This window comes from Streptomyces sp. NPDC051243, from assembly GCF_044455405.1.
Taxonomy (GTDB): Bacteria; Actinomycetota; Actinomycetes; order Streptomycetales; family Streptomycetaceae; genus Streptomyces.
Genome location: NZ_JBITES010000020.1, coordinates 169,303 through 213,078, shown reverse-complemented (window position 1 = coordinate 213,078; position 43,776 = coordinate 169,303). Strand labels below are relative to the sequence as shown.

The window sequence follows — 43,776 nt, the reverse complement described above, 5'->3', positions numbered from 1 at the left end:
GGTTACATTCCGAACCCGGAAGCTAAGCCTTACAGCGCCGATGGTACTGCAGGGGGGACCCTGTGGGAGAGTAGGACGCCGCCGAACTCCTTTTACAGCTCTGACTCTTGGGCATACAGCCCGAGAGTCAGAGCTTTTTTGTGTTGAGGTAGGGTCAGGGAGCATCGTAGGTACGTTTCCCGCAGGAGGCCCCCGGGTGGAGGTCCAGGAGACCCGTGTCCAGACAGACCGGGTCCTCACCATCCCCAACATCCTCAGCATGGCGCGGCTCATTGGCGTGCCGCTGTTCCTGTGGCTGATTCTCCGGCCCGAGTTCGGCGGGCCCAAGAGCGACGGCTGGGCGCTTCTGGTGCTGGCTCTGAGCGGCATCAGCGACTACCTGGACGGCAAGCTCGCGCGACGCTGGAACCAGATCAGCAGTCTCGGCCGGCTGCTCGACCCCGCGGCCGACCGGCTCTACATTCTCTCGACTCTCGTCGGTCTCACCTGGCGCGAGATTCTGCCCATCTGGTTGACCGCTGTACTTTTGGCGCGAGAGCTGGTTCTGCTGGTGATGGTGGGCATCCTCAGGCGTCATGGCTATCCGCCACCGCAGGTGAACTTCCTCGGGAAGGCAGCCACGTTCAACCTGATGTATGCCTTCCCGTTGTTGCTGCTCAGCGACGGAAGTGGATGGATCCCGTCACTCGCTGCTATTTTCGGATGGGCGTTCGCCGGATGGGGTACAACGCTGTACTGGTGGGCAGGAGTCCTCTACGTGGTACAAGTCCGCCGCCTGGTTCGTGCGGACGCCATGGCCGATTGAACCTGCCGATTGAAACGGGCGTAGCGGCTCGATGGCCCGCGGCGGAAAAGTGCGGGACAATCTGGACGGGTGAAGTCGGCTAGACCGTCGTCTCTTCGAGGAGGACGCTTCCGACATGAAGGCCGTCGTGATGGCCGGGGGCGAAGGCACACGCCTGCGCCCCATGACCTCAAGCATGCCCAAGCCGCTCCTGCCGGTGGCCAACCGGCCGATCATGGAGCACGTTCTGCGGCTGCTCAAAAGGCATGGGCTGACCGAGACCGTCGTGACCGTTCAGTTCCTGGCCTCGCTGGTCAAGAACTACTTCGGTGACGGTGAAGAGCTCGGAATGGAGCTCAGCTATGCCAATGAGGAGAAGCCACTCGGTACCGCCGGAAGCGTCAAGAACGCCGAAGAGGCGTTGAAGGACGATGCTTTCCTCGTCATCTCCGGTGATGCCCTGACCGACTTCGACCTCACCGAGCTGATCAATTTCCACAAGGAAAAGGGTGCGCTGGTCACCGTCTGTCTGACTCGCGTGCCCAATCCGCTGGAATTCGGCATCACCATTGTCGATGAGCAGGGTCGGGTCGAGCGCTTCCTCGAGAAGCCGACCTGGGGTCAGGTCTTCTCGGACACCGTGAACACCGGCATCTACGTCATGGAGCCCGAGGTCTTCGACTATGTCGAGCCCGGTGTGCCCGTGGACTGGTCAGGCGATGTCTTCCCGCAGTTGATGAAGGAGGGCAAGCCGGTCTATGGGTATGTCGCGGAAGGGTACTGGGAGGATGTCGGCACCCACGAGAGCTACGTGAAGGCGCAGGCCGACGTCCTGGAGGGCAAGGTCGACGTCGAGATCGACGGTTTCGAGATCTCTCCGGGTGTATGGGTCGCGGAAGGCGCTGAGGTGCATCCCGATGCCGTTCTCCGCGGACCCCTGTACATCGGGGACTACGCAAAGGTCGAGGCCGGCGCGGAAATCCGGGAGCACACCGTCGTCGGCTCGAACGTCGTCGTGAAGAGCGGAGCTTTTCTGCACAAGGCCGTTGTCCATGACAACGTCTACGTCGGGCAGCACAGCAATCTGCGCGGCTGTGTCGTCGGGAAGAACACCGACATCATGCGCGCCGCCCGGATCGAGGACGGCGCGGTCATCGGAGACGAGTGCCTGATCGGTGAGGAATCGATCGTTCAGGGCAACGTGCGTGTCTATCCGTTCAAGACCATCGAGGCCGGCGCCTTTGTCAACACCTCGGTGATCTGGGAGTCCCGGGGCCAGGCTCACCTCTTCGGCGCCCGTGGTGTCTCCGGAATTCTGAACGTCGAGATCACACCCGAGCTCGCCGTGCGTCTCGCCGGTGCCTATGCGACGACGCTGAAGAAGGGGTCCACCGTCACGACGGCCCGCGACCACTCGCGTGGTGCCCGGGCGCTGAAGCGGGCGGTGATCTCCGCGCTGCAGGCCAGCGCCATTGACGTACGAGACCTGGAGAACGTACCGCTGCCCGTGGCGCGGCAGCAGACCGCGCGGGGCAGTGCCGGCGGGATCATGATCCGGACGACGCCCGGAGTGCCGGATTCCGTGGACATCATGTTCTTCGACGGGCAGGGTGCCGACCTCTCGCAGGCCAGCCAGCGGAAGCTGGACCGGGTCTTCGCGCGCCAGGAGTACCGGCGAGCTTTCCCTGGAGAGATCGGGGACCTGCACTTCCCTGCCAGCGTCTTCGACTCGTACACCGGGTCGCTGCTGCGGAACGTCGATACGACCGGCATCTCGGAGTCGGGGCTGAAGGTCGTCGTCGACGCGTCGAACGGCAGTGCCGGGCTGGTGCTGCCGAGTCTGCTCGGCAAGCTCGGTGTGGACTCGCTGACCATCAATCCCGGTCTCGACGAGTCCAGGCCCACGGAGTCGGCGGATGCGCGGCGGTCGGGGCTGGTGCGGCTGGGAGAGATCGTGGCGTCCGCTCGGGCCGCGTTCGGGGTGCGGTTCGACCCGGTCGGTGAGCGGCTGTCCCTGGTCGACGAGAAGGGGAGGATCGTAGAGGACGACCGGGCCCTGCTCGTGATGCTCGACCTCGTCGCGGCCGAACGGCGCAGCGGGCGGGTGGCGCTGCCGGTGACCACCACGCGGATCGCCGAGCAGGTGGCGGCGTATCACGGGACCCAGGTGGAGTGGACGACCACCTCGCCGGACGATCTGACCCGGGTAGGCCGCGATGACACGACGATCTTCGGTGGTGACGGGAAGGGCGGATTCATCGTCCCGGAGTTCAGCAGTGTCTTCGACGGTACGGCGGCCTTCGTACGGCTGATCGGACTGGTGGCGCGTACGCAGCTCACGCTCAGCCAGATCGATGCGCGGATTCCGCGGGCGCACGTCATCAAGCGGGATCTCGCGACTCCCTGGGCCGTCAAGGGGCTGGTCATGCGGCGGGTCGTCGAGGCGGCCGGAGATCGCTTTGTCGACACCACTGACGGTGTGCGGGTCGTGGAGACCGACGGGCGCTGGGTGATGGTGCTGCCGGACCCGGCCGAGGCGGTCACCCATCTGTGGGCAGAAGGGCCGGATGACGCGTCTGCGCAGGCCTTGCTGGACGAGTGGTCGGCTGTCGTGGACAGCGCAGGCCGCTGACGCAAGCAGCACGCGCGCGTGCCGGACAGGTTTCCCTTGTAAGGGGGCCTGTCCGGCACGCCCGGTGGGGCCATTCGGAGGTAGCGGTCGCGACGTGCGACGATGTGCGGCATGCCGCAGCCCCCCGTTCGGAGCACACCTACGCCCCCCTCGCGCCCGGACGCGTCCATGTCGCTGCTCACCAACGTCATGGATCACAGCCTGGACGACGGCTACGCCGAGGCCGCCGCACGGAAGAAGGCCGCGGGTGAGGGTGGCCTGCCCAAGACCCTGAGGGCGAAGCTGGGGCTCGCCGCCGGTCTGGTGCTCGCGGCGCTCGTGGTGACCGTGGGAGCGGCACAGGCGCGGGTCGCGGCGCCGGTCGTGGCCAAGGAGCGCGAGGAACTCATCGACCGGATCGGGCGTGAGACCTCGGCGGCGGACAAGCTGGAGGAGTCCGTCGACAAGCTGCGCGACGACGTGAGCGCGCGGCAGCGCGAGGCGCTGAGGGCGACCGGCGACAGTGACCAGGCGGAGCTGGTGGGCATCCTGGCGGGTGCCGTGGAGGTGCACGGGCCAGGAGTCAAGCTGGTCGTGAACGACGCCAAGGAGGCCTCCTCGGGCGGCGACGGTGACCCTCGCGGGACGTCCGGGTTCTCCGACACCGGGCGGGTGCGCGACCGCGACATGCAACGGGTGGTCAACGGGCTGTGGGAATCGGGCGCCGAGGCGATCTCCATCAACGGACAGCGGCTGACGGCCCTGTCGGCGATCAGGGCCGCCGGTGACGCGATACTGGTCGACAACAAGCCGCTGGTTCCGCCGTACACGGTGCTCGCGGTGGGGGACGGAGAGCGGCTCAGCACCAGGTTCCAGGACAGCGCCGACGGGCTCTACCTGCACGCCCTGCAGGAGAACTTCGGGATCAGGACCAGCATTTCCGCGCAGGACGATCTCCGGCTGCCCGCCGCACCGAGCGTGACCGTACGTACAGCACAGCCGAACACCGAGAAAACCGAGAAGGGCACATCGTGATCGCCGTACTGGGCCTCGTCGTGGGAGTCGTGGCCGGCCTCTTGGTCCGGCCTGAGGTTCCGGCGGTGGTCGAGCCTTATCTGCCGATCGCCGTCGTGGCGGCTCTGGACGCCGTCTTCGGGGGTCTGCGCGCCATGCTCGACGGCATCTTCGACGACAAGGTCTTCGTCGTGTCGTTTCTGTCCAACGTGGTCGTGGCCGCGCTGATCGTGTTCCTGGGCGACAAGTTGGGTGTGGGCGCCCAGCTGTCCACGGGTGTCGTCGTCGTGCTCGGCATCCGGATCTTCTCCAATGCCGCGGCGATTCGCCGGCACGTGTTCCGGGCGTGAGGCCGATGAGCAACCACGACGAGACGCCCGAGAACAGGCTGCGCAAGGAGCTGCCCCAAGAGGTGCCGGCCGGTCCCGCCGAGCCGGTGGAGGCTTCCGATGCGCAGCGGACCGAGCTGACCGGGCGGCAGAGGCTGGTGCAGGGGCTGTGGCCGCCGAGGGTCAGTCGGGCCCAACTCATCGTCGCTCTGCTGTTGTTCGGCCTCGGCTTCGGGCTGGCCGTCCAGGTCGCGTCGAACAGCGACGGTGACAGCGCCCTGCGTGGGGCACGTCAGGAAGATCTCGTTCGCATTCTCGATGAACTGGATGACCGTACTCAGCGTCTTGAGGACGAGAAGCAAGGTCTCGAGAAGCAGCGCGACGAGCTGGAGAACAGCTCGAACCAGGCCGAGGAGGCCCGCAGGCAGACGGTCGAGAAGGAGAGGCAACTCGGCATTCTGGCGGGCACGGTGGCCGCGCAGGGGCCTGGCATCACGATGACCATCGACGACACGAAGGGGACGGTCGAGGCGGACATGCTGCTCGACGCGATCCAGGAGCTGCGCGCGGCCGGCGCGGAGGCGATCCAGGTGAACGGCGTACGCGTAGTCGCCGGCACGTATCTGACGGATTCCGGGAACAGCGTGGGCGTCGACGGGAACAAGATCAACGCTCCCTTTCGTTTCAAGGTCATCGGCAAGCCGCAGGACCTCGAACCGGCGCTCAACATCCCTGGAGGCGTGGTGCAGACTCTCGAGAAGGAGCAGGCCACCGTGACCATCGAGCGGTCGGACAAGATCGTCGTGGACGCCTTGCGAGCGGCGAAGCGGCCTGACTACGCTCGGTCGTCCTCGCAGTGAACCGGCGGTGCATGGGGGACGTCCGGCGAGGGCATGAGGTTGCGGGGGGTCGGCGCACCGAATGGGTGGTGCGTGGTGGAAACTGTCTGGTGGAGACGGACGTTGTCAGGATGTCCGGGTCGGCCAGAGTGTTGAGTCAGGGTTCGTCCTGCCCCACGGGCGGGTCTGTTTCGGTCAAGGGGAATCGCCCGTGAAGTTGTTTGCGAAGTTGTTCGGCAAGAGCGCGCGAGAGGGCAGCGACAACGCGACCGCTCGTCATCGCGCACAGGGGGACGATGAGGGCCAGCGCCCGCTGTTCAGGGATCAGGTGCCTGGTCCGGGCGGTGACATTTCCGGAGGTCAGGGCGCGCCGTCAGTTGACCCTGGCCAGTCCGGCGGCATAGGTTTCGGGCAACCGTCAACCTCAAGTACGGGTGGAGGGTTTTCCCCGATGTCGGCCCTGGTGTGTACGAGGTGCGGTAACCGCAACGCGGAGAACAGCCGCTTCTGTTCCAACTGTGGTGCGCCGCTGCGGGCCGGTGCGGCGGCCGAGCGCCCGTCCGAGACGACCTCCACGATCTCCATCTCCGGTCTTGAGGCGTACGACGCCGAGGCCACCGGCCAGACGCCGATCCCGGCGCTGTCTCCCGAGGCCCAGGCGGCCGTCGACGCGCTGCCGCTGGGCTCCGCGTTGCTGGTGGTGCGTCGGGGGCCGAACTCCGGCAGCCGCTTCCTCCTGGACGGTGACCTGACCACCGCCGGGCGGCACCCGCAGAGCGACATCTTCCTGGACGACGTGACGGTCTCGCGTCGGCACGTGGAGTTCCGTCGCGCCCAGGACGGCTCGTTCACCGTGGCCGACGTCGGCAGCCTGAACGGCACGTACGTCAACCGTGAGCGGATTGACCAGGTCGCTCTGAACAACGGTGACGAGGTGCAGATCGGCAAGTACCGGCTGGTCTTCTACGCGAGCCAGCGGGGCTACTGACCCTCCCCCGGAGTCCATCCGGGGAAACCCAGGGAAGGTCCATGCTGAAAACACCGAGCGGCGGTGCCCGGCCCGGCGCCGCCGCCACGGCCGGTCGGCTGATGAGCATCGGCACGGTCCTGAACGTGCTGCGTGACGAGTTCCCTGACATCACCATCTCCAAGATCCGCTTTCTGGAGTCGGAGGGGCTCGTCGAGCCGCAGCGAACGCCGTCGGGGTACCGCAAGTTCAGTGCGCAGGACGTGGAGCGGCTCGGTCATGTCCTGCGGATGCAGCGGGACCACTATCTGCCGCTCAAGGTGATCCGCGAGCACCTGGACGCCATGGAGCGCGGTGAGGCCGCGCCGCTGCCCGCCCTGTGCCGTCAGCGGGACAACGAAGCCGTACTGGAGCCCGTCGAGGGACCCACGGCGGCCCGGATAGGGCGGGCGGAGTTGCTCGTGGCCGCCGGGATCGGTGAGCGCGAGCTCGAGGAGTGGGAGTCGTACGGCCTGATCGCTCCGCTGCCGGACGGGGCGTACGACGCCGAGGCGGTCACCGTGGCCTCACTCGTCACCGAGCTGGGGCGGTTCGGGATCGAGCCGAGGCATCTGCGGGTGATGAAGGCTGCGGCCGACCGTGAGGCCGGGCTCGTGGACCAGGTCGTGGCACCGCTCAGGCGGCACCGCAACCCGCAGACCAGGGCACACGCCGAAGCCCGTGCCAAGGAACTGGCGGGGCTCACGGTGAAGCTGCACGCCGCGCTGGTGCAGACCGCTCTCGGGGTACGGCTGCCCTGAGCGGGAGAGGCCCGGGGAAGGCCGGATCGGCCACCCGTTCTCGGCCCGACTACCCAAACGTCCCGAGCACGGCCTAGGGTTGCTGTGTGAACGAGCTCGATGTCGTAGGTGTCCGGGTGGAAATGCCCTCCAACCAACCGATCGTGCTCCTGCGCGAAGTGGGAGGCGACCGCTACCTCCCCATCTGGATCGGGCCGGGGGAGGCGACAGCGATCGCCTTCGCCCAGCAGGGCATGGCCCCCGCGCGACCGCTGACCCACGACCTGTTCAAGGACGTGCTGGAGGCCGTCGGCCAGGAGCTCACCGAAGTACGCATCACGGATCTGCGTGAGGGCGTCTTCTACGCCGAGCTGGTCTTCGCCAGCGGCGTCGAGGTGAGCGCCCGCCCGTCCGATGCCATAGCGCTGGCCCTGCGCACCGGAACGCCGATCTACGGCAGCGACGGCGTGCTCGACGACGCGGGCATCGCGATCCCGGACGAGCAGGAGGACGAGGTGGAGAAGTTCCGCGAGTTCCTCGACCAGATCTCGCCCGAGGACTTCGGCACCAGCAGTCAGTGAGGCGGTGTGGGCGGCCCGGCGGGCTCGCGGTCCGTGATCGGGCGGCCTACCGCCGGTTACAGCTCAAATGCCGGCATTTGCCGACGGCGAGTGAGAGCGTCCTGAGGCCTGCGCCGAGCGCATTCGGCTAGCCTTTCCCCGCGGTGGGGTGCGGGAAACCACTCCTAGGGTGATTATCACTCGGCGTGCCGAGTGTGGCGATCGTTGACGCACCCCTGGTGACTGCCTACCGTCGAGAAGGCAGGTCAAGGACGGAGGTCGGCGTGAGAAGCAGCGGCGACGGTTCGGGTGGGGGCGCCCCCGGGCGTAGTCTCGGGGCGGGCGGATCGTACCCTCCCCCGAGTTCTCAACTTCGTTCGAGCAGGGGGTACCCCCATCCCGGCAGCCCGCTTCAGGGCAGCGCGGCCGATCACGCTCCGAAGCGACCGACGGCCGTGCCGAGCAGCGGCGGAGGGGCGGCGTCCATGGAAACCGAGCAGATCGGCTACCGCGGTCCGACGGCGTGTGCGGCCGCCGGCATCACCTACCGGCAGCTCGACTACTGGGCGCGCACCGGCCTGGTCGAGCCGAGCGTGCGGCCCGCGTACGGGTCGGGGACGCAGCGGCTGTACAGCTTCCGGGACGTCGTCGTCCTGAAGATCGTCAAGCGGTTCCTCGACACCGGTGTGTCGCTGCAGAACATCCGTACCGCCGTGCAGCACCTGCGGGAGCGCGGCTTTCGTGATCTGGAGCGCATGACGCTGATGAGCGACGGCGCGACGGTGTACGAGTGCACCTCGCCTGACGAGGTCCACGCGCTGCTCCAGGGTGGGCAGGGGATCTTCGGGATCGCCGTGGGTGTGGTGTGGCGGGACGTCGAGAGCGCCTTGTCGCAGTTGCACGGGGAGCGTATCGACACCGGGGAAACGCTGGTCGGGCACAATCCGGCGGACGAGCTGGCTCGGCGGCGTAATCGAGCGGTTTGAGGGGGTTGCCGGGCGGCCTGGTCGGACGGTCACCGAGGGGTTGGCTCGGTGGTCTGACCAGGTGGCCCGATGGGTTGGGCCGATGGGTTGGGCCGATGGGTTGTACCGGCGGTGTGGTCGGCTGGTCTGTGCGGTCCGAGCGGCCGTCGTCCGGGGCTTGGGAGCTGCCGGGCGGGATGGGGCCCGTGGTCGATCCGGCCGGTGGTCGACTGGCTGGGCCTTTGCGGCGGGGGATTGTCAGTGGCGTGAGGCAGCATCGGAGATGTGAGAAACGCGCCCACGATCCTGCATCTCGACATGGATGCCTTCTACGCCTCGGTGGAGCAGGCATCCAAGCCGAGCCTGCGCGGGAAAGCCGTGATCGTGGGCGGGCTCGGGCCGCGTGGAGTCGTCGCCACCGCGTCCTATGAGGCCCGGGTCTTCGGCGTCCACTCCGCGATGCCGATGGCTCAGGCGCGTCGGCTGGCGCCGAATGCCGCTTATCTCGTGCCGCGGTTCGGGATCTACCGCGAGATCAGCGACCAGGTCATGGGGCTGCTGCGGGAGCTGTCGCCGCTGGTGGAGCCGCTCAGTCTGGACGAGGCGTTCGTGGATCTGGAGGCCGCGGGAGCGGCGTGGGACGAGCAGTCGGCGCGGCTGGTGGGGACGAAGCTGCGTGCCGACATACGGGCGGCCACCGGGCTTGCGGGGTCCGTGGGGCTGGCCGCGTCCAAGATGCTGGCGAAGATCGCCTCGGAGGAGGCCAAGCCCGATGGGCTGGTGTTGATCGAGCCGGGGACCGAGAGGGCGTTGCTCGGGCCGATGTCCGTGCGGACGTTGCCGGGGGTGGGGCCGGCCACGGGGGATCATCTGCGGCGGGCCGGGATCCACACGGTCGACGAGATCGCGGAGGCGGGGGAGGACGAGCTCGTGCGGCTGCTCGGCAAGGCGCATGGGCACGCCCTGTACGCCATGGCGCTGGCGCACGACGAGCGGCCCGTGGTGGCCGAACGGGAGGCCAAGTCGGTGTCGGTCGAGGACACGTACGACGTGGACATTCATGACCGGGTCCGGGTGGGGCTGGAGGTGCAGCGGCTGGCCGACCGTTGTGTGCGGCGGTTGCGGGGGGCCGGGTTGTCCGGGCGGACGATCGTGCTGAAGGTGCGGCGGTACGACTTCTCCACCCTGACGCGGTCCGAGACGCTGCGTGGGCCTACGGATGATCCGGCGGTGGTGCGGGAGGCTGCGGCGCGGTTGCTGGAGGCCGTGGACACGACGGGGGGTGTACGGCTGCTGGGGGTCGGGGTGAGCGGCTTGGCCGACTACACGCAGGAGGATCTGTTCGCGCAGGCGGCGGGGGAGCGGGTCGAGCAGAGCGAGGAGGAGGGGGATCGGGAGGAGCGCGAGGAGGAGCGGGACGTTGTGCCCGTCGAGCGGCGGTGGGTTGCGGGGCACGATGTGCGGCACGTCGAGTACGGGCATGGGTGGGTGCAGGGGAGTGGGCTGGGGCGGGTGACTGTGCGGTTCGAGACGCCTGGGTCGGAGCCGGGGCGGGTGCGGACGTTTCGGGTTGATGATCCGGGGTTGGCGGCGGCGGATCCGTTGCCGTTGGTGGCGGGGAGAGCGGGGGGTGCGGGGGCGGGGGAGGCGGCGGGGGTGGAGGGGGAGAGCTCGGAGGTAGCGCCGCGTGTGATGCCGGGCGGGTAGGGGGTGCGGCTGGCTCACGGCGTGAACCGTTCGGGCGTGGAGCGCGTTCGGGCGTGGAGCGTCTGGTGGCTTGGCTGCGTTCCCGGGGTTGTGGTTGCGGTAGGAGTGGGTCGCGCGACCCGGCGCTTGCGGGGTGCCGCCTGCGCCCACCCGTGCCGCCCCAGCGGCACGACTGCCCGCAGGCTGGGTGGGCTGGGTGCTCGCGGGCTGGGTGGGTTGGGAGGGCTGGGGTGCCCGCAGGCTGGGTGAGCCCGGGTGCGCAGGCTTGGTGGACTGGGTGCCTGCGGCTGTGTGGGCGTGGGTGCGGGAGGCTGCGTGGGGTGGTTGCCGGCGGGCTGTGGGCGCCGGTGGGCAGGCTGGGTGGGCTGGGCGCGTGCATGCGGCTGCGCGGGCATGGGAGCGGCAGGCTGGGTGGGTTGGGTGCCGCGGGCTGTGAGCGGCCGCGCCAGCCGCGCCGGTCTGGGTCCGCAGGGTTCGTGGGCTGGGTGCCTGCGGCTGCGCTGGGATTTGCACGCTGGGTGGGGTGGGTGCTCGCAGGTTGTGTGGGCGTGCGGGGCTGCAGGTTGGGTGGGGTGGGTGCTCGCCAGGCTGGGTGGGGGCGGGTCCGCGAGGTGTGTGGGTGTGTGGGATGGCTGGCTGGTGGGTGTGCGGGCGCCTGGCTGGTGGGTCAGGTGTCCTCTCTGCCTGCCAAGTTGCCGAAGTCTCGGTCCGGGATGGGGGGTGGAGCGGCCACGTCGAGGCCGTAGTGGTGGTAGAGCTGGAGTTCCTGTTCGGGGGAGAGGTGGCGGCCTACGCCGAAGTCGGGGGCGTCCTTGATCAGGGCGCGGTCGAAGGGGACGTGGAGGGTGCCCTCTACGAGTTCGCTGGGCTCCAGGGGGACGAAGGCGTCCCGGGAGAACAGGCCGGTGCGTATCGCAGCCCATTCCGGCACTCCGGTGGCGTCGTCGAGATAGACCTCGTCGATGGTGCCGATCTTGGTGCCGTTGCGGTCGAAGGCCTTGCGGCCGATCAGGTTGCGCGGATCGATGTCGGTCTGCACGGGCCCTCCACTTGGTCGCAACTCATCCGTAAGCACTACGAAAAGGCACATTGGTGAGTGCGGCCACTCGAAGGTCCGTGCGTTGACCTCGCTGGTAGGCTTGCTAGCGGCTGCTGACCCCGTGCGGGAGAGTCCTCCGGACACCATCGGAGGCGCCGAAGGAGCAAATCCTCCCCGGAATCTCTCAGGCACACGTACCGCACGGACGAGGTCACTCTGGAAAGCAGGGCGGGTGTCGACGGCTTCCGCTCTCACCGACGGTGAAAGCCGGGAGCCTTTGGGTGACCCGGTGAAGCTCTCAGGTTGAGATGACAGAGGGGGAGGCCGTCCGGGTACCCGTGCCGTGGTGCCCCTCGAAGGTCGCGTCAGACCAGGAGGCCTCCGCAATGACCGCCCATCGCATTCCGCTCTCCGAGCTCGAACAAGGGATTCCCTTCGAGCAGCGTCATATCGGTCCCGACCATGAGGCCCGGGCCAAGATGCTCGCCCAGGTCGGGTACGGCTCGCTCGACGAGCTGACCGCCGCGGCGGTGCCGGATGTGATCAAGAACGCCGACTCGCTCGATCTGCCCGGGGCGCGCACCGAGGCCGAGGTGCTGGCCGAGCTGCGGTCGCTCGCCGATCGCAACGAGGTGCTGGCCTCGATGATCGGGCTCGGGTACTACGGCACCTTCACGCCGCCGGTCATCCTGCGGAATGTCATGGAGAACCCTGCCTGGTACACCGCGTACACGCCGTACCAGCCCGAGATCTCGCAGGGGCGGCTCGAGGCCCTGCTGAACTTCCAGACGATGGTCGCCGAGCTCACCGGGCTGCCGACCTCCGGTGCCTCGCTGCTCGACGAGGGGACGGCGGCTGCCGAGGCCATGGCCCTGTCCCGGCGTATGGGCAGGAACAAGAAGGGGCTGTTCCTGGTCGACGCGGATGTGCTTCCGCAGACCATCGCCGTGATCGAGACCCGTGCCGAGCCGACCGGTGTGGAGGTCGTCGTCGCCGACCTCAGTGGCGGGATTCCGGCCGACGTCGCCGCGCGTGAGATCAACGGCGTGCTCCTGCAGTACCCGGGCGCCTCCGGTGTTGTACGGGACATCAAGCCGGTCATCGACCAGGCTCACGAGCTCGGTGCGCTCGTCACCGTCGCCGCCGATCTGCTCGCGCTCACGCTGCTGAAGTCGCCCGGTGAGCTCGGGGCGGACATCGCGGTCGGGACGACGCAGCGGTTCGGTGTGCCGATGGGCTTCGGCGGGCCGCACGCCGGCTACATGGCCGTGCACGAGAAGTTCGCGCGCAGCCTGCCGGGGCGGCTCGTGGGCGTGTCCGTGGACGCGGACGGGAACAGGGCGTACCGGCTGGCCCTGCAGACGCGTGAGCAGCACATCCGGCGGGAGAAGGCGACCAGCAACATCTGCACCGCCCAGGTGCTGCTCGCCGTGATGGCCGGAATGTACGCCGTGTACCACGGGCCCGAGGGGCTGCAGAGCATCGCCCGGCGGACCCATCGGTACGCCGCCATCCTCGCCGCGGGGCTCACGGCGGGTGGGGCGGAGGTGGTGCACGGTGCCTTCTTCGACACCTTGACCGTGCGGGTGCCCGCGAAGGCCGCCGAGGTCGTCGCCGCCGCCCGGCAGAACGGCGTCAACTTGCGTCTCGTCGACGCCGACCACGTGTCCATCGCCTGCGACGAGACCACTACGCGGACCCAACTGACCGCCGTATGGACGGCGTTCGGGATCGAGGGGGACATCGAGGCGCTGGACGCGCAGACGGAGGAGGCGCTTCCGGGCGGGCTGCTGCGCGGCGACGAGTACCTCACGCACCCCGTTTTCCACCAGCACCGCTCCGAGACGGCGATGCTGCGCTACCTGCGCAGGCTCGCCGACCGTGACTACGCGCTCGACCGCGGCATGATTCCGCTGGGCTCCTGCACGATGAAGCTCAACGCGACCACCGAGATGGAGCCGGTCACCTGGCCCGAGTTCGGGCAGCTGCACCCCTTCGCGCCCGCGGAGCAGGCGCAGGGCTATCTGACGCTCATCCGCGAGCTGGAGGAACGTCTCGCCGAGGTCACCGGCTACGACAAGGTGTCGCTGCAGCCGAACGCCGGGTCGCAGGGTGAGCTGGCCGGGCTGCTCGCCGTACGCGGGTACCACCGGGCCAACGGCGACGAGCAGCGGGTCGTGTGCCTCATTCCGTCGTCGGCGCACGGGACCAATGCCGCGAGCGCTGTGATGGCCGGCATGAAGGTCGTCGTCGTGAAGACCGCCGAGGACGGCGAGATCGACGTCGAGGACCTGCGGGCGAAGATCCAGCAGTACCGGGACGAACTCGCGGTGCTGATGATCACGTACCCGTCGACACACGGTGTGTTCGAGGAGCACGTCGCCGACATCTGCGCGCAGGTGCACGACGCGGGCGGGCAGGTGTACGTCGACGGCGCGAACCTCAACGCCCTTGTGGGGCTTGCCAAGCCGGGGCACTTCGGCGGGGACGTGTCCCACCTGAACCTGCACAAGACCTTCTGCATTCCGCACGGCGGTGGCGGCCCGGGAGTCGGGCCCGTCGCCGTGCGCGCCCACCTGGCGCCGTATCTGCCGAACCACCCGCTGCAGCCCGCCGCCGGGCCCGAGACGGGCGTCGGCCCGATTTCGGCCGCGCCCTGGGGCTCCGCGGGGATCCTGCCGATCTCGTGGGCGTACGTCCGGCTCATGGGCGGCGAGGGGCTCAAGCGGGCCACGCAGGTGGCGGTGCTGTCCGCCAACTACGTCGCCAAGCGCCTGGAGCCGCACTACCCGGTGCTCTACACCGGACCGGGTGGGCTCGTAGCGCACGAGTGCATCATCGACCTGCGGCCGCTGACCAAGGCGACCGGAGTGAGTGTCGACGACGTGGCCAAGCGGCTCATCGACTACGGCTTCCACGCGCCGACGATGTCGTTCCCGGTGGCCGGAACGCTGATGATCGAGCCGACCGAGTCCGAGGACCTGGCCGAACTCGACCGGTTCTGCGAGGCGATGATCGCCATCCGTGCGGAGATCGAGAAGGTCGGATCGGGCGAGTGGCCCGCCGAGGACAACCCGCTGCGCAACGCCCCGCACACCGCCGGCTCGCTGGGCGGAGAGTGGAAGCACGCATACGGCCGTGAGGAGGCCGTGTTCCCGGCCGGTGTGTCGGCCGCCGACAAGTACTGGCCGCCGGTGCGCCGGATCGACCAGGCCTTCGGTGACCGCAACCTCGTGTGCTCGTGCCCGCCGCTGGATGCGTACGAGGACTGACGGTCAGCGGCTTGCGTGCCGACGTAGGTGAATGACAGACGGGCTTCGCCCGGCCGAGCTCGGCCGGGCGAAGCCCGTCGGCGTTCTCGCGGCTGTGCCTGCGTGCCGCCTGTGCCTCAGCTCGTCGTCAGTGCTACTTCCGTCGCCTTGACCAGTGCGACCACGGGCACTCCGGGGGACAGGGCGAGGTCGGTGGTGGCGTCCCTGGTGATGGCCGCCGTCAGATCGGCGCCGTCCACGGCGATCTTGACCGATGCCATCGCGCCGCCCGTGGCGAGGCCGGTGACCGTGCCGGGGAGCTGGTTACGGATGGACAGGCCCTTGACCGGGGCGGTGGCGAGGGAGATCTCCGTGGCCTTCACGAGGGCGTTCACGGGGGTGCCTTCGGCCAGGCCGAGGTCCTCGACGGCCTCCAGAGTGATCGCCGCGGTGAGGTCCTGGCCACCGGCGAGACGGATCTTGACCGTGGCCATGACCTCTCCGGGAGTGATGGCGGTGACCGTGCCGGGGAGCTGGTTGCGGATGCTCAGGCTCATGGGGGACGCCTCGCAGACGATAGGAGTTCGGGGCGGTCTGGGTTTGTGATTCCTACCGTAGTGCGCCTTTTTGTCCGGCTATGTTCGGTCGATGTGCACGTTCGTCGACTTCACGCGGGCGGTGGCCTCCATGCCCACCTCCAGGCCCAGTTCCTCGACCGCCTCGCGGGTGAGGAGCGAGACCAGCCGGTGCGGGCCTGCCTGGATCTCGACCTGGGCCGCCACGTCGCCGAGTTTGATCGCGGTGACGATGCCCGGGAAGGCGTTGCGGACCGAGGTGTACGAGGTCTCCTCCTCGCCGCTGCCGGACCTGGCGAGTTCGACCGAGAACGCGGCGAGGTCCTTGCCGTCGATGAGGCGCCGTCCGGTCTCGTCGCGGTGGGTCGCCACCCGGCCCGCGTCCGCCCAGCGGCGGGCGGTGTCGGGGCTGACGCCCAGCAGCCGTGCCGCCTGGCCGATCGTGTAGGAGTGCATGGCGGTCACGATAGGGGTGTCGGCCGGGAACCGCGGGCGGGGGGTTGGCCGTTGGGTATAACGCGATATAGCGTTAGTGTGGTCGGTGGCGTGCGAACGGGGTGAGGGTATGTCGGCGGAGCTGTCGCGTACGGGGCTGCGGGCTTCCGACCGGGACCGGGACCGTGTCGTGGATGTGCTGAACTCCGCGGCGGGGGACGGCCGGCTGACCATCGAGGAGCTGGGCGAGCGGGTCACCGCGGCTCTTACCGCCCGCACCTTGGGTGAGCTGGCCGAGTTGACGGTGGATCTGCCGCCGGCGCCGGGTGGTGCGCCGGCCAAGGACGTCGTCCGGATCGAGCAGCAGGCCGCTTCTGCCGTACGGGGCGAGGGGTGGGTCGTGCCCAAGCGGCTGGAGATCAGGTCCTCCTGGGGCGATGTGACCCTCGACTTCACGCAGGCGGTGATAGTCGACCCGACCCTGCACATCGACCTGGACATGCGCGCCGGGACCCTGAAGCTCGTCACCCGACCGGGAGTCGTGGTCGACACCGACTCGCTGGTGATCGAGTACGCCCAGCTCAAGACGCGTCCGTCCGGTGACGCCGGTGCCCCCGTCGTCCTGCGGGTCGAGATCGCCGGGCGGATGACGTACGGGCAGGTGGTGGTACGGCCGGCCCGGCGCTCGGTCTTCAGGAGATCCCGGACGCCCTGAGCACCGCCCGCGCCGTCGCGTCGTCGATCCGGTGCCGCAGCCGCTCCAGTACGTCCGTGCCTTCGAGCAGCGTTCCGCCCGCGCGTGAGCGGCGCACACCGGTGTCCAGCTCGTGCCACAGCAGCGGGTTGGTGACCAGGACGAGCGGGTCCAGGTCCAGGCGGCGGCCGTCCGTGTCGCGCAGGGTCAGGTACGCGGAAATGCCGCCGTACTGCCGGATGGACACCAGCGCGTCCGTGCGGACCGCCTGACGCCGTACGAGGCCACGGACCGCGAGCCAGCCCGGGCCCGCGGTCACCCGCTGCGGGAGCAGGATCGTGAAGATCACGGAGGTCATGACGAGCCACAGCAGAGTACGAGGCGGTGACAGCGTGTGTGCGTCCCAGTCGACCAGCAGGATCATGCCGAAGAAGGTGAAGGCGCAGCCCGAGGCGAACCGGGCGCCACCACGCCAGTGGCGGTCGCCGGTCGGGGCCGGACGCGGTCCGTTTCCCTGCACAGTGCAGACGGTAGGGGGCGAAGGCGGCGGAGTGACCGGTGCTGACAGTGCTCTGACGCCTTACGGTTCATCCTTGACGCGATTCTGATGGCCGAGGGCGTTTCAGCCGGTGTGCACCCGCGGCCTGCGCTCGCGGTCAGGCTCCGCCTCGCGCAGCACCTCGCGGGTGACCGGGGCGACCTCGCCCTGGCCGAAGAGGAAGAAGCGCAGGAAGTTGGCGAAGGGGTTGCCCTCGGTCCACTCGAAGTAGATGTGCGGAATGCAGCTGGTCGTGTCCCGGACGTGCAGGAGGAGGGCGGCAAGGGCGTTCGGGATGGAGGAGGACTCCAGGGTGAGGACACGGTAGCGGTTGTGCATGACCTCGCCGCGAACCGTCAGCCCCGCCTCGAACTCGGACGGGTCGGTGACCGTCACCTCGACGAAGACGAAGTCCTCCTGGCCCGGGATGTCGTTGTCGTTGCGGATCTGCTCGATCTTGTCGCGGTACTCGGCCTTGTCCCGCTGGTCGGGCTCGTTGGCGATGAACCGGATCTTGCGGCTGGCTATGTCCCTGACGAAGCGTTCCGCCATGTCGTCGAGCGTCACGCTGGTCACGCGGAGCTCGAAGGCGCGCAGCAGCCGGGAGAGCAGGGAGATGAGGATGATACCGGCGATGAAGCAGGCGCCGATCTTCACACCGTCGGGGCGTTCGATGACGTTCAAGACGGTCGTGTAGAGGAAGACCGCCGAGATGACGGCGAAGGCGATGAACCAGTTGCGCTGGCCGGCCTTGCGGGCCGCGATGGTCACGGCGATGGCTGCGGAGCTGATCAGGACCAGGACGCCGGTGGCGTAGGCGCCGCCCTGGGCGTCGACGTCGGCGTCGAAGATCCAGGTCACCAGGAAGGCGACCAGCGTGAAGACGATGACCATGGGGCGCACCGCGCGCGCCCAGTGCGGGGCCATGCCGTAGCGGGGCAGATACCGCGGCATCAGGTTGAGCAGTCCGGCCATGGCGGAGGCGCCGGCGAACCACAGGATGGCGATCGTCGAGACGTCGTAGACCGTGCCGAAGGCGCCACCGAGGTACTCGTGGGCGAGGAAGGCGAGCGCGCGGCCGTTGGCATCGCCGCCCGACTCGAACTCCTTCTCCGGGATCAGCAGCGTGGTGATGAAGCTCGTCGTGATCAGGAAGCAGCTCATGATCAGGGCAGCGGCGGTGAGCAGCTTCTTCGTGTCCCGGATCCGGCCCCTGGGGTTCTCCTCGGTCTCGCCCGGATCGCCCTGGACGTGCGGCATCACGGCGACGCCGGTCTCGAAACCGGAGAGACCGAGCGCGAGCTTGGGGAACACGATCAGGGCCACGCCGATCATGACGAAGACGTTTCCGTGGTCGGCGGTGAGGGCGTTGGACCAGTCGGTGATCACATGCCCCTCGGTGACGACGTGGTACAGGCCGACGGCCACGACGACGGCGTTCAGCGCGAGATAGCTCGCGACCAGGACCACCGCGACGCCGATCGCCTCCAGGAAGCCCTTGAGGAACACCGCCCCCAGCAGTGCCACCAGGATCAGGGTGATCACCATCTGCTTGTCGTGCAGGGCGCTTTCCAGGTGCGGGTTCTCGACCAGGTGGGTCGAGGCGTCCGCCGCCGACAGCGTGATGGTGATCAGGAAGTCCGTCGCCGCGAAGCCCAACAGGGTCAGGACGAAGAGCTTGCCCTTCCAGAAGGTCAGGAGCCGCTCCAGCATCGCGATCGAACCCTGGCCGTGCGGGCTCTCCTCGGCCACCCGCCGGTACACGGGCAGGGCGCCCGCCAGGGTGACGATGACGAGCACGATGGTGGCGACGGGGGACAGCAGGCCGGCCGCCAGGGCCGCGATGCCCGGCTGGTAGCCGAGGGTCGAGAAGTAGTCGACGCCGGTGAGACACATGACGCGGTACCAGGGCTGGCCCTTGTGCTCCAGCTTGGACTCGGTCCGCTCCGCCTGCCGGCCGTGGCCCTTGCCCATGTCGGACAGGCCCTCCAGCATCCAGGCGCGCAGGCGACTGGGCGGGGGATGTTCGGTCGTGGCCATCGGCGTGCTCCTGATGTGCGGGACGGCGTCGGAAGGTGAGGAACGAACGTCGTCGGATTCCGGCCATCGCGCGGACGGCGGCACCAGCGTAAGCAGAGAGTGATGCAAAGGCCTGCGGATCAGGGGGCTGCGGGCGTCAAGCTTCCGTTAAAACTGGCCAGGTCAGCGGTGATTGCGCATCAAGAGCTCAGCTCTGGGACCTGTCCGTCACGGGCCGGGCTGTATGGGGACGGGTGGGCGGGGTGGCGGAGCCGGACACTCTGCGTGACGGCCGTACGACGTCTTGGGGCCGGCCTGTGGGTTCACGTCACGTGCTGAGCCGGTCCGGACGCGCATGACGCGGCGACGGCTCGTGGCTGGACGGGAGGGCCGGCCCAACCAGCGGCCGATGCCGGTGGCCGGAAAATTGTGCCGTCGACGGCGGCGGGCGGGGCCCGACCGGACTTCCCGGCGCATGGCCTTCCCCAGTCCGCCCCCGGCTTGTCAAGACAGTGTCAACGTCCACCTGACAGGCGCCAGGGATGCGTCAAGATTTCCGCCCGTGCGCTCGTGGAGCGGTTCGCTGAGACCTGATGAACGAAGTACCGCGCGGACGGCTGAAGGTCTACCTCGGGGCGGCCCCAGGGGTGGGCAAGACGTACCGCATGCTCGATGAGGGGCGGCGCCGGGCCGGCCGCGGGGCCGATGTGGTGGTGGCGTTCGCCGAGTGCCACGGGCGTCCGCGGACCGAGGCGATGCTCGACGGTCTGGAGGTCGTGCCGCGGGCCCGCTGCGCCTACCGGGGCAGGCAGTTCGAGGAGATGGACCTCGCCGCGGTGCTCGACCGCCGCCCGCAGGTCGCGATCGTCGACGAGTTCGCCCACAGCAACATCCCCGGCGACGGGCGCAATCCCAAGCGGTGGCAGGACATCGAGGAACTGCTGACCGCCGGCATCGATGTCGTCACGGCCGTCAACGTCCAGCATCTGGAGTCCCTCAAGGACGTGGTCGAGAAGATCACCGGCGTGCCGCAGCACGAGACGGTGCCCGACGAGGTCGTACGCCGCGCCCAGCAGGTCGAGCTGGTCGACATCCCGCCCGAGGGGCTGCGCCGCCGCATGGCGCACGGCAACATCCACGCGCCCGAGAAGGTCGACGCGGCCCTCGCCAACTACTTCCGGCCCGGAAACCTCACCGCGCTGCGGCAGTTGGCGCTGCTGTGGTTGGCCGACCGGGTCGACGAGGCCCTCAACGCCTACCGCGCCGAGCACGCGATCGGCGGGGTGTGGGAGACCCGGGAACGGGTGGTGGTCGCGCTGACCGGCGGGCCGGAGGGTGACACGATCATCCGGCGGGCCGCCCGCATCGCCGCCAGGTCGGCCGGCGGTGACCTGCTCGCCGTGCATGTGACCCGCAGCGACGGCCTGGCCGCCGGAGCCTCGCACGCCTCGCTCGCCCGCCAGCGCCGGCTCGTGGAGGACCTCGGCGGCAGCTACCACCAAGTCGTCGGTGACGATGTCGCGACGACGCTCGTGGAGTTCGCCCGCGCCGAGAACGCCACCCAGCTCGTCCTCGGCGCCAGCCGGCGCGGGCGTCTGGAACGGTTCGCGACGGGCCTCGGCACGGGGGAGACCGTCGTCGCGCTCTCCGGCGACATCGACGTCCACCGCGTCACCCACGAGCGGGCCGGCCGCGGCACCCTGCTGCCGTCCCGCCGCCGTACGCTCTCGACGTCGCGTCTGATCGCCGGGCCGGTCGCCGGGCTCGTGCTGCCGGTGCTGCTCACCGCTGTCCTCGCGCAGCTGCGCGGCACCCTGAACCTGACCAGCGAGGCCCTGCTGTTCCTGCTCGCGGTGGTGGGGGTGGCCTGCATAGGCGGCGTGGCCTCCGCGGTGATCGCCTCCGTCACCGCGTCCCTGCTGCTCAACTACTGGTTCATCCCGCCCATGGGGGCCTTCACGCTCGACGATCCGAACGCCCTGCTGGCGCCGGCGGTGTTCGCCGTCGTGGCCGCCACGGTGGCCGCCGTCGTCGATCGTTCCCTGCGCCTGTCCCGCCGAGCCGCCCGTGCCACCGCGGAGGCGGAGACGATGTCCGCCCTCGCGGGTAGCATCGTGCGCGGCGGCCAGACCATCCCGGCGCTGCTCGAACGCACCCGGGAGACCTTCGGGATGGAGTCGGCCGAACTGGTCGACGAACCGCCCGATACCGCGGGCGTCACCGCCGTGCCGGCGGGGTCCGGCGCCCATCTGCTGCTGCACGGTCGCGACATGTCGTCGTCCGAGCGGCGCGTGCTGGCCGCTTTCGCCGCGCACGTCGGGTCAGCGGTCGAGCGGGCCCGGCTCGCCGAGGCCGCCGCCGAGGTCGAGCCGGTCAAGGCGGCCGACCGGATGCGTACGGCACTGCTGCGGGCCGTCGGCCACGACCTGCGCACGCCGCTCGCCGCCGGGTGGGCTGCCGTGACGTCTTTGCGCAGCCGGGACGTCGAGTTCTCCGCCGAGGACCGGGACGAACTCCTCGCCACCGCCGACGAGTCCATGGCCAAGCTGAGCCGCCTGGTGGAGAACCTCCTGGACCTCAGCCGCCTGGAGGCGGGTGTGCTGAAGCTGAACCTGCGGCCCACCACCCTGGAGGAGGTGCTGCCGGCCGCGCTGGCGGACACCCCCGGCGTCGAGGTCGGGGACGTGGAGGGGATCCCGGCGGTGCTGGTCGATCCGCCGCTGCTGGAGCGGGTGATCGCGAACCTGGTCACCAACGCGGCGCGGCACACTCCTGCGGGCACCAAGGTCATGGTGACCGCGAGCGCACTCGCGGGCCGGGCCGAACTGCGGGTCGTCGACCGGGGGCCCGGGCTTGCGGTGGCCGGGCGGGATCGGCTCTTCGAGCCGTTCCAGCGGCTGGGTGACACCGACAACACCACCGGGCTGGGGCTGGGGCTCGCCCTGGCGCGGGGGCTGACCGAGGCGATGAGCGGGACGGTGACACCGGAGGACACTCCGGGGGGCGGGCTGACGATGGTGGTGTCCTTGCCGCTGGTGGCGGAAGCGGTGGGCGCGGGGCCGCCGTAGCGGTGTCCGCTGTGTCGCGGGTGCGGGTGCGGGTGCGGGTGCGGGTGACGGTGCGGGTTCGTGGTGGCCGGCCGTGCGCCTCGCACACACGTCAGGCTCGCGTCAAAGTGCCGTCAAGGACAGCCGTCCGTGCGCGAAGAACGCGCAAGGAACCGTCAGGAACGGAGGGGTCCGGACAGAACCTTGGTCAGTCGCGCGCTTCTCGCGCGTGACCGCCAGTCCGCACGAAGGAGCCCGCATCCCATGTCCGTCCTGACCACCGAGCCCGGGGCGACCCCCGCCGACGAGGAACCGCCGGATACCGGCGAACGGCACCGGCTCACCGCCGTCACGGGCCTCGCCGCCCTGTCCCTGGACGCCATGGCGTCGGTGGCCTACGGGCCCGAGGCGATCGTCCTGGTGCTGGCCGCGGCCGGCGCACACGGCCTCGGCTTCACACTCCCGGTCACGCTCGCCATCGCCACCCTGCTCGCGGTGCTGGTCGCCTCGTACCGGCAGGTCATCGCGGCCTTCCCCGACGGCGGCGGCTCCTACGCCGTGGCCAGGACGCACCTGGGCAGGCGCACCAGCCTCGTCGCGGCGGCCTCGCTCGTCCTGGACTACGTCCTCAACGTGGCCGTCGCCGTCACGGCCGGTGCGGCCGCCCTGACCTCCGCCTTCCCCGTGCTCTACGACGACCGGCTGTGGCTGTGCCTGGCCGTGCTAGCGCTGATCACGGCAATCAATCTGCGCGGAATCGTCGAGTCGGCGAAGGTCTTCATCGCACCGACCGCCGTGTTCGTCGGCTCCATCCTCGTGCTGATAGCCGTCGGGCTGCTCAGGTCCGCGCCGGTGAGCACCGAAGCCGCCGCGGGGCACGCCTCCGTCCTCTCCGGCAACGCCACCACCGTCGGCGCCCTGCTCCTGCTGAAGGCCTTCGCCTCCGGGTGCTCCGCCCTCACCGGCGTCGAGGCCATCGCCAACGCGGTCCCCTCCTTCCGCGTCCCGCGCGTCAGGCGCGCCCAGCGCGCGGAAGTCGCCCTCGGTGCCGTTCTAGGCGTGATGCTGATCGGTCTGTCGGTGCTGATCTCCCGCTTCCATCTCCAGCCGGTCGACGGCGTCACCGTCCTCGCGCAGCTCGCGGACGCCTCCTTCGGCCACAACTGGGCTTTCTACGTCATCCAGTTCGCGACGATGATCCTGCTGGCCCTGTCCGCGAACACGTCGTTCGGCGGCCTGCCGGTGCTGCTGAAGCTGCTCGCCCGTGACAACTACCTGCCGCACGTGTTCGCTCTGAAGACCGACCGGCAGGTGCACCGGCACGGCGTGCTGGCGCTGGCGGCCGTCTCCACCGCGCTGATCGTCTTCTCGGGCGGCGACACCAACACCCTCGTGCCGCTCTTCGCCATCGGCGTCTTCGTCGGCTTCACGATCGCGCAGGTCGGCATGGTCCGGCACTGGCGCATCGAGCGCCGGGTGGGTGGGCCGGAGAAACAGCGGGCGGGTGGCCGGGGGAACCACGGTCCGGGGTGGCGGGGCAAGGCGCTGCTCAACGGCTTCGGCGCGTTGCTGACCGGGGTCTCGGCCGTCGTCGTCACCGCGACCAAGTTCGAGGAGGGCGCCTGGCTGATCGTGATCGCCCTGCCCCTGCTGGTCGTGGCCTTCGAGACCGTGCACCGCGCCTACGCCCGCATCGGCGACCGCCTCGGTCTCGGCCGTATCCCTGAGCACCCGCACCGCGACCGCTCGGTCGTGATCGTGCCCGTCTCCTCGCTCTCCCGGCTCACCTCGGAGGCCCTCACCGCAGCCGCCTCCCTCGGCGACGAGGTCCGAGCGGTCACCGTCTGCCACCCCGACCCCGAGGACCGGGCCGCGCTGCACGCCCTCGAGCGCTCCTGGGCCGAGTGGGACCCCGGCGTGCCTCTGGTCCGGCTGACCAGCGAGCGCCGTTCACTGGGCCGCCCCATCGCCGCGTACGTCCGTGACGTCATGGCCGCGGAGCCGGCCACCCGGGTCACCGTCCTGATCCCGGAGACCGAACCGGAGCGGCTCTGGCAGCGGCTGCTGCAGAACCAGCGGGGTGCCGTCGTCGCGCACGCCGTACGGCGGGAGACGGACGCGGTGATCTGCCGGCTGCGCTTCCGGCTGTTCTGAGCGTGGCTTCGGAGCTGAGGACGTCCCCGAAGCGGAGCGTGGCTTCGGAGCCGAGGACGTCCCCGAAGCGGAGCGTGGCTTCGGAGCCGAGGACGTCCCGCTGTGGAGCGCGCCTTCGAATCCCCGGCCAGACCCCGCAAGAGTCCCGTCAATGGCGTGTCGACCGCCGTAAGGGACCCGTCAATGACGGGCGAATCCAGCCATCCAGGCGGTTTCCTCCAACCGTCCCTGTCCGACCGAACCTCACATCCAGGAGCTCACGATGGCCGATCTGGCCTTCGTCGTCACCACGATCGCGGCCTTCGCGCTCGTGGCGTTCGTCGCCAAGGGGGTGACGAAGCTGTGACCGCCGAGAACATCGTCGGCCTCGTCGTGGCCGTCTCCCTGCTGGGCTATCTCGTCCTCGCCCTGATCTTCCCGGAGAGGTTCTGAGACAAGGTATGGGTCCCGTCCTCGCAGGCGTGCTCCAGCTGCTCGCTCTGATCGCAGCCCTGGCGCTCGCCCACCGCCCCCTCGGCACCTACATGGCCAAGGTCTACTCCTCCGACCGGCACTGGCGCGTCGAGAAGTGGATCTACAAGGGCATCGGTGCCAACCCTGACACCGAGATGCGCTGGCCCGCGTATCTGCGCGGCGTCCTCGCCTTCTCCGCCGTCGGTGTCCTCTTCCTCTACCTGCTGCAGCGGCTCCAGGGCGTGCTGCCGGGCTCGTTGGGCTTCGCCTCGATCGATCCGGACCAGGCGTTCAACACCGCCGTGTCCTTCGTGACGAACACCAACTGGCAGTCGTACTAGGGCGAGCAGGCCATGGGCCACGTCGTGCAGACCGCCGGTCTTGCCGTGCAGAACTTCGTCTCCGCGGCCGTGGGTGTCGCCGTCGCGGTGGCGCTCGTGCGCGGGTTCGCGCGCTCGCGCACGGGTGAACTCGGGAACTTCTGGGCCGACCTGGTGCGTGGTGTCGTACGCATCCTGGTGCCTCTTGCGGCTGTGGCCGCGGTCGTGCTCGTCGCGTGCGGTGCCGTGCAGAACTTCTCCGGCATCCACGAGGTCGGTCAGTTCATGGGCGGGTCGCAGCAGTGGAACGGTGGCGCTGTCGCCTCGCAGGAGGCCATCAAGGAGATCGACACCAACGGCGGCGGCTACTTCAACGCCAACAGTGCCCACCCCTTCGAGAACCCGACCCCGTTCTCGAACCTCTTCGAGATCTTCCTGATCCTCGTCATCCCCTTCTCGCTGACCCGCACCTTCGGCCTCATGGTCGGCTCGGTCAGGCAGGGCTACGCGATCCTCGCCACGATGGGCACCATCTGGCTGGGCTTCACCGCGCTGATGATGTGGACCGAATTCGCCCATCACGGCCCGGCGTTCGACATCGCCGGCGGGGCGTACGAGGGCAAGGAGGTCCGCTTCGGCGTGGGCGCCTCGTCGATCTTCGCGACGTCGACCACACTCACCTCGACCGGTGCGGTGGACTCCTTCCACTCCTCCTTCACCGGCCTCGGCGGCGGCATCACCATGCTCGGCATGATGCTGGGCGAGATCGCGCCCGGCGGTGTCGGCTCCGGCCTGTACGGCATGCTGATCATGGCGATCATCGCGGTGTTCATCGCCGGTCTGATGGTCGGCCGCACGCCCGAGTACCTGGGCAAGAAGATCGGCACCCGTGAGATCAAGCTGGCGGCCTGCTACATCCTGGTCACCCCGGCGCTGGTGCTGATCTTCACCGCCTTCGCGATGGCGCTGCCCACCCCGGCGAACTCCATGACCAACAGCGGGGCGCACGGATTCTCCGAGATCCTCTACGCCTACACGTCCGCCTCCAACAACAACGGCTCCGCCTTCGCCGGCCTGAACGCGGACACGCAGTGGTTCAACACCACCCTGGGCCTGTGCATGCTGCTCGGCCGCTTCCTGCCGATGGTGTTCGTGCTGGCGCTCGCGGGCTCGCTCGCCGAGCAGACGCCGGTCCCGGCCACCGCGGGGACCCTGCGCACCGAAAAGCCGCTGTTCACCGGCCTGCTGGTGGGCGCGATCCTGATCATCACCGGCCTGACGTACTTCCCGGCCCTCGCGTTGGGGCCGCCGGCCGAGGGGCTGGCGTCATGACCACCGACGTAACGAATCACGAGGACTCCATGTCCACAGCCACTCCCACCCGGGCGCCGCACAGCGACCTACCCACCGGGCACAAGCCCGCCGAGGGCCGTGTCGGTGCGGGCCTCTTCGACCCGAAGCAGCTGGTCAAGTCGCTGCCGGATGCCTTCCGCAAGCTCGACCCGCGGGTGCTGGTCACGTCACCCGTGATGTTCGTGGTGTGGATCGGGTCGGTGCTGACCACGGTCTTCTCGTTCAAGGACCCGGGCGACTGGTTCGGCTGGGTGATCAGCGCCTGGCTGTGGCTGACCGTGGTCTTCGCCAACCTGGCGGAGGCGGTCGCCGAGGGCCGCGGCAAGGCGCAGGCCGACACCCTGCGCAAGGCCAAGACCGACACGGTAGCCCGCCGGCTGCTCACCGACGGCTCGGAAAAGCGGGTCCCCGGCACCGAGTTGAGGATCGGCGACCTCGTCGTCTGCGAGGCCGGTGATGTCATCCCGGGTGACGGTGACGTCGTCGAGGGCGTGGCTTCGGTCGACGAGTCGGCGATCACCGGTGAGTCGGCGCCGGTGATCCGTGAGTCCGGAGGCGACCGAAGCGCCGTGACCGGCGGTACGAAGGTGCTGTCCGACCGGATCGTCATCAAGATCACGACGAAGCCGGGTGAGACCTTCATCGACCGGATGATCAACCTGGTCGAGGGCGCGGCCCGGCAGAAGACGCCGAACGAGATCGCGCTGAACATCCTGCTGGCCTCGCTGACGATCGTCTTCCTGCTGGCGGTGGCGACCCTGCCGCCGTTCGCGGACTACGCGGGCACGCAGCTGACGATGGTCGTGCTGGTCGCCCTGCTGGTCTGTCTGATCCCGACCACGATCGGCGCACTGCTCTCCGCGATCGGCATCGCGGGCATGGACCGCCTGGTCCAGCGCAACGTACTCGCCATGTCGGGCAGGGCAGTTGAGGCCGCCGGTGACGTCTCCACGCTGCTGCTCGACAAGACCGGCACCATCACGCTCGGCAACCGTCAGGCGGCCGAGTTCGTGCCGGTGAGCGGCACGACGGAGGCCGAGGTCGCGGACGCCGCCCAACTGTCGTCGCTGGCGGACGAGACGCCCGAGGGCCGCTCGATCGTCGTCCTGGCGAAGGAGAAGTACGGGCTGCGCGAGCGGCACCAGGGCGAGCTGGTCGGTGCCGAGTGGATCGCGTTCACCGCCCAGACCCGGATGTCCGGCGTCGACCTCACCGAGGACGGCGTCGCACGCAAGGTCCGCAAGGGCGCCGCCGGTTCGGTCATGGCCTGGGTGCAGAAGCGGGGCGGCACGGTCGCCGACGACGCGGACACCCTCGCCAACCGCATCTCCGAGGCCGGCGGCACCCCGCTGCTGGTCGCCGTCGAGGACGACCGGGGTACGCGCGTCCTGGGTGTCATCCACCTCAAGGACGTCGTCAAGGAGGGCATGCGGGAGCGGTTCGAGGAACTGCGCCGCATGGGCATCAAGACCGTCATGATCACAGGCGACAACCCGCTGACCGCCAAGGCGATCGCCGAGGAGGCGGGCGTCGACGACTTCCTCGCGGAGGCGACTCCCGAGGACAAGATGGCGCTGATCAAGCGGGAGCAGGCCGGCGGCAAGCTGGTCGCGATGACCGGTGACGGTACGAACGACGCGCCCGCACTCGCGCAGGCCGACGTCGGCGTGGCGATGAACACCGGTACGTCGGCCGCCAAGGAGGCCGGCAACATGGTCGACCTCGACTCGAACCCGACCAAGCTGATCGAGATCGTCGAGATCGGCAAGCAACTCCTCATCACCCGGGGCGCGTTGACGACGTTCTCCATCGCCAACGACGTCGCGAAGTACTTCGCGATCATCCCGGCGATGTTCGCGGCCGTCTACCCGGGCCTGGACAAGCTCAACATCATGGGCCTGTCCTCGCCGGACTCCGCGATCCTGTCCGCGGTCGTCTTCAACGCGCTGATCATCATCGCGCTGGTGCCGCTGTCGCTGAAGGGCGTGCGGTACCGGCCGGTCAGCGCCGACAAGATGCTGCGCCGCAACCTCACCGTCTACGGCCTCGGCGGACTGATCGCGCCCTTCATCGGCATCAAGCTCATCGACCTGCTCATCTCCCTCATCCCCGGGCTGTAACCACTCAGAGGCGTGCTGATCACATGAACAACTCCGTCACGAACACCGCCCGGTTGCTCGGCGCCGGCCTGCGCGCCCTCCTCGTGCTGACCCTGGTGACCGGTGTCATCTACCCGCTGGTCGTCACCGGCATCGCGCAGAGGCTGTTCCACGACAAGGCGAACGGCTCCGAGATCAGGACGGACGGCAAGGTCGTCGGCTCGTCCCTGATCGGTCAGCAGGGCTACGGCCTGGACTACTTCCAGCCCCGGCCGGCCAACGGCCTGGGTGAGAACTCGGTCAACACGCAGTACAAGCTGATCCTGTCCGGCGCCACCAACCGTTCCGGCGACAACCCGGAACTGATCAAGTGGGTGAAGGAGGCGCAGGCGAAGGTTGTCAGGGAGAACTCCGTGCCCGGCTACACGGTCAAGCCGTCCCAGGTCCCCGCCGACGCGGTCACCTCCTCCGGCTCCGGCCTGGACCCGGACATCTCACCGCAGTACGCGGCGATCCAGGTCCACCGCGTCGCCGAGCGCAACGACCTGACGGTCTCCCAGGTGCGGAAGCTGGTGGACGAGCACACCGAGGGCCGAACCCTCGGCTTCATCGGCGAGCCGCGGGTGAACGTCCTCGAACTCAACGTCGCGCTGAAGGAACTTACCGAGGGCGACTGACCGATGACCCGGGTGCTGGTCGTGGAAGACGACCCACAACTCGTCAGAGCACTCACGGTGTTATCTGGACAGTCCACTCTTCCTGGTGACTGTGTGTGCCACTGGCTGTGCATAGGGTTCCGGCCGTGCGTGTCATCAAGGTGGTTCCGACGCCCGGCCAGCCGCAGGTGCGTCTGGTCGATGTGTCCGGCGAGCCGGTGAACGAGGTCAACGAGTTCCTGCGGTTGCTCGCGGTCCGCGCGTACTCGCCCAACACGGTGCGTGCGTACGCGCATGACCTGCAGAAGCTGTTCCTGTTCCTCACCGAAATAGGGCTTACGGCTTCGGAGTTCACGCCGTCGCGGGCCATGGAGTTTCTGCAGTGGCTGCGGCTGGTCTCCTCGTCGCGCCGGGCCCAGCGTCTGGAACTGGGGCTGGCGGCCGGTACGGGCAGGGTGCTCTCGGCGAAGACCTGTAACCGGATCATGGCGGCGGTGTCCTCGTTCTACGAGTTCCTGATCGCCAGCGAGCAGTACGCGGGCCGGGACAACCCGATCGTCAAGGTGGTCGACCAGGCGGCAGCCCGGGTTCCGGGGCGGTACCGGCCGCCGCTGGCCAAGGCGGCTCAACAGCGCCCGGTGCGCCGAGTGTTGCGGGTGAAGACGGTCGAGGCGATGCCACGACCCATGACCGCCGAGGTCTACGCCGCTCTCCTCGCCGCCCTGCGCACCCGCCGTGACCGGGCTCTGCTGGAGGTGATGTGGGAAGGGGGACTGCGGCCCGGAGAGGTGCTCGGGCTGCGGCTGGAGGACATCTCCTACGGCCGGCGCCGGATCACCGTCCGCAAGCGGGACGACCATCCGCGCGGAGTGCAGCAGAAGTCGCGCCGAGACCGCGTCGTCGACCTGCTGGAGGACCGCGCTCTGCCCGCGCTGAACGACTACGTGCTGCGCGAGCGGCCCACCGACACCGACAGTGCCTGGGTCTTCCTGATCGGCGGCCGGGGCCAACGCCGCGCGGAGCCATTGAGTTACGACGGGATGGTGCGGATGTTCGCCCGGGCCGCCACGCGGGCGGGAGTCCGCGACGCATGGCTGACGCCCCACAGCCTGCGGCACACCCATGCCACGCGGATGTTCGAAGGCGGGATGCGGGAGCTGACCTTGATGACCCGGCTGGGCCATGCGACTCCGGACTCGATGAAGGTCTACACCCGCGTCAGCGACCCGGACGTCATCAAGGACTACCGCCAGGCGATCGGGGAGCAGACGCCGTGAGCCAGCACCCGTCACTGAGGGCTTCATCGCCGGCCCCCGATCCTCAGGCTCGGTACCACTGCCCCATGCCGGAGTACACGGCCTTCATCACCCGGCTGGATGTCAGCGCCGAGTGGCGCCGCAAGCACGCCGCCTACCACCGGCGCTTCGTGCGCAGCTACCCCGAGCTGACCGCCTGGTTCGCCCTGCCGCTGCGGCAACGCCTGGGCTGGCGCACCGGAGAAGAACAGAGCCAGCGGAGCGGCCCCGCGGACGGCTTCGATCCGACCGCCGGATGGATCAACTTCAACGCCCGCCACTACCTGATCTACCTGGCGCTGACCGGAAGGCTGTGTCTGGACTGGGGATGGCTGCTGGGTGTCGGCGTGCTCAAACCGTTCCTCATCGCCGACCAGTTGGGGCTGCCGCTGCGCCATCAGGTCGACGAGATGCGAGAGTGCTTGATCTCCCTGGGGCACGCCCGCCGGGAGGAGAGCTTCCGCCTGCCCTGGGCCCTGATCCGGCTCGTCCTGCACCGCGGCGCCCCAGACCTCGGCGCGATCACCGCCGACGACGTGGAGGAAATGCGCCGGGCCATTCGTAACCTCGACCAGATCCCCGGCATGGACCAGGTCATCGCCCCAGAGCGCCTGTCCAACATCAAGAGGGCCTGGGGAACCAGCGCCTTCCGAGCCGGCATGGCACTGTTCCACGCAGGCATCATCGACACCCGACCACCCCGGCTGGAGGCCGTCCCGCCGCCCTCGCTGAGCGGCAAGCCGCGCATCAACGCCGTCATGGAACGCTTCCTGACCGAACGCGCCCTGGTCCTGCGGCCCGAGTCCATCAGCAGTACCCGTGGCGGACTGCGGCGCTTCGGACTCTGGCTGGACACCGAGCGTCCTCACATCGACAGCCTGGACCAGCTGCACCGCGCCGACCTGGTCGCCTTCATGGAGTCGGTCAACCGTCTGCGGAAGATCAAGCATCCTGACGAGCCGCTGAGCCCTGCCTACCGCGCGGGCATCATCTCGACCGTCGCCGTGTTCTTCCGCCATGCCGCCCTCGCCGAGTGGGACGACGTCCCGGCCCGCCCGCTGATCACACACGCGGACATGCCGCGCCGCATCGAGAAGGTCCCGCGCTTCATCCCAGAGCATCAGCTCGAACCCGTGATGGAGCAGGTGCGGGCGCTTCAATGCCCGCTGCAGCGGTGCGCGTTGCTCGTCGCGCGCTGGAGCGGCGCCCGCCGCACCGAGATCCGCAAGCTCCACCTCGACTGCCTGGACGCCTGCCCGGACGGCACCCCGCGCCTGCGGCTGGCGGCCGGCAAGGCCCTCAAGGAGCGCACCGTCCCCCTGCATGAGGAGGCGGCCGAGGCCATTCGCGCTCTCGTCGCCCTGCGCGAGCCCCAGCCCGATAGGGGCATCCACGATCCCGACCTGGGACGGCCGGTGCGCTACCTGTTCCTGCGCAACGGCGGACTCGCCCACCCCGACTACCTGTTCGCCAACCCACTCGGCGAGATCTGCCAGCAGCTGGCGATCTTCAACGGGGAAGGGAAACCGGCGATCCACCCGCACCGTTTCCGGCACACCCTGGGCACCCAGCTCGCCGAGAAGGGCGCCCGCATACAGACCATCATGAAGGTCCTCGGACACAAGAGCCCGGGCATGTCGATGACCTACACGCACATCTCGGACCCCACCGTCCTGGCCGACTACCAGGCCGTCCTGCAACCCGGCGCCATCATCGCCGGCCCCCTCGCCGACACCCTGCGCGCCGGCCGACTCGACCAGGACGCCCTGGACTGGCTCAAGACCAACTTCTACAAGACCGAACTGGAGCTGGGCCGCTGCCTGCACCTGCCGCAGGAAGGTCCCTGCGAGTGTGAGCTCTACCTGAGTTGCGCGAAGTTCATCACCACACCGCAGTACGCGCCACGACTGCGTGAACGTCTTTGCGTCGAACGGCAGTTGGTCACCGACGCCGAAGCCCGTGGCTGGGAGCGCGAGGTCGAACGTCATCAGCGCACCGCTGACCGGCTTCGAAGCCTTCTGGACGATCTGGGCGAGCCCCATGACGCCACGGCGGACGAAGACCACTGAGAACGCAAACACGTGGACCAGCGACGACGCCCCAGCGAGAATGCGGTCATGCGCTATCCCAACGCCAGCGACCCCGAATTGATGGACGCCGTCCGCCGCTACGTGATCCCTGGCGAGGGAGAAATCAAGCGATACCTGAAGCTCCTCCACGGAAACTTCGTGACGCTGGAGGCGGCAGAACGGGCGGACTTCCTCCGCTCGCTGGCGGAAGACGCCGAGCAGATCACCGACCACGAACTCGGAGTCCTGCTCGACAGTGAGTGGCGATCCCGGATCACCGCGGCCTGGCTGATCGGACTGAGCCGCCGGGAGAAGTTCCGCGGACGACTTGGAGAGCTGCTGCTGGCCAGCGAGCTCACCTACGCTGGCCAGGGCTACTGCTTCGCGCTGGCTCGCCTCGGCACGGCAAAGGACGCCGAGCTCCTCGTCGCCTACCTGGACCGATACCTCCGGCGACCAGACTGCCGATACGACCAGCACTGGGCGCTTGGCGCCCTCCAGCACATCGACGAGCGTCTTCGCACCAACCACGCCACCCAATTCACGCAGGCCAATGGACTTTGGGAGCAATGGGCCCGGGACGGGCACAACCCTGCGGACGAGAAGGAGCGGATCGACAAGCTGTGTTCGTTCGCAGATCAAGCCTTCCGCACTGCAGGTGCGGACCGGGGCGTCAGCTGGCGCCCAGAGTTGCTTGCTGACCCGTGGATACGGGCCACTCCAGAGCAAGAGTCCCGGCTCACGACAGAGCTTCGAGCAGAGCTCGGACCCGGGCATGTTCTGGAAGGGCGTCCCGCGAACGTGATCGCCCGCTGCGAGGGTTGTGACCACGTATTCGCTCGCATCGACGAGACGCCGACCAGCTGGGCAGTCGTCCATCTCACCTGGACCGGGCAACCTGATCAGGCCCCATGGCCCATTACTGAGGTCTTCAACTCCCTGAGCACGGCTGAGGCCGAGCTCGCAGAGCACGAGCACTGACCGGACCCCGCCTGATCGAGTGACACTCGGACGAGGGATATCGCCCCCACAGGACATGAAAGTGTCCAGATAAGTGATCAACATGCGGGCTCGCCGGTACGGAGTGGACGCGGCGCCCGACGGCGCCACGGCCCTCCGGCTGGCGGCTGCGCGTCAGCCGGACGTGGTGATGCTCGACCTCGGACTGCCCGACATGGACGGGGTCGACGTCATCAGGGCCCTGCGCGGCTGGTCCCGTATGCCGATCCTGGTGCTGTCGGCCCGCCAGGCCTCCGCCGAGAAGGTGGCCGCACTCGACGCCGGAGCCGACGACTACGTCACCAAGCCGTTCAGCATGGACGAGCTGATGGCCCGGCTGAGGGCCGCCGTCCGCCGTACCGAGGAGGCTCCGCTCGTCCCCGGACGAGCCGGGTGGAGACGGCCGAGTTCACCATCGACCTGCTGGCCAAGAAGGTCGTACGGGGTGGCGGCGACGTACGCCTCACCCCGACCGAATGGCACCTGCTGGAGATCCTGGTGACCAACCCCGGACGCCTCGTCACTCAGAAGCACCTCCTGCAGGAGGTCTGGGGCATGTCCCGCAGCGGCAAGACCAACTACCTGCGGGTCTACATGGCCCAGCTGCGCCGAAAACTGGAAGCCGACCCCTCACACCCCCGCTATCTCATCACCGAACCCGGCATGGGTTACCGCTTCGAAGGGTGAACATGGCACGCGGCAAGCGTCGGATCTACCTCGGTGGGGCGCGGGAGTCGGCCTCGGCCTCGCGGTCGCCCGCGGCTTCGCCGAGGCGATGGGCGGCACGGTCAACGCGGAGGACACGCCCGGCGGAGGGCTGACCATGGTGCTGAGCCTGCGGATGGCGCAGGGGCGACGGCCGGGGGAGCCGGAGGTGCCGACCGCGGCGGTGTCGTAGCGGCTCGCGCGGCCGGGGCGCGCGCGGCGGCCGGTGGTGCCGTTCCCAAGGGCCCCACGTCAGCATCCCGTCAGTGTCCGGGCAGTCGCCGTCAGCATCACGTCATGGGCGTGCCAGGCCCGGGGGCGTCGGGCATAGCGTCAGTGGCGAGCCCCGGTCCGCCTCCCCGCGTCCGGGGCGATCAGGCAACTCGCCGAGCACATCCGCGACTTCCCCGACCCACTTCGGCTCCTCCCGGAGGCATCCCATGGCAGACATCCTGTCCGACGAAGACCCGGAGCCCTCCGAACGGTTCCCGGCCGGCCCGCTGTACGTTCCGGTCCGGCCGGGACACGCCGCCTGCGCGGCCCGCCTCTTCCGTTCCCCGATCGGTGAGCGCACGGCCGTGGGGTTCACCTCGCGGCGGAACCTGACCGCGACCCTCGGCCCCGACCAGCCCTGGATCCGCCTCGCCGAGCCCGCCCTGCGCTCCCTGACCGCACCGCTCGGCGTCACCACCGTCACGGTGGACCCCCAGTTCTGCGCACCCGCCCCGGCCCCGACCATGCCCTCCGCGTCCGGCGCGGAGCCCGCCAACCAGCACTCCGGTCCCCGGCTCCGCCGGGGCGCCCCGGACTCCCATGCCGTCGGGGCGCTGCGCGTGACGGGCACGGCGGCGCTCATCTCCGTACTCGCCATGTGGATCGGCTGAGGGGGTACCAGACGATGACCACCGTTCGAACCCTCGGCGACCGCCCCGGCCGACACGCGCTCGGTGTGGCCGGCCTCCGCAGTCGAGCCCCGCGAGGGCGACATCACCGTCGGCGGCGTACCGCTCGCCGAGGCCGCCGACCGTTTCGGCACGCCCGTCTACGTCATCGACGAGGCCGAGATCCGCGAGCGCTGCCGCACCTACCGGCACGTCTTCCCCGACGCCGACGTCCTGTACGCGGCCAAGGCGTTCCTGTGCCGCGCGATGGTCCGCTGGGTGGCCGAGGAGGGCCTGGGCCTGGACGTCTGCTCGGCCGGTGAGCTCGAACTCGCGGTCACCACCGGTTTCCCGCCGGAGCGGATCGTGCTGCACGGCAACGCCAAATCCCCGCGCGATCTGGACACCGCGCTGCGCCTCGGGGTCGGCCGTGTCGTCATCGACAGCCCTTCGGAGATCGCGCGGCTGGCCGCGGCGGTCGGGCCCGGCGGTCACCAGAAGGTGATGGTCCGCGTCGTGCCCGGCATCCGCGCCGGCGGCCACGAGAAGATCCGCACCGGCACCGAGGACCAGAAGTTCGGCCTGTCCATCTCCGACGGCTACGCGCAGTACGCCATCGCCCGGACACTGGACCAGCCCCAGCTCGAACTGACCGGTCTGCACTGCCACTTGGGATCGCAGATCACCAGTGTCAAGCCCTACCTGGCCGCCGTACGACGCGTCGTCGGCCTCATGGCCCGGCTGTCCGAACAGCACGGCCTGGCCCTGCCCGAGCTCGACCTCGGCGGCGGCCACGGCATCGCCTACCGCCCGGGCGAACCCGCCCTGGACCTCACCACGCTGGCCCGCAAGGTGCGTGCGGAACTGGCCGAGGCGTGCGGAGCGGCGGGGCTCACCGTTCCCCGGCTCGTCATCGAACCCGGGCGGGCGATCGCCGGGCCGGCGGGGATCGCCCTGTACCACGTCCTCGCCGTCAAGCGCACCGGCGCGCACACCTACGTCGCCGTCGACGGGGGCATGAGCGACAACCCCCGGCCCGCGCTGTACGGGGTGCGCTACGCGCCACGCCTGGTGGGCCGGCACAGCACCGCCGCCCCGGCACCGGTGACCGTGGTGGGCCGCCACTGCGAGGCGGGCGACATCGTGGCCGCCGACGTGGAACTCCCCGAGGACATCCGCCCCGGAGACCTCCTCGCCGTACCGGTCGCCGGCGCCTACCACCTGTCCATGGCCTCCGGCTACAACCTGGTCGGCCGCCCGCCGGTGGTCGCCGTGGCCGACGGCCGGGCCCGGCTCCTGATCCGCCGCGAGACCCTGGACGACATCCGCAGCCGCGACGTGGGGCTGTGACCCGAGTCCTCCTGAAGTCTTGTTGCTTCCCGTACACTCCCTTACAGTCCGCTCCGTAATGTTCGCCGTGAGGGCCGAATGTTTCGTCCATCCCTCGCGGAGGGCTGACGGCACCTGCGGGACGTACGGCACCTCCGTCGTCGGCGGCTTCCACCCGGACCCAGTGTGTGCCGGGTCTGCGGCGATCACTACCCCTTCTGCGTCGGCGAACTCTGGTTTCCTGACGCTCGCGGAAGGCGCTCAGGTCCTCGCCGCGGTGTCTCCGTCGCCGGTGCCCGCTCCCCGCGCGGTCCTTACGGACCGGCTCCCGCCAACCCCGTCCTCTCCCATCTGAGCGCCGATGGGCCGTACGTCCCACAAGAAGCGCCCGTGCCGTGACAGTTGGCGGCACATTCACCACGTACAAGGGGTTGCCACCGTTTGGCAGCTGTCTCTAGGGTGCGGCAGCAACGCAGCTTTCTGGATCTATTCCGAAACTTTCGGTCCAGCGGACGGTCAAGGACGGGCCGTCCCGTACCCAAGGAGCGCATGATGGGCGACCCGGGACTGTCCCGCCGCGGCTTCCTGGCGGCCTCCGCCGCAGCCGGTGTGGGCATGACGGCACTGAGCGGTTGCGGCGGCGACTCGGGCGGAGGGTCGTCGGACGGCACGACCACCGTCGAGTGGTGGAACATCTCCACCACGGAGCCCGCGAAGAGCGTCTGGGCGGCGCTCGCCAAGAAGTTCGAGGCCCAGAACCCCAAGGTGAAGATAAAGATCGTCCAGTTGGAGAACGACGCCTACAAATCGAAGATGACGGCGCTGACCGCCTCCGGGAAGCTCCCCGACATCTTCCACACCTGGGGCGGCGGCGTCCTCAAGCAGCAGGTCGACGCCGGGCTCGTCGAGGACCTCACCGACCGGACGAAAGATTTCGCCGACACGCTGCTGCCGGTCACGAAGGAGCCGTACATCCTCGACGAGAAGGTGTACGGCATCCCGTTCGACATGGGCATGATCGGCTTCTGGTACAACAAGGCGCTCTTCAAGGACGCGGGCATCAGTGAACCCCCCACCACCTGGGCCGGCTTCCTCGACGCCGTGCGCGCGTTGAAGGCGAAGGGCACCACGCCGCTCGCCCTCGCCGGCAAGGAGAAGTGGCCCGGCATGTACTACTGGGCCTACCTCGCCATGCGCACCGCGGGCGCCTCCGCCCTGCAGAAGGCCTACGACGACAAGGACTTCACCGGCGACGCCTTCGTCCAGGCCGGACAGCACCTCCAGGAACTCGTCGACCTCCAGCCCTTCCAGAAGGGCTTCCTCGGCGCCGCCTACTCCACCCCCACCGGCCAGGCCGCGGCCGTCGGCAACGGCAAGGCGGCGATGGAGCTGATGGGCCAGTGGGCGCCGGTCGTCCAGGCCGACTCCGGCAAGGGCCTCGGCGACGATCTCGGCTTCTTCCCGTTCCCCGCGGTCGAGGGCGGCAAGGGCACGATCACCGAGGTGTTCGGCGGGGGCGGCGGGCATGCCCTGCGCAGCGGCGCGCCGCAGGCCGCCGTCGACTTCCTGAAGTTCTTCGCCTCCGAGGCCACGGACGTGGAGCTGGTCAAGAAGACCGGTGTCCTGCCGGTGGTCCCGGCGGCCGAGAGCGCCATCGCCGACCCCAACATCAAGGCCGTACAGGCCCAGTTGAAGGCCGCCACCGGATTCCAGCTCTATCTCGACCAGGCGTACGCGCCCGCCGTCGGCCAGGAGGTCAACGACAGCGTCGGCGCGCTCATCGCCGGGTCCAAGTCCCCGCAGCAGGTCGCGGAGTCGATCACGCAGGCCGCGAAGGAAGAGCAGTAGCCGGCGATGACCTCCACGTTCCTGCCGTCCGCCGAGAAACGGCCCGGCCCCGGCGTCGACGTCCCGCCCCCGTCCAAAGGCACGGGCCGGGGGCGGGCCCGGCGGCGCGTGCTGCACTGGCTCACCGCGGTCGGCTTCCAGGTGCCCGCGCTGGTGCTGTTCATCGTGCTGGTGCTGCTGCCGATCCTGTTCGCGCTGTACGCCGCCTTCTTCCGCTGGGGCGGCTTCGGGATGCCGTCCGACTACATCGGCGCCGACAATTTCACCCGCCTCTTCGACGACCCCGTCTTCCTGGGTGACCTGTGGCGCTGCTTGGTCCTGGTCGCCCTGTCCCTCGCGCTCCAGCTGCCGTTCGCGCTCGCCCTGGCCGTCGCGCTCAACCAGCGGATCCGCGGCCGGGCCGTGTACCGGATGCTGTTCTTCGCGCCGTACGTGCTGTCCGAGGCCATCACGGGCGTGCTGTTCAGCATGATCTTCGCCCCCGACGACGGACTCGCCGACCGGATCCTCGGCGGGATCGGCCTCGACGGGCTCGGCGGTGAGTGGTTCGCCGACCCGTCCATGGTCATGGCCACCCTGTTCCTGGTCATGACGTGGAAGTACTTCGGCTTCCACATGATGCTCTACCTGGCCGGACTCCAGTCCATCCCGAGGGAGTTGACCGAGGCGGCGCTGATCGACGGCGCCGGCCCCTGGCAGCGCTTCCGCAGCGTCACCCTGCCGCTGCTCGCGCCCACGCTGCGGATCAGCGTCTTCCTGTCGGTCATCGGGGCGATCCAGCTGTTCGACCTCGTGTGGGTGGTCACCCAGGGCGGCCCCGACCACCACTCCGAGACGATGGCCGTGACCATGTTCCAGTACGGCTTCAAGCGGTACCAGGTCGGCTACGCCAGCGCGATCAGCGTGGTCATGTTCGGCATCAGCCTCGTCTTCGCCCTCGCCTACCAGCGGTTCGTGCTCCGCCGTGACCTCGAAGGGGCCACCACCACGATGAGGGGGGACGGCGCATGAGCCGCAAGACCCTGCGAAGCCTGCCCCTGCACGTGATCCTCGTGGCCGTGGGCGCGGTGATGGCCGTACCGCTGCTGTACGCCCTCCTGTCCGGCTTCAAGTCCACCGACCAGCTCTCCCGCAACCCCGTCGGACCGCCCGACCCCTGGGTGACCGGCAACTACACCGGCATCCTCGGCTCCGGCGACTTCTGGCGGCTGCTCGGCAACAGCACGCTGATCGCCGTGGCCACGACCGTCATCGTCGTCGCGGTCTCCGCGCTCTCCGCGTTCTCGTTCGCCCGGTTCGCCTTCCGCGGGCGGGAGCTGCTGTTCACCCTGTTCACGATGGGGCTGATGTTCCCCTTCGCGGTGGCCGCACTGCCGCTGTTCCTGCTGCTGCGCTCCATGGGCCTGCTCGACAATCCGCTGGGCGTGATCCTTCCGCAGGCCGCCTTCGGGCTGCCGATGACGATCATCATCCTGCGCGGGTTCTTCCGGCAGATCCCGGGCGAGTTGGAGGAGGCCGCCACGCTCGACGGATGCGGTCCCCTCGGGTTCTTCTGGCGGGTTCTGCTGCCCATGGCGCGGCCCGCGCTCGGCACGGTCTCCGTCCTCGCGGTCGTCACCAGCTGGAACAACTTCTTCCTGCCGCTGCTGGTGTTCACCGACTCCACCTGGTGGACGCTGCCCATCGGCGTCCAGCAGTACCAGGGGCAGTACTCGGCGGACTACGCCCGCGTCTTCGCCTACCTGGTGCTGGCCATGATCCCCGCCCTCGCCTTCTACTCGGTCGCCGAGCGCCAGCTCGTCGGCGGCCTCACCGCCGGCGCCACCAAGGGATGACGCGCGCGCAGGCGGACGTACGACTCACCCACCACCACTCGTCACGTGAGGAGTCGCACCATGCACAGGAACCGTCTCAGACTCGCCGGCGTCCTCGCGGCCGTCCTGGTCGCAGTCACCGCCCCGGCCACCCAGGCCCACGACAAGGAGCCCACCCTCGCCGACCTCGCCCAGCGCCACGGCCGCTACTACGGCAGCGCCACCGACAACCCCGAACTCACCGACGAGCCCTACAAGGCCGTTCTGGGCAGCGAGTTCGACATGATCACTCCCGGCAACGGCATGAAGTGGTACGCCACCGAACCCGAGCAGGGCGTCTTCGACTTCTCCCAGGGCGACGAGATCGTGAACCTCGCCCGTGCCAACCACCAGCGCGTCCGCGGCCACACCCTGGTCTGGCACAGTCAACTGCCCGACTGGCTCACGAGCCGTGAGTGGACGGCGAGCGAGCTGAGGGCCGTGCTGAAGAAGCACATCCAGACCGAGGTACGGCACTACCGCGGCAAGATCTACGCCTGGGACGTGGTCAACGAGGCGTTCAACGAGGACGGCACCTACCGCGAGACGATCTTCTACAAGACCCTCGGCCCCGGCTACATCGCCGACGCCCTGCGCTGGGCCCACCAGGCCGATCCCAAGGCCAAGCTCTACCTCAACGACTACAACGTCGAGGCGATCGGCCCGAAGAGCGACGCCTACTACAAACTGGCCAAGGAGCTGAAGGCCCAGGGCGTCCCGCTGCACGGCTTCGGCCTCCAGGCCCATCTGGCGCTCCAGTACGGCTATCCGGCCAGCCTCGAGGACAACCTGCGCCGCTTCGCCCGGCTCGGCCTCGACACGGCGCTCACCGAGGTCGACGTACGGATGCTGCTGCCCGCGACCGAGGAGAAGCTGGCCCAGCAGGCCGACTGGTACCGGGACATGACCGAGGCGTGCCTGGCGGTGCGCCGGTGTGTGGGGATCACGCTCTGGGACTACACGGACAAGTACTCCTGGATCCCGGCGTTCTTCCCGGGCGAGGGCGCGGCACTGCCGTGGGACGAGGAGCTGCGGCCGAAGCCGGCGTACTTCGCGATACGGGAGGCACTTCGGTAGGCCCGGAAGGGCGACCAGGGCGTCACGCTGAGTGAGCGGCCCTGAACGCACGTGGGGGCCGGCTCGCAGTCGTCTGCGACCGGCCCCTGGAGGAACGCCGGGCGTTCGTCGCGCCGCCCGGTGGTGTGGGGCCTGACCGGCGTGATCCGCCGGCAGGCGTTACGCGGCGGTCACCACCTTGCCGCTGCCCAGCGGACGGTGCGGGGCGATGATCTGGCCGTCCGGCAGGAGCTCACCGGTGTCCTCGAAGAGCAGAACACCGTTGCACAGCAGGCTCCATCCCTGCTCCGGGTGGTGCGCCAGGAGACGGGCGGACTCCCGGTCGGCGGAGCTGGCTGAAGGGCACGGTGGCTGGTGCTGGCACATGGAAGGGATCTTTCGCTCTGTCGTGATGTGTGAGATGGCTGTCGTGTCTGTTTCGCGGCGTGAAGCCTTGTTCATTGCCGCCCCCCGTTGATAGGTCGGTCGGAACCCAGTGTTGCCCCACGGGCGTCAATCCGCAGGGATTTCGCAGCACCGCTTTCTCACAGGTTGATGACGCATCCCGCACGCCGACGGTTCATCCCAACTCCACGGTCACTTCGGATGGTTCGCCGTGGTCGGATGGGGCTAGTCCGGGTGGACCGGGGGCTTGTCGGGCTCATTCGAGCGCATTCTCGCTCGTACGAGTTATTCACCGTTCATGCGTGCGCGTTTCTCGCTGTGCGATTTCCTGTTGTCCGATACGAGCCTAATCCCGCCGCCGAACAGCCGCGTACCCCGCGGCCCGGAAGAGAGCGGCGGGGTACGCGTCTGTTCGGCGGCGGGCGGTCAGGCGGGTGAGCCGAGCAGCGGGGGCAACGGGGGCAGGGGGGCCGGGGTCGCCCGGTGGGTGAGCACCGGGAGCAGATCGGCGACCCGGTGCGGCACGTGGGACGCGATTCCGGGCGGCGCGGGGGCCAGCGGGACGAGGATGTCGGTGGCGTCGGGGTGGCCGGTGGCGCCGTCCGCGGCGCAGTCGCCGTGCAGCCAGAGGGTGAGCATGTACAGGCTGGGGAACGACAGCAGGCGCGGCTGGACGGGCTGCTGGATCGTCTCGGCCTGCCGCAGCGCACGCTCCGTGGAGGCGATGTACGGGCCCTCGAAGAAGTGCGAGAAGGTCCAGCCGTCAGGGGTCAGGCGGGTCTCGGCCGCGGCCACCGCGCGATCGCCGCAGCGGATCAGGAAGCGCCAGCCGGCCAGCCGGGTCGCGGCCACACCCTCCGGGGTGATCTCGTCCACGACGTGCACGGGCAGCGGGAGTTCGGGTGTCGCGGGTCCCTGGGCCGCGCGCAGGGAAGGCGTTCGGGCCTCGCGGACCGCGGTGGGCGAGCCGAGTGCGGTGAGGACGGAGCGAAGGGCGGGCGCGGGGGCCGGGGGAACATGCAGCGGCATGGTGGGTCGCCTCTCATTCGACAGGCACGGTGGCGCGAGGGCGGGGCAGGGCGGGGGCGGACGGCGCTGTCTGCTCACGGAGGTCAGAGAGGCGGGGGCCGGGGTCAGGGAGCGCGAGGGGGTGGGTGAGACCTGCCGTACGTCACCTGACGGCAGGCCCGGGGACCGCGGGCGCCAACCCTCTGCCTTGATTGCGGAGTTTAGACGACAAGTGTTCGCACGGTGTTTCGTCTAACCGCTTTCGGTGCACCCGGCAAGGGTCCATTCGGTCGCGGATATGCGGGAATCATCCCGATTCCCGGCCGGTCATACGGCGATGACCTCGAAAAATGTGCCGCATGCGATCGGCCAATTCTCGTCGGCGTTTTTCACGAGTTCGCGGGAGGTCCGAAACTGCACGGTGCCGCATGCCTCGTGAATGTGCCGCCGGTCACGCCCGACAGCCTAGCGGCCGCGGGACCCGCGCGGGACGTTATCGATCGCTTCGGCTGGGCATCATCCCACCTGACCCGGGACACCGGCGGCAGGATCCAGGGCCCGCCCTGGGCCCGCCCATCCGAGGAGGGACGCTTCGATGGGGGAGAAGGTCGTGGCAGGTCGGTTCGATCTGTCCGATCGCCAGCGCTACCGCGAGAAGCTGCGGCAGTGTCTGACGGGCCTGGAGCGGCTGCTGGAGGAGAAGCGGTTCGACCGCCCCAAGAACCTCATGGGGCTGGAGATCGAATTGAACCTCACCGGCGCCGACGGCATGCCGAAAATGCTGAATGCGCAGGTCCTTGAGCGGATCGCGAGCCGTGATTTCCAAACAGAACTCGCCATGTTCAATCTGGAAGTCAACATAGCTCCACATCGATTGCAGGGGAGGGTATTCGACCGGCTCGCCGAGGAACTCCGTACCTCCCTGGCATATGCCGACAGAAAAGCCGGTGAGCTCGACGCGGGAATCGTGATGATCGGCATTCTGCCGACCCTGGACCGGGACGACCTGGTCTCCTCGAACCTCTCCGCCGTCGACCGCTACACCCTCCTCAACGACCAGATCGTGGCCGCCCGCGGCGAGGACTTCACGCTCGACATCGACGGCGTGGAGCGCCTGACCTGCACATCGAAGTCCATCGC

General features: G+C 69.1%; 33 protein-coding genes, 1 rRNA gene, 4 pseudogenes and 1 riboswitch (1 of these 39 only partly in view). Of the genes and pseudogenes, 31 read left to right on the top strand and 7 right to left on the bottom strand.

The genetic code is table 11. The features are described 5' to 3' along the window. The 11 genes and pseudogenes from rrf to ACIBAG_RS39570 form a co-directional block, all read left to right on the top strand. A 5S ribosomal RNA gene (rrf, locus tag ACIBAG_RS39620) occupies nt 1-87 on the top strand; the annotation flags it as partial. A gap of 109 nt (nt 88-196) precedes the next feature. Next, nucleotides 197-805, top strand: coding sequence for a CDP-alcohol phosphatidyltransferase family protein (locus ACIBAG_RS39615; protein ID WP_399112221.1), 609 nt, complete (start codon nt 197-199; stop codon nt 803-805). Between the two features lie 115 nt (nt 806-920). Then, nucleotides 921-3,416, top strand: a complete 2,496-nt coding sequence (locus ACIBAG_RS39610; protein WP_399112219.1) for a sugar phosphate nucleotidyltransferase — start codon at nt 921-923, stop codon at nt 3,414-3,416. A gap of 102 nt (nt 3,417-3,518) precedes the next feature. Next, the gene (locus ACIBAG_RS39605) at nt 3,519-4,430 is read left to right on the top strand and encodes a DUF881 domain-containing protein (RefSeq protein ID WP_399112217.1); all 912 of its coding nucleotides are present in this window, start codon (nt 3,519-3,521) and stop codon (nt 4,428-4,430) included. Beyond that, nucleotides 4,427-4,759 carry a small basic family protein gene (locus tag ACIBAG_RS39600; protein ID WP_003988855.1) on the top strand — a complete coding sequence of 111 codons (333 nt, stop codon included), beginning with the start codon at nt 4,427-4,429 and terminating at the stop codon, nt 4,757-4,759. The genes ACIBAG_RS39605 and ACIBAG_RS39600 overlap by 4 nt, the downstream gene beginning before the upstream one ends. Nucleotides 4,760-4,764: 5 nt before the next feature. Continuing rightward, entirely contained in the window at nt 4,765-5,598 is an 834-nt protein-coding gene (locus ACIBAG_RS39595; protein ID WP_399112215.1) for a DUF881 domain-containing protein, read from the top strand. Nucleotides 5,599-5,659: 61 nt separating this feature from the next. Further along, entirely contained in the window at nt 5,660-6,565 is a 906-nt protein-coding gene (locus tag ACIBAG_RS39590; RefSeq protein WP_399112213.1) for an FHA domain-containing protein, read from the top strand. Nucleotides 6,566-6,606: 41 nt separating this feature from the next. After that, nucleotides 6,607-7,344: a MerR family transcriptional regulator gene (locus tag ACIBAG_RS39585; protein WP_399112211.1), complete on the top strand. Its 738-nt coding sequence runs from the start codon at nt 6,607-6,609 to the stop codon at nt 7,342-7,344. An 86-nt stretch (nt 7,345-7,430) separates the two neighbouring features. Next, a complete protein-coding gene (locus ACIBAG_RS39580) occupies nt 7,431-7,904 on the top strand; it encodes a bifunctional nuclease family protein (protein ID WP_004002801.1) in 474 nt (157 codons plus the stop codon). 263 nt (nt 7,905-8,167) lie between these two features. Then, nucleotides 8,168-8,869, top strand: coding sequence for a MerR family transcriptional regulator (locus tag ACIBAG_RS39575; protein ID WP_399112209.1), 702 nt, complete (start codon nt 8,168-8,170; stop codon nt 8,867-8,869). 264 nt (nt 8,870-9,133) lie between these two features. After that, nucleotides 9,134-10,581: pseudogene (locus ACIBAG_RS39570) on the top strand (DNA polymerase IV); the annotation flags it as partial. 641 nt (nt 10,582-11,222) lie between these two features. Here ACIBAG_RS39570 and ACIBAG_RS39565 read toward each other — a convergent pair. Further along, the gene (locus ACIBAG_RS39565) at nt 11,223-11,594 is read right to left on the bottom strand and encodes a PRC-barrel domain-containing protein (RefSeq protein WP_399112207.1); all 372 of its coding nucleotides are present in this window, start codon (nt 11,592-11,594) and stop codon (nt 11,223-11,225) included. A gap of 114 nt (nt 11,595-11,708) precedes the next feature. After that, a riboswitch (glycine riboswitch) is annotated at nt 11,709-11,804 on the top strand. A 176-nt stretch (nt 11,805-11,980) separates the two neighbouring features. On the opposite strand from ACIBAG_RS39565, the gene gcvP reads away from it, so the two are divergent. After that, entirely contained in the window at nt 11,981-14,866 is a 2,886-nt protein-coding gene (gcvP, locus tag ACIBAG_RS39560; protein WP_399112205.1) for an aminomethyl-transferring glycine dehydrogenase, read from the top strand. Nucleotides 14,867-14,982: 116 nt separating this feature from the next. On the opposite strand, the gene ACIBAG_RS39555 is transcribed toward gcvP, so the two are convergent. Both ACIBAG_RS39555 and ACIBAG_RS39550 read right to left on the bottom strand, forming a co-directional pair. After that, the gene (locus ACIBAG_RS39555; RefSeq protein WP_399112203.1) at nt 14,983-15,402 is read right to left on the bottom strand and encodes a molybdopterin-binding protein; all 420 of its coding nucleotides are present in this window, start codon (nt 15,400-15,402) and stop codon (nt 14,983-14,985) included. A 78-nt stretch (nt 15,403-15,480) separates the two neighbouring features. Continuing rightward, nucleotides 15,481-15,876, bottom strand: a complete 396-nt coding sequence (locus tag ACIBAG_RS39550) for a molybdopterin-binding protein (RefSeq protein ID WP_399112201.1) — start codon at nt 15,874-15,876, stop codon at nt 15,481-15,483. Between the two features lie 109 nt (nt 15,877-15,985). Between ACIBAG_RS39550 and ACIBAG_RS39545 the strand changes: the two genes are divergently transcribed. Further along, nucleotides 15,986-16,570: a DUF1707 domain-containing protein gene (locus ACIBAG_RS39545; protein ID WP_399112199.1), complete on the top strand. Its 585-nt coding sequence runs from the start codon at nt 15,986-15,988 to the stop codon at nt 16,568-16,570. On the opposite strand, the gene ACIBAG_RS39540 is transcribed toward ACIBAG_RS39545, so the two are convergent. Further along, a complete protein-coding gene (locus ACIBAG_RS39540; RefSeq protein ID WP_399112197.1) occupies nt 16,548-17,069 on the bottom strand; it encodes a hypothetical protein in 522 nt (173 codons plus the stop codon). The genes ACIBAG_RS39545 and ACIBAG_RS39540 overlap by 23 nt on opposite strands. Before the next feature lie 102 nt (nt 17,070-17,171). Beyond that, entirely contained in the window at nt 17,172-19,127 is a 1,956-nt protein-coding gene (locus ACIBAG_RS39535) for an amino acid transporter (RefSeq protein ID WP_399112196.1), read from the bottom strand. A 572-nt stretch (nt 19,128-19,699) separates the two neighbouring features. On the opposite strand from ACIBAG_RS39535, the gene ACIBAG_RS39530 reads away from it, so the two are divergent. The 17 genes and pseudogenes from ACIBAG_RS39530 to ACIBAG_RS39450 all read left to right on the top strand — a co-directional run bounded on the left by ACIBAG_RS39530 (nt 19,700) and on the right by ACIBAG_RS39450 (nt 41,244). Next, complete coding sequence (locus ACIBAG_RS39530) at nt 19,700-22,174, top strand: ATP-binding protein (RefSeq protein WP_399112195.1); 2,475 nt, start codon at nt 19,700-19,702, stop codon at nt 22,172-22,174. 243 nt (nt 22,175-22,417) lie between these two features. Continuing rightward, complete coding sequence (locus ACIBAG_RS39525; protein WP_399112193.1) at nt 22,418-24,307, top strand: APC family permease; 1,890 nt, start codon at nt 22,418-22,420, stop codon at nt 24,305-24,307. Nucleotides 24,308-24,649: 342 nt separating this feature from the next. After that, complete coding sequence (gene kdpF / locus ACIBAG_RS39520; RefSeq protein WP_037722934.1) at nt 24,650-24,739, top strand: K(+)-transporting ATPase subunit F; 90 nt, start codon at nt 24,650-24,652, stop codon at nt 24,737-24,739. A gap of 8 nt (nt 24,740-24,747) precedes the next feature. After that, nucleotides 24,748-26,412: pseudogene (gene kdpA / locus ACIBAG_RS39515) on the top strand (potassium-transporting ATPase subunit KdpA). Further along, nucleotides 26,409-28,553, top strand: coding sequence for a potassium-transporting ATPase subunit KdpB (kdpB, locus tag ACIBAG_RS39510; protein ID WP_399112191.1), 2,145 nt, complete (start codon nt 26,409-26,411; stop codon nt 28,551-28,553). The pseudogene kdpA and the gene kdpB overlap by 4 nt, the downstream one beginning before the upstream one ends. A gap of 23 nt (nt 28,554-28,576) precedes the next feature. Then, nucleotides 28,577-29,209 (top strand): potassium-transporting ATPase subunit C, encoded by a 633-nt coding sequence (locus ACIBAG_RS39505; protein ID WP_399112189.1) that lies wholly within the window; start codon nt 28,577-28,579, stop codon nt 29,207-29,209. Nucleotides 29,210-29,334: 125 nt separating this feature from the next. Further along, a complete protein-coding gene (locus ACIBAG_RS39500; RefSeq protein WP_399112188.1) occupies nt 29,335-30,465 on the top strand; it encodes a tyrosine-type recombinase/integrase in 1,131 nt (376 codons plus the stop codon). A 65-nt stretch (nt 30,466-30,530) separates the two neighbouring features. Further along, nucleotides 30,531-32,552: a tyrosine-type recombinase/integrase gene (locus ACIBAG_RS39495; protein ID WP_399112186.1), complete on the top strand. Its 2,022-nt coding sequence runs from the start codon at nt 30,531-30,533 to the stop codon at nt 32,550-32,552. 48 nt (nt 32,553-32,600) lie between these two features. Continuing rightward, nucleotides 32,601-33,533 (top strand): DUF6000 family protein, encoded by a 933-nt coding sequence (locus tag ACIBAG_RS39490; protein ID WP_399112185.1) that lies wholly within the window; start codon nt 32,601-32,603, stop codon nt 33,531-33,533. Nucleotides 33,534-33,615: 82 nt separating this feature from the next. Then, nucleotides 33,616-34,238 (top strand): annotated as a pseudogene (locus ACIBAG_RS39485) (winged helix-turn-helix domain-containing protein). Nucleotides 34,239-34,260: 22 nt separating this feature from the next. Beyond that, nucleotides 34,261-34,449 (top strand): annotated as a pseudogene (locus tag ACIBAG_RS39480) (ATP-binding protein); the annotation flags it as partial. A gap of 247 nt (nt 34,450-34,696) precedes the next feature. After that, nucleotides 34,697-35,140, top strand: a complete 444-nt coding sequence (locus ACIBAG_RS39475) for an SAV_915 family protein (protein WP_399112183.1) — start codon at nt 34,697-34,699, stop codon at nt 35,138-35,140. A gap of 63 nt (nt 35,141-35,203) precedes the next feature. Then, nucleotides 35,204-36,487: a diaminopimelate decarboxylase gene (lysA, locus tag ACIBAG_RS39470; protein WP_399112182.1), complete on the top strand. Its 1,284-nt coding sequence runs from the start codon at nt 35,204-35,206 to the stop codon at nt 36,485-36,487. Between the two features lie 531 nt (nt 36,488-37,018). Further along, the gene (locus tag ACIBAG_RS39465; RefSeq protein ID WP_399112233.1) at nt 37,019-38,314 is read left to right on the top strand and encodes an extracellular solute-binding protein; all 1,296 of its coding nucleotides are present in this window, start codon (nt 37,019-37,021) and stop codon (nt 38,312-38,314) included. Nucleotides 38,315-38,320: 6 nt separating this feature from the next. Beyond that, entirely contained in the window at nt 38,321-39,325 is a 1,005-nt protein-coding gene (locus tag ACIBAG_RS39460; RefSeq protein WP_399112180.1) for a carbohydrate ABC transporter permease, read from the top strand. Further along, the gene (locus ACIBAG_RS39455) at nt 39,322-40,149 is read left to right on the top strand and encodes a carbohydrate ABC transporter permease (protein WP_399112178.1); all 828 of its coding nucleotides are present in this window, start codon (nt 39,322-39,324) and stop codon (nt 40,147-40,149) included. Before ACIBAG_RS39460 ends, ACIBAG_RS39455 begins: the two co-directional genes overlap by 4 nt. A 60-nt stretch (nt 40,150-40,209) precedes the next feature. Next, the gene (locus ACIBAG_RS39450) at nt 40,210-41,244 is read left to right on the top strand and encodes an endo-1,4-beta-xylanase (protein ID WP_399112176.1); all 1,035 of its coding nucleotides are present in this window, start codon (nt 40,210-40,212) and stop codon (nt 41,242-41,244) included. 159 nt (nt 41,245-41,403) lie between these two features. On the opposite strand, the gene ACIBAG_RS39445 is transcribed toward ACIBAG_RS39450, so the two are convergent. Together ACIBAG_RS39445 and ACIBAG_RS39440 are read right to left on the bottom strand one after the other, a co-directional pair. Continuing rightward, a complete protein-coding gene (locus ACIBAG_RS39445) occupies nt 41,404-41,610 on the bottom strand; it encodes a DUF5999 family protein (RefSeq protein WP_031486469.1) in 207 nt (68 codons plus the stop codon). A 444-nt stretch (nt 41,611-42,054) separates the two neighbouring features. Next, nucleotides 42,055-42,657: a hypothetical protein gene (locus ACIBAG_RS39440; protein WP_399112174.1), complete on the bottom strand. Its 603-nt coding sequence runs from the start codon at nt 42,655-42,657 to the stop codon at nt 42,055-42,057. A 574-nt stretch (nt 42,658-43,231) separates the two neighbouring features. Between ACIBAG_RS39440 and ACIBAG_RS39435 the strand changes: the two genes are divergently transcribed. Beyond that, a protein-coding gene (locus ACIBAG_RS39435; RefSeq protein WP_399112173.1) for a glutamate--cysteine ligase crosses the window boundary here: on the top strand, nt 43,232-43,776 show its beginning. It continues 973 nt past the right edge of the window; only the first 545 of its 1,518 coding nucleotides appear in the window; the start codon lies at nt 43,232-43,234; its stop codon lies off the right edge, out of view.

What these genes read in the sequence shown, in the direction of transcription:
- ACIBAG_RS39610 (WP_399112219.1), top strand. Translation starts at nt 921, where the DNA reads ATGAAGGCCGTCGTGATGGCCGGGGGCGAAGGCACACGCCTGCGCCCC.
- ACIBAG_RS39605 (WP_399112217.1), top strand. Translation starts at nt 3,519, where the DNA reads ATGTGCGGCATGCCGCAGCCCCCCGTTCGGAGCACACCTACGCCCCCC.
- ACIBAG_RS39595 (WP_399112215.1), top strand. Translation starts at nt 4,765, where the DNA reads ATGAGCAACCACGACGAGACGCCCGAGAACAGGCTGCGCAAGGAGCTG.
- ACIBAG_RS39590 (WP_399112213.1), top strand. Translation starts at nt 5,660, where the DNA reads ATGGGTGGTGCGTGGTGGAAACTGTCTGGTGGAGACGGACGTTGTCAG.
- ACIBAG_RS39585 (WP_399112211.1), top strand. Translation starts at nt 6,607, where the DNA reads ATGCTGAAAACACCGAGCGGCGGTGCCCGGCCCGGCGCCGCCGCCACG.
- gcvP (WP_399112205.1), top strand. Translation starts at nt 11,981, where the DNA reads ATGACCGCCCATCGCATTCCGCTCTCCGAGCTCGAACAAGGGATTCCC.
- ACIBAG_RS39555 (WP_399112203.1), bottom strand. Translation starts at nt 15,402, where the DNA reads ATGAGCCTGAGCATCCGCAACCAGCTCCCCGGCACGGTCACCGCCATC.
- ACIBAG_RS39550 (WP_399112201.1), bottom strand. Translation starts at nt 15,876, where the DNA reads ATGCACTCCTACACGATCGGCCAGGCGGCACGGCTGCTGGGCGTCAGC.
- ACIBAG_RS39545 (WP_399112199.1), top strand. Translation starts at nt 15,986, where the DNA reads ATGTCGGCGGAGCTGTCGCGTACGGGGCTGCGGGCTTCCGACCGGGAC.
- ACIBAG_RS39535 (WP_399112196.1), bottom strand. Translation starts at nt 19,127, where the DNA reads ATGGCCACGACCGAACATCCCCCGCCCAGTCGCCTGCGCGCCTGGATG.
- ACIBAG_RS39530 (WP_399112195.1), top strand. Translation starts at nt 19,700, where the DNA reads ATGAACGAAGTACCGCGCGGACGGCTGAAGGTCTACCTCGGGGCGGCC.
- ACIBAG_RS39525 (WP_399112193.1), top strand. Translation starts at nt 22,418, where the DNA reads ATGTCCGTCCTGACCACCGAGCCCGGGGCGACCCCCGCCGACGAGGAA.
- kdpB (WP_399112191.1), top strand. Translation starts at nt 26,409, where the DNA reads ATGACCACCGACGTAACGAATCACGAGGACTCCATGTCCACAGCCACT.
- ACIBAG_RS39505 (WP_399112189.1), top strand. Translation starts at nt 28,577, where the DNA reads ATGAACAACTCCGTCACGAACACCGCCCGGTTGCTCGGCGCCGGCCTG.
- ACIBAG_RS39495 (WP_399112186.1), top strand. Translation starts at nt 30,531, where the DNA reads ATGCCGGAGTACACGGCCTTCATCACCCGGCTGGATGTCAGCGCCGAG.
- ACIBAG_RS39490 (WP_399112185.1), top strand. Translation starts at nt 32,601, where the DNA reads ATGCGCTATCCCAACGCCAGCGACCCCGAATTGATGGACGCCGTCCGC.
- ACIBAG_RS39475 (WP_399112183.1), top strand. Translation starts at nt 34,697, where the DNA reads ATGGCAGACATCCTGTCCGACGAAGACCCGGAGCCCTCCGAACGGTTC.
- ACIBAG_RS39465 (WP_399112233.1), top strand. Translation starts at nt 37,019, where the DNA reads ATGGGCGACCCGGGACTGTCCCGCCGCGGCTTCCTGGCGGCCTCCGCC.
- ACIBAG_RS39460 (WP_399112180.1), top strand. Translation starts at nt 38,321, where the DNA reads ATGACCTCCACGTTCCTGCCGTCCGCCGAGAAACGGCCCGGCCCCGGC.
- ACIBAG_RS39455 (WP_399112178.1), top strand. Translation starts at nt 39,322, where the DNA reads ATGAGCCGCAAGACCCTGCGAAGCCTGCCCCTGCACGTGATCCTCGTG.
- ACIBAG_RS39450 (WP_399112176.1), top strand. Translation starts at nt 40,210, where the DNA reads ATGCACAGGAACCGTCTCAGACTCGCCGGCGTCCTCGCGGCCGTCCTG.
- ACIBAG_RS39445 (WP_031486469.1), bottom strand. Translation starts at nt 41,610, where the DNA reads ATGTGCCAGCACCAGCCACCGTGCCCTTCAGCCAGCTCCGCCGACCGG.
- ACIBAG_RS39440 (WP_399112174.1), bottom strand. Translation starts at nt 42,657, where the DNA reads ATGCCGCTGCATGTTCCCCCGGCCCCCGCGCCCGCCCTTCGCTCCGTC.